General features: G+C 47.0%; 51 protein-coding genes (1 of these 51 running past the window's edge). 20 read left to right on the top strand and 31 right to left on the bottom strand.

Features of this window, described 5'->3' with window-relative positions; all coding sequences use genetic code 11:
- The 4 genes in view from BUB86_RS04415 to BUB86_RS04400 are tightly spaced (at most 52 nt apart) and all read right to left on the bottom strand, a layout consistent with a single transcriptional unit that may run on beyond the window.
- Positions 1–1,278, bottom strand: partial view of a leucine-rich repeat protein gene (locus BUB86_RS04415; RefSeq protein WP_081373094.1) — the 5' portion only. Its footprint begins 234 nt before the window's first position; the window shows 1,278 of its 1,512 coding nt (coding positions 1–1,278); the start codon lies at positions 1,276–1,278; the stop codon falls past the left edge of the window.
- Between the two features lie 52 nt (positions 1,279–1,330).
- Entirely contained in the window at positions 1,331–2,236 is a 906-nt protein-coding gene (locus tag BUB86_RS04410) for a hypothetical protein (protein WP_073206100.1), read from the bottom strand.
- A gap of 38 nt (positions 2,237–2,274) precedes the next feature.
- The gene (locus BUB86_RS04405) at positions 2,275–3,144 is read right to left on the bottom strand and encodes a DUF4384 domain-containing protein (RefSeq protein ID WP_081373093.1); all 870 of its coding nucleotides are present in this window, start codon (positions 3,142–3,144) and stop codon (positions 2,275–2,277) included.
- Positions 3,145–3,151: 7 nt separating this feature from the next.
- The gene (locus tag BUB86_RS04400; RefSeq protein WP_139261409.1) at positions 3,152–3,547 is read right to left on the bottom strand and encodes a hypothetical protein; all 396 of its coding nucleotides are present in this window, start codon (positions 3,545–3,547) and stop codon (positions 3,152–3,154) included.
- 374 nt (positions 3,548–3,921) lie between these two features.
- On the opposite strand from BUB86_RS04400, the gene BUB86_RS04395 reads away from it, so the two are divergent.
- On the top strand, positions 3,922–6,321 hold the full coding sequence (locus BUB86_RS04395; RefSeq protein WP_254795095.1) for a DUF3943 domain-containing protein: 2,400 nt from the start codon (positions 3,922–3,924) through the stop codon (positions 6,319–6,321).
- A 56-nt stretch (positions 6,322–6,377) separates the two neighbouring features.
- On the opposite strand, the gene BUB86_RS04390 is transcribed toward BUB86_RS04395, so the two are convergent.
- The gene (locus BUB86_RS04390) at positions 6,378–7,364 is read right to left on the bottom strand and encodes an ROK family protein (RefSeq protein WP_073206091.1); all 987 of its coding nucleotides are present in this window, start codon (positions 7,362–7,364) and stop codon (positions 6,378–6,380) included.
- A gap of 167 nt (positions 7,365–7,531) precedes the next feature.
- Here BUB86_RS04390 and BUB86_RS04385 point away from each other — a divergent pair, with 167 nt between their 5' ends.
- The 9 genes from BUB86_RS04385 to rpe are packed head-to-tail and all read left to right on the top strand — an operon-like array spanning position 7,532 to position 15,452.
- Positions 7,532–8,197, top strand: a complete 666-nt coding sequence (locus tag BUB86_RS04385) for a LysE family translocator (RefSeq protein ID WP_073206088.1) — start codon at positions 7,532–7,534, stop codon at positions 8,195–8,197.
- An 18-nt stretch (positions 8,198–8,215) separates the two neighbouring features.
- Positions 8,216–8,761, top strand: a complete 546-nt coding sequence (locus BUB86_RS04380) for a DUF4924 family protein (protein WP_073206085.1) — start codon at positions 8,216–8,218, stop codon at positions 8,759–8,761.
- Positions 8,762–8,766: 5 nt separating this feature from the next.
- Positions 8,767–9,615: a dTDP-4-dehydrorhamnose reductase gene (rfbD, locus tag BUB86_RS04375; RefSeq protein WP_073206082.1), complete on the top strand. Its 849-nt coding sequence runs from the start codon at positions 8,767–8,769 to the stop codon at positions 9,613–9,615.
- Positions 9,612–11,201 (top strand): peptide chain release factor 3, encoded by a 1,590-nt coding sequence (locus BUB86_RS04370; protein ID WP_073206079.1) that lies wholly within the window; start codon positions 9,612–9,614, stop codon positions 11,199–11,201. The genes rfbD and BUB86_RS04370 overlap by 4 nt, the downstream gene beginning before the upstream one ends.
- A gap of 2 nt (positions 11,202–11,203) precedes the next feature.
- Positions 11,204–11,788: an L-threonylcarbamoyladenylate synthase gene (locus BUB86_RS04365; protein ID WP_073206076.1), complete on the top strand. Its 585-nt coding sequence runs from the start codon at positions 11,204–11,206 to the stop codon at positions 11,786–11,788.
- A complete protein-coding gene (locus BUB86_RS04360; RefSeq protein WP_073206073.1) occupies positions 11,788–13,593 on the top strand; it encodes a chloride channel protein in 1,806 nt (601 codons plus the stop codon). Before BUB86_RS04365 ends, BUB86_RS04360 begins: the two co-directional genes overlap by 1 nt.
- 39 nt (positions 13,594–13,632) lie before the next feature.
- The gene (gene fmt, locus BUB86_RS04355; protein WP_073206070.1) at positions 13,633–14,607 is read left to right on the top strand and encodes a methionyl-tRNA formyltransferase; all 975 of its coding nucleotides are present in this window, start codon (positions 13,633–13,635) and stop codon (positions 14,605–14,607) included.
- 49 nt (positions 14,608–14,656) lie between these two features.
- Positions 14,657–14,794: a hypothetical protein gene (locus tag BUB86_RS17535; RefSeq protein ID WP_175549409.1), complete on the top strand. Its 138-nt coding sequence runs from the start codon at positions 14,657–14,659 to the stop codon at positions 14,792–14,794.
- 7 nt (positions 14,795–14,801) lie between these two features.
- Positions 14,802–15,452, top strand: a complete 651-nt coding sequence (gene rpe, locus BUB86_RS04350; protein ID WP_139261407.1) for a ribulose-phosphate 3-epimerase — start codon at positions 14,802–14,804, stop codon at positions 15,450–15,452.
- Between the two features lie 2 nt (positions 15,453–15,454).
- Here the strand turns inward: rpe and BUB86_RS04345 are convergent, their stop codons facing one another.
- A complete protein-coding gene (locus tag BUB86_RS04345) occupies positions 15,455–16,051 on the bottom strand; it encodes an RNA polymerase sigma factor (RefSeq protein WP_073206064.1) in 597 nt (198 codons plus the stop codon).
- Between the two features lie 182 nt (positions 16,052–16,233).
- Here BUB86_RS04345 and BUB86_RS04340 point away from each other — a divergent pair, with 182 nt between their 5' ends.
- A complete protein-coding gene (locus tag BUB86_RS04340; RefSeq protein WP_073206061.1) occupies positions 16,234–18,168 on the top strand; it encodes a sugar phosphate nucleotidyltransferase in 1,935 nt (644 codons plus the stop codon).
- Positions 18,169–18,207: 39 nt separating this feature from the next.
- Here BUB86_RS04340 and rfbA read toward each other — a convergent pair whose 3' ends face one another.
- Complete coding sequence (gene rfbA / locus BUB86_RS04335; protein WP_073206058.1) at positions 18,208–19,080, bottom strand: glucose-1-phosphate thymidylyltransferase RfbA; 873 nt, start codon at positions 19,078–19,080, stop codon at positions 18,208–18,210.
- A 111-nt stretch (positions 19,081–19,191) separates the two neighbouring features.
- Between rfbA and BUB86_RS04330 the strand changes: the two genes are divergently transcribed.
- From BUB86_RS04330 to rny, 4 genes are all read left to right on the top strand, one after another.
- Positions 19,192–19,812 (top strand): hypothetical protein, encoded by a 621-nt coding sequence (locus tag BUB86_RS04330; RefSeq protein WP_073206053.1) that lies wholly within the window; start codon positions 19,192–19,194, stop codon positions 19,810–19,812.
- 83 nt (positions 19,813–19,895) lie between these two features.
- Entirely contained in the window at positions 19,896–20,192 is a 297-nt protein-coding gene (locus tag BUB86_RS04325; RefSeq protein ID WP_073206050.1) for a hypothetical protein, read from the top strand.
- Between the two features lie 15 nt (positions 20,193–20,207).
- On the top strand, positions 20,208–20,507 hold the full coding sequence (locus BUB86_RS04320) for a cell division protein ZapA (protein WP_073206047.1): 300 nt from the start codon (positions 20,208–20,210) through the stop codon (positions 20,505–20,507).
- Between the two features lie 27 nt (positions 20,508–20,534).
- Positions 20,535–22,076: a ribonuclease Y gene (gene rny / locus BUB86_RS04315; protein WP_073206044.1), complete on the top strand. Its 1,542-nt coding sequence runs from the start codon at positions 20,535–20,537 to the stop codon at positions 22,074–22,076.
- 5 nt (positions 22,077–22,081) lie between these two features.
- On the opposite strand, the gene BUB86_RS04310 is transcribed toward rny, so the two are convergent.
- Positions 22,082–22,795, bottom strand: a complete 714-nt coding sequence (locus BUB86_RS04310) for a YjjG family noncanonical pyrimidine nucleotidase (protein ID WP_073206041.1) — start codon at positions 22,793–22,795, stop codon at positions 22,082–22,084.
- Positions 22,796–22,859: 64 nt separating this feature from the next.
- On the opposite strand from BUB86_RS04310, the gene BUB86_RS04305 reads away from it, so the two are divergent.
- The gene (locus BUB86_RS04305; protein ID WP_073206038.1) at positions 22,860–25,049 is read left to right on the top strand and encodes a hypothetical protein; all 2,190 of its coding nucleotides are present in this window, start codon (positions 22,860–22,862) and stop codon (positions 25,047–25,049) included.
- Positions 25,050–25,134: 85 nt separating this feature from the next.
- Here the strand turns inward: BUB86_RS04305 and BUB86_RS04300 are convergent, their stop codons facing one another.
- The 15 genes from BUB86_RS04300 to BUB86_RS04240 all read right to left on the bottom strand — a co-directional run bounded on the left by BUB86_RS04300 (position 25,135) and on the right by BUB86_RS04240 (position 45,733).
- A complete protein-coding gene (locus tag BUB86_RS04300) occupies positions 25,135–26,460 on the bottom strand; it encodes a hypothetical protein (RefSeq protein ID WP_139261405.1) in 1,326 nt (441 codons plus the stop codon).
- Positions 26,461–27,415: 955 nt separating this feature from the next.
- Complete coding sequence (gene aldA, locus BUB86_RS04295) at positions 27,416–28,858, bottom strand: aldehyde dehydrogenase (RefSeq protein ID WP_073206032.1); 1,443 nt, start codon at positions 28,856–28,858, stop codon at positions 27,416–27,418.
- Between the two features lie 55 nt (positions 28,859–28,913).
- Positions 28,914–31,820 carry a DUF4450 domain-containing protein gene (locus BUB86_RS04290; RefSeq protein ID WP_073206029.1) on the bottom strand — a complete coding sequence of 969 codons (2,907 nt, stop codon included), beginning with the start codon at positions 31,818–31,820 and terminating at the stop codon, positions 28,914–28,916.
- Positions 31,820–32,641, bottom strand: a complete 822-nt coding sequence (gene rhaD, locus BUB86_RS04285; protein WP_073206026.1) for a rhamnulose-1-phosphate aldolase — start codon at positions 32,639–32,641, stop codon at positions 31,820–31,822. Before rhaD ends, BUB86_RS04290 begins: the two co-directional genes overlap by 1 nt.
- A gap of 30 nt (positions 32,642–32,671) precedes the next feature.
- Complete coding sequence (locus BUB86_RS04280) at positions 32,672–34,003, bottom strand: MFS transporter (protein ID WP_073206023.1); 1,332 nt, start codon at positions 34,001–34,003, stop codon at positions 32,672–32,674.
- Between the two features lie 29 nt (positions 34,004–34,032).
- Entirely contained in the window at positions 34,033–35,463 is a 1,431-nt protein-coding gene (locus tag BUB86_RS04275; RefSeq protein WP_073206020.1) for an arabinose isomerase, read from the bottom strand.
- 15 nt (positions 35,464–35,478) lie between these two features.
- A complete protein-coding gene (locus tag BUB86_RS04270; RefSeq protein ID WP_073206017.1) occupies positions 35,479–36,996 on the bottom strand; it encodes a rhamnulokinase in 1,518 nt (505 codons plus the stop codon).
- Positions 36,989–38,308: a glycoside hydrolase family 28 protein gene (locus tag BUB86_RS04265; RefSeq protein ID WP_081373092.1), complete on the bottom strand. Its 1,320-nt coding sequence runs from the start codon at positions 38,306–38,308 to the stop codon at positions 36,989–36,991. Before BUB86_RS04265 ends, BUB86_RS04270 begins: the two co-directional genes overlap by 8 nt.
- A gap of 137 nt (positions 38,309–38,445) precedes the next feature.
- Positions 38,446–41,139, bottom strand: coding sequence for a sugar-binding domain-containing protein (locus tag BUB86_RS04260; RefSeq protein ID WP_073206014.1), 2,694 nt, complete (start codon positions 41,137–41,139; stop codon positions 38,446–38,448).
- 1 nt (position 41,140) lies between these two features.
- A complete protein-coding gene (gene rhaM / locus BUB86_RS04255; protein ID WP_073206012.1) occupies positions 41,141–41,458 on the bottom strand; it encodes an L-rhamnose mutarotase in 318 nt (105 codons plus the stop codon).
- Positions 41,459–41,471: 13 nt separating this feature from the next.
- On the bottom strand, positions 41,472–43,085 hold the full coding sequence (locus BUB86_RS04250; RefSeq protein WP_073206009.1) for a rhamnogalacturonan acetylesterase: 1,614 nt from the start codon (positions 43,083–43,085) through the stop codon (positions 41,472–41,474).
- Between the two features lie 9 nt (positions 43,086–43,094).
- On the bottom strand, positions 43,095–44,072 hold the full coding sequence (locus BUB86_RS04245) for an aldo/keto reductase (RefSeq protein ID WP_073206005.1): 978 nt from the start codon (positions 44,070–44,072) through the stop codon (positions 43,095–43,097).
- 173 nt (positions 44,073–44,245) lie between these two features.
- Positions 44,246–44,404: a hypothetical protein gene (locus BUB86_RS17530; protein ID WP_175549408.1), complete on the bottom strand. Its 159-nt coding sequence runs from the start codon at positions 44,402–44,404 to the stop codon at positions 44,246–44,248.
- A gap of 148 nt (positions 44,405–44,552) precedes the next feature.
- Entirely contained in the window at positions 44,553–44,687 is a 135-nt protein-coding gene (locus tag BUB86_RS18110; RefSeq protein ID WP_262503376.1) for a hypothetical protein, read from the bottom strand.
- A gap of 359 nt (positions 44,688–45,046) precedes the next feature.
- Positions 45,047–45,733 (bottom strand): DUF554 domain-containing protein, encoded by a 687-nt coding sequence (locus tag BUB86_RS04240; protein ID WP_073206002.1) that lies wholly within the window; start codon positions 45,731–45,733, stop codon positions 45,047–45,049.
- 106 nt (positions 45,734–45,839) lie between these two features.
- On the opposite strand from BUB86_RS04240, the gene BUB86_RS04235 reads away from it, so the two are divergent.
- The 4 genes from BUB86_RS04235 to BUB86_RS04225 all read left to right on the top strand — a co-directional run bounded on the left by BUB86_RS04235 (position 45,840) and on the right by BUB86_RS04225 (position 51,462).
- A complete protein-coding gene (locus tag BUB86_RS04235) occupies positions 45,840–46,667 on the top strand; it encodes an SGNH/GDSL hydrolase family protein (protein ID WP_254795093.1) in 828 nt (275 codons plus the stop codon).
- A 223-nt stretch (positions 46,668–46,890) separates the two neighbouring features.
- Complete coding sequence (locus tag BUB86_RS04230; protein ID WP_073205999.1) at positions 46,891–49,164, top strand: glycosyl hydrolase 115 family protein; 2,274 nt, start codon at positions 46,891–46,893, stop codon at positions 49,162–49,164.
- A 109-nt stretch (positions 49,165–49,273) separates the two neighbouring features.
- Positions 49,274–49,435: a hypothetical protein gene (locus tag BUB86_RS17525; RefSeq protein ID WP_175549407.1), complete on the top strand. Its 162-nt coding sequence runs from the start codon at positions 49,274–49,276 to the stop codon at positions 49,433–49,435.
- A gap of 8 nt (positions 49,436–49,443) precedes the next feature.
- Positions 49,444–51,462: a beta-galactosidase gene (locus BUB86_RS04225; protein WP_073205995.1), complete on the top strand. Its 2,019-nt coding sequence runs from the start codon at positions 49,444–49,446 to the stop codon at positions 51,460–51,462.
- A 5-nt stretch (positions 51,463–51,467) separates the two neighbouring features.
- Here BUB86_RS04225 and BUB86_RS04220 read toward each other — a convergent pair whose 3' ends face one another.
- The 8 genes from BUB86_RS04220 to BUB86_RS04185 form a co-directional block, all read right to left on the bottom strand.
- Positions 51,468–51,923, bottom strand: coding sequence for a D-Ala-D-Ala carboxypeptidase family metallohydrolase (locus BUB86_RS04220; RefSeq protein ID WP_073205992.1), 456 nt, complete (start codon positions 51,921–51,923; stop codon positions 51,468–51,470).
- Positions 51,924–51,969: 46 nt separating this feature from the next.
- On the bottom strand, positions 51,970–54,375 hold the full coding sequence (locus BUB86_RS04215; RefSeq protein ID WP_175549406.1) for a hypothetical protein: 2,406 nt from the start codon (positions 54,373–54,375) through the stop codon (positions 51,970–51,972).
- Complete coding sequence (locus BUB86_RS04210) at positions 54,375–54,701, bottom strand: hypothetical protein (RefSeq protein ID WP_073205989.1); 327 nt, start codon at positions 54,699–54,701, stop codon at positions 54,375–54,377. The genes BUB86_RS04215 and BUB86_RS04210 overlap by 1 nt, the downstream gene beginning before the upstream one ends.
- A gap of 66 nt (positions 54,702–54,767) precedes the next feature.
- Entirely contained in the window at positions 54,768–55,064 is a 297-nt protein-coding gene (locus tag BUB86_RS04205) for a hypothetical protein (RefSeq protein WP_073205985.1), read from the bottom strand.
- A gap of 12 nt (positions 55,065–55,076) precedes the next feature.
- On the bottom strand, positions 55,077–55,439 hold the full coding sequence (locus BUB86_RS04200; protein ID WP_081373091.1) for a phage antirepressor KilAC domain-containing protein: 363 nt from the start codon (positions 55,437–55,439) through the stop codon (positions 55,077–55,079).
- Between the two features lie 271 nt (positions 55,440–55,710).
- A complete protein-coding gene (locus tag BUB86_RS04195; protein ID WP_073205978.1) occupies positions 55,711–56,190 on the bottom strand; it encodes a hypothetical protein in 480 nt (159 codons plus the stop codon).
- A gap of 151 nt (positions 56,191–56,341) precedes the next feature.
- Complete coding sequence (locus BUB86_RS04190) at positions 56,342–57,256, bottom strand: hypothetical protein (protein ID WP_073205975.1); 915 nt, start codon at positions 57,254–57,256, stop codon at positions 56,342–56,344.
- A gap of 153 nt (positions 57,257–57,409) precedes the next feature.
- Complete coding sequence (locus tag BUB86_RS04185; protein ID WP_073206356.1) at positions 57,410–57,667, bottom strand: helix-turn-helix domain-containing protein; 258 nt, start codon at positions 57,665–57,667, stop codon at positions 57,410–57,412.
- Positions 57,668–57,671 lie beyond the last annotated feature (4 nt).

Below are 57,671 nucleotides of genomic sequence, written 5' to 3'. Positions count from 1 at the left end.
AGCTGCTGAGAACACCACCATAGAGTTGTTAGCAATTTCACCTTCCTCAGCTTCGATTTCAACTGCACGTAATCCCTCTGTAACGCCCTCGTTACTACGGTTTACACCACTAAAGCACGCATCGAGGAATACCGAGGTCTGCTTAAATCCAAATTCGCCAAGTTTTCCATAGAAATCATCAAGCGCGATACCTCTCTTTGGGTTGGTTCCTCTTACATCAGTTGGAAGGATATAGGCCTTGTTCTTATTTTTAACATCGGGCACACCGTGACCAGCATAGTAAACTATCAGATGCTTATTATCGCGATCGCTGATACCATTAATCCAGTCTTCCATTTCTTCCTCCATAATCATCTGCTTTGTGGCATCCTCAGCTATATGAATGTTTCCAGCAGGAATACCAAGCACCTTCTTGCAATAATCACCGAATACGCGGGCATCGTGAATAGCATAAGGAACATCTGAAGCAAAACGGTAGTTCTGGTTTCCAATGATAAGTGCATAGAGATCGTTGCGAGTCATGGTACTTGTAACGGTTAACGAGTCGACCGTTGATGTTTTATAATCGTAATTGATATCAACATGTCCCTTCGAGAATTTCTCGACAGATGACTTTGAAAGACCATACTCATGGCTGTTGTCAGCATTAATGTATGGAGGAATACGAATGATTTCGCCACTATACAGGGCGTGTCTAACCTTATTATTTAAAGTAATCTCACGGGCAAAAGCATGATGACCAATGATAGCTGTTGGGCTCATCTCGATAGACTTAAGATTGTCGCAAGACACAAAAGCCTGATCGCCTACGCGACACTGATCAGGAATGGTTACAGATACCAAAGAATTACAGTTAGCAAATGCAATCGTTTCGATAATTCGCAACTGCACCGGCATCGAGATATTGCGAAGACGCGAACAATTCAAGAAAGCTCCCCATCCGATTTCTTTCAGGTCGGTACCAGAGAATACTACTTCCTGAAGATTCTGACAGTTAGCAAAAGCGCAAGATCCGATTCTGGTAATACCAGTACCTATTTCAACTTTTCTAATATCAAGTTTTGACTTGATCCAAGGGGCTATTGACTTCTCAACGTTGTAGTTGTCAATAACAACCGTCTGTCCTTTATCGTTAACGTTTGATATTGCGAGTGTGTAACCATCGAAAGACCATTTGGTATCATCTCCACAATATCCTTCTGTCTTATAAAATGACTGTGCTGTCATCGACGAAGCACACAGGAAGGTCAATAAGACCGATACTATATATTTTTTCATAATTATTGCTATTAAATTGTTATTGAATGATTAAACGAAATAATGAAACAGTTTACATTCTGATCTGCAGATAGACTCTATTTGTTGCAGACTTGAATTCGTATTCGTCCTTGCCGAAATCGCCAGTATTTGCTGCTTTGTATTTAATATTGCCGTTACGCATTTCATAACCTATACCAATAGCCTTCCAGGAGACATTAAACCCAAAACTTGTTATCAAGCCATGTCCCCAATCGAGTTTCAAGTTACTCTCCATGTTCTTGAAATCTTCGCTGGTTGTATCAGTGTTTGCATCTGCATCTTTATTATTCTTCATGTATAATACTGATACGTGATAACCAACATGGAAGAATACGTTGAACTTCAGATAATGAAGCGCCTTGCTGTTAGTAAGATTGAATGGAGCCAAAGTCAACGAGGGGCCGAGCGACATACCGTAGTTAGCCTCGTACTTCTCCATGTTCCATGGGGTGTAATAGTAAGTATCTTTATCTTTTGTAAACTTTTTGCTACTATCGTAGAGTTTTCCGTCTCCTTCTGCTTTAAAGTGGTTTACATTAAAGTCTATTCCGGTGTAATCAATGTTGAACAATGCTACGTTGGCAATAGGCTTTTTGTGTAAACGATAGCTTTTACCATATTGGATAGATACGCCCCAATCAGACTTAAAATCCGGAACATTTGTTCCAAATTCTGTTAGGATAGAACTCTTGGGCGAGAGCTTGGTGTTGTTGTAAGAGAAGTTGAAATACCCTCTTCTGCCCCATACAGAAGAGAAATGCTTCTCTGTATCACTTCTACTGGTTAGTTGTTGCTGTACCATGATAATGTCGTTAATCGTGGTAATCTCAGTAGAATCTTCTTTCCAGTCGATGCTAACAGTTTTGTCTTCTTCTACCTGTGCAAAGGCTACAAAAGAAAAGAAACATGATAAGAATAAAACAAATTTCCTTTTCATAATACTGTTTTTTTGTTAATTAATAATATTTATTTTAGCTATTGTCTGATTTTCACCCATCGTTTATTTACTATCATATCGCTATCAGCCCTCTGACATCTCAACAGCCATTTCTGGAAATCGTGAGTGTTCAAAGAGTTTGGATGTTTAGCATCACCAGTTACATCGTTACACTTTGTAAACGGATTAGGAGAGTAAATAACCACAAGCTGATTATCCTCCATCGCATACTTTGTACTCAGCTTATACTGATATGCCGAGGGGTCCACCTCGCGGTCAAAGAACATGTATTCCTTACCCCGCTTAATCTGAAAGCGCCCCGAAGGCTCGTTCTTGTATGGCAGAAGACATGCTGTGTCGTCGTCGCCCATAATCAGGTAGACTGCAAGATATCCATCGGCAGGAGAACGGAAACTGAGATATACTTTTTCGCCGTTTCTGAATCTGTTTGTCTCCTCTTTTTCGCCATCTGTATCCTTCAGGATTTTCCATTTCAACTCGGCTTTAGATTGAACAATCTCTCGAGCCTTACCCCATACCTCGACTTTAAATATCAGCTTATTATCTATATATTGAACATCGAATTGTGGTGGCTGAGTGTCACCAAGCCAGTCGCCCTTAGCCATAGCTACTGTATTCTCCCAGAAGAACGAACTGGTAGCCTCTCCATTTGTCTCAACATTAGTATCGATAACATCCGATGTAATCAGCTCGCCGAATTCAGCCTTGATTGCTTCGGCCTTTGCCAATTCCAGACATTTACGTCTGGCTTCTCTTAACGTGATGTTATCATTTTCGCCCACCTCGTAACTGTATTCGGCATGTACATCCACTGTTTTCTGAGCAGAAACACTCATTGGCAGGTTTGCACATAGAAGCAGTAATAGATTAATTGTTTTGCGACTCATATTATACTTATTGTTTTACTATTAAATACACTTGTATCTCGGTTTTACCATCGCCTTTTTTCCGGGAAAGAATCATATCTGGTTTAAAAGTTCCGATTTTCTGATTGACATTTTGTTCGAAAGTTGAATCAAATTCCACATTGCTCTTTGCACCTGAATTTGACACATCGTTAGTCATTTTCACATTAACTTCACTCGACACGTTGGATTTTTGCATCGATGCATATTGCACTTTCAGATGATGCATCGCTTTTGTCATGGCCTGATTTGAGCTATTAGCCTCGCCTTTACCAATAATTGTTTCTACCTCTCCGTTGCCATCAGCCACCATCTGGTAATAATTCACGAGGGCATCTTCGAGTGAAACTTTTTGTCCATAGACCTCCCATCCTTCGGCTTTCATCTGTTTGCAGACTTTTTTGCATTCTTTCATGATATCTTTGTTCTTGGAGCCTGCCTGACATACAGAAGTAAACCCTGATGGCAACAGAACCAAAAACAGAAATAGCAACGCCATATAGAATCGTTTAAAAAACATTGTGCATTAAATTATTGTTAGTAAGACATATTTATAATTTCTTTAGTATCACCTCATCAGGTGACGATGCAAAGTTAACAATTATTTTAGATTATCAAGAATTTTAGGACACAAAAATTCGAGAATTAACCATTTTTTGTATTTATAGCTTTATTTGAGTTAAAAAACCCGCATTATAATGATTACTATTGATTATTTTTTATACTTTTGCAAAATAGAACAAATATCATATAAAGACAATGAAGAAATCAAATCTTAGATTCATCTCGCTTACAGCTATACTGTTAGCAGCAACAGCAGTTTCCGCCCAACACAGACATGGACTAGCTATTGACTTCGGAAAGACTAACAAGGCCGATTCAACTCGCATTACCAGTCTAAGCTTTGGAGTTTCCAGCCATACCGACACACTGAAAGGCCTCCAGTTTAATGTTTTGTCGAACTATGCATGGAATGTTAAGGGATTGCAACTGTCAGGTTTCTCAAACATATCATCTACACCGCTACGAGGCATGCAGCTAAGCGGTATTACTAACATAACGATGGGCGTTGAGAAAGGTTTGCAGCTAGCAGGATTATTAAATGTATCTGCAGGCACCATGAGCGGCATGCAGTTGGGTGCCTACAACTACACCAACGAACTGAATGGATTGCAGCTGGGTGCCATCAATGTGGCTACATCGCACCCCAAGGGCTGGCAGGTGGGTATCATTAACTACACCAAGGATACCTCGGGTCGCAAGATAGGATTGGTAAACGTAAACCCCAGTACAACTGTTGACTTTATGGTTTATGGCGGCACAAGCACAAAACTGAACGCTGCCGTACGATTCCGCAATCACAGTACCTATAGTATAATAGGTATAGGAACTCACTTTATGGGATTTGACGACCACTTCTCGGGCGGTATCTTCTATCGACTGGGTCAGTACTCTCAGATAACCCCGAAACTATCGCTCAGCGGCGACATCGGATATTATCACATTGAAACATTCAAGAAACAGAGCGACGAGGGGCCCTCACAGCTATTCTCGCTCCAAGCTCGCATCAATGCCGACTATCAGCTGAACCGCAATGTTGGGCTGTTCGCATCGCTAGGTTATGGCGATACCCACTACTATTATCATCAGGAAAAGTATCGCAGCCGCTTTCTGGCTGAGGCAGGCTTGACGTTCCGCTATCCGCACAACGCTAACCGACAGACAGCAGTGGTACGACGCAGCGAGGCTAAAACGCCAGCCGACTCGCTCATGGCACCCGGTCTTGGGAAGAAACACCCATGGTGGGCACTGGGACAGGTTACGGGTGTGAATGCATTTGTGCACTTCTTCGACCGCATCATCACCAATCAGGACTTTGCGCAAACCACGCTGCATACTTGGGGCGAGAACTTTAAAAACGGATTTGTTTGGGATAATGATGTCTTTTCAACCAACTTGTTTATGCACCCCTATCACGGTAACCTATACTTCAATTCGGCCCGCGCGCAAGGTCTGTCGTTCTGGGAATCAGCACCATACGCTATGATTGGTTCTCTGGAGTGGGAGTTCCTTGGCGAGATAGAGCCACCAGCAATTAACGACCTGATAGCCACCACCTTTGGCGGTATCTGCATCGGTGAGATAACCAATCGCGTGAGCCGCATATTCCTCGACGACTCAAAAAGCGGTTGGCCACGCTTCTGGCGAGAGTTTGGAGCTACCATATTTAACCCCATGGGTACATTGAAACGACTGGCCACAGGCGATGCATGGACCGTACGCAGCAATCACTATCGTTATCACGACTATAATCGCAACCCAGTAGAGATTACCATTACAGCCGGCGACCGATATCTGGCCGACAACGGCGAGCTGTTTAAGGGCGAGCATAATCCTTACATTGACTTCTTTATGCAATACGGCGACCCAATTAACGAGAACGAGCACAATGCGCCGTACGACTTCTTTGAGACCGAGCTTGTAGTTGGCCTCTCGACTAACCAGCCAATACTGAACCAAGTACACCTGATGGGCCGTCTGTGGAGCACGCCAATGATTGAGCGCAAGAACATCCGCGCTGAATTCGGACTGTATCAGCACTTCGATTATTTCGATTCGAAACCTGTCAAAAACGGTTCCGACCTCACACCATACCGCATCAGTGAAGCTGCTGCATTTGGTCCGGGAGCTATCATACAGATGCCCGAGGTTGGCATGCTGTCTCATCTGGAGCAGCGCATATTCTTGAACGGCATCCTGCTGGGCGGCACCAAGAGCGACTACTATAACGTGATTGACCGCGACTACAACATGGGTAGCGGCTTTAGCATTAAGACCAAAACTCACATGGAGATGCGCCACTTTGGCCGCTTTATTCTTAATGCCCACTATTATCGCATCTACACATGGAAGGGTTATGATCCAGACACTGACTTTTCGAAGTTTACCGAGCACGACATGTTGCACCTGAACTCGCAGGGTGACAAAGGAAATGCTGCCCTGCTGGTTATCAATCCTATCACTCAGTTCGACATCACAAAGAATTGGAGCATAGAGTTGTCTGGATCATACTACGCCCGCCGCACCCATTATAAATACTACGACGATGTTAAAGCCAACACCTTCGAAGTTCGGTTAGGCATCAACGTACATCTATAACCAACAAAAATAGGATACCGATTGGCATCCTATTTTTGTTATCATTTATAATATCATTAAACTTCCCATCCGATAGCAGAAGCACCAAGTACTGCTGCGCTGGCACCATCGAGACCGCTAACGAGGAATTTAGCCTTATTCTTGAAAATCTTCAAGACATGAGCCTCATAAGCCTCGCGGATTGGCTTCATAATCAACTCGCCAGCCTTAACCATACCACCGAAGAAGATAAATGCCTCAGGTGAAGAGAAGGCTGCAAAGTCAGCACAAGCCTCACCAAGCATCTTACCTGTGAAATCATAAATTTCCTTAGCCAGCTCATCACCCTTACCAGCAGCGATAGAAACATCGAGCGATGTGATTTCCTCAGGATTCATCTCGCGGAGCAATGAAGGGCGATCGGTCTTAGCCAGAAGCTCACGAGCTGTACGTGCCACGCCAGTAGCTGAGCAGTATGCCTCAAGACAGCCTGTGCGACCACATCCACAAGGACGACCTTCCTCGCCACGAACCATTGTTACGTGTCCCAGCTCGCCAGCAAATCCGTCATGTCCATACAGAAGCTGACCATTAACTACGATACCCGAGCCCACACCTGTACCAAGGGTGATAACGATAAAGTTCTTCATGCCTCGAGCCACGCCATATACCATTTCGCCTATAGCGGCAGCATTGGCATCATTGGTAAGAGCAACAGGGATATCATTCAAACGCTCGCTGAAAAGCTTAGCCAAAGGAACAATACCATCGTGAGCCCAAGGCAGATTAGGAGCAAACTCAATAGTGCCGTTATAATAGTTGCCATTAGGAGCACCAATACCCATAGCCTTAATTTTCTCAATACCACCAACCTGGTCGATGATAACCTTGAGCACCTCGACACAAGCGTCGACGTAAGCCTCAGCTGTACTATAGTTACCAGTCTTAATGGCTGTTGTTGCCTTGATTTCACCACGGGCATCAACAATGCCGAAAACAGAGTTTGTGCCTCCTAAATCTAAGCCAATAACGTATGGCTTGAGAGCTGCATTTTGTTCGTTCATAATTATAATAAGTTTATTAGTCGTTTAAGAATCTTTTAATTTCAAGGCACAAAATTAGTAAAAAAGCAGCAGAACAATTGACTTTTTACGGAAATTAACCATTATTTTATAAAAGAATGACTAAAATCAAACGAAAGAGGAATTTTTTTCGTAACTTTGCACCCGTTATGCCAATTCATATACCAATAAATATATTAGACTTCATCTTCAAAGGGATGTTGATCGGTGTGATTGCCAGCGCCCCCATGGGGCCCGTTGGCATACTCTGCGTGCAGCGCACACTGAATAAAGGCCGATGGTTTGGATTTGCCACAGGTCTGGGTGCTGCCGTTAGCGACATCATATATGCTGCGTTTGCCGGTTTCGGCATGTCGTTCGTTATGGATTTTATCACCAACGACCAGAACCGTTTCTATCTGCAGATGGCGGGTAGTATCATGCTGCTGTGTTTTGGATGGTACACTTATCATACCGACCCTACACGCAAGATGCACCAAAGTGGAAAACAACAGGGCACATTGTGGTACAACACATGGACAGCTTTTCTGGTAACATTCTCGAATCCACTCATCATCTTCCTGTTTCTGGCCATGTATGCCCAGTTTGCATTCGTGCTGCCCAATCATCCGTTCGAGATGATAGTTGGATTCCTGAGCATTGTGGGAGGAGCTCTGCTTTGGTGGTGGGGACTCACATGGCTGGTAGACCAAATACGCACAAAATTCGACACTTACGGCATTAAGTTGATTAACAAAATAATAGGTGTGGCAGTAATCATAGGCAGTATCGTGATGCTGCTTGGACTGACAACTAATCTCGTCCGTCTGTTTTAGCCACTTACACATATAATAATGTATATAGCAAACGAGTTAAGAAAGAAAAACATTGCCGAGTATCTGCTGTATATGTGGCAGATGGAGGACACGGTGCGAGCATTCGACTGCTCGCTACAGCGCATTAAGCGCGAGTATATCGAGAGATTCGACTATACTGACGAACAGAAAGAAGAGGAGACTGATTGGTTTGGCAACCTCATCCGCATGATGAATCAAGAGGGTTGCCGCGAACAGGGACATCTGCAAATAAACAAAGTAACTATGCAGATGCTAATTGAATTGCATAGCCAGTTGTTGCAGTCAAGCAAATTCCCCTTCTACAATACTGCTTACTACAAGGTTCTACCGTTTATCGTAGAGCTACGAAATCGCGGTGCAAACAAGGAGGAAAACGAGATTGAGACTTGTTTCAACTCACTCTACGGCGTAATGTTACTGCGCCTGCAGAAGAAACCTATCTCGCCTGATACTGCTCATGCCGTCAAGGAAATAACGACCTTTATCGGCATGCTCTCAGATTATTACAAAAAGGATAAAGAAGAAGGATTGAAGTTTGAGTAAGCGATATGAAGATATTGATTACGGGCTGTAACGGCCAACTTGGAAATGAGATGCAGTTGCTGGAGAAAGCGAATCCCCAGCACACATATTATAATACAGATGTGGCAGAATTGGACATAACAAACGAAGAAGCCATTAACCGTTTTGTTGAGGATAACGAGATAGATGGCATCGTTAACTGCGCCGCCTACACCGCCGTAGACAAGGCCGAGGAGAACCAGGAACTGTGCATGAAGCTAAACGCAACAGCCCCCGAACATCTGGCAAAGGCCATCGAGAAGCGTGGCGGATGGATGATACAGATATCAACCGACTACGTGTTCGACGGAACCAACCATCGTCCATACGTAGAAAGTGATGCGGTTTGTCCTAACAGCACATATGGTCGTACTAAGCTTGCTGGCGAGGAAGCTGTTATGAACAACTGCAAACAGAGCATGATTATCCGCACAGCATGGCTGTACTCTACTTTTGGCAATAACTTTGTAAAGACAATGATCCGTCTGGGTAAAGAGAAGCCTGAACTGGGTGTGATATTCGACCAGATTGGCACACCAACGTATGCTCGCGACTTGGCGGTGGCCATCTTTGCAGCAATCAACGAGGGTATTGTGTCAGGCATTTATCACTTCAGTAACGAGGGTGTCATATCGTGGTACGACTTCACCAAGGCTATCCACCGTATAGCAGGCATCAAGGATTGTCGTGTGCGTCCGCTTCACACCTCAGAGTATCCTACTCCCGCAGCACGCCCACACTACAGCGTGCTCGACAAGACAAAGATTAAGCAGACTTATGGCATTGAAATCCCCTATTGGGAAGAATCACTAAAAGATTGTATTGAGAAATTATGAATCAGGAGATAGAAAGAAGAAGAACATTTGCGATTATTTCGCACCCGGATGCGGGTAAGACTACGCTGACAGAGAAATTTCTGCTCTTCGGCGGACAGATACAGGTGGCAGGAGCCGTTAAAAGCAACAAGATTAAGAAGACTGCTACCAGCGACTGGATGGACATTGAGAAACAACGTGGTATCTCAGTGTCTACATCGGTGATGGAGTTTGATTATACTCCCGAAGGCTCTGACATAGAATATAAGGTAAACATTCTGGACACACCAGGTCACCAAGACTTTGCTGAAGACACCTTCCGCACACTGACTGCCGTCGACTCAGCTATCATCGTGGTTGACGGAGCAAAGGGTGTAGAGACCCAGACACGAAAGCTGATGACCGTTTGCCGCATGCGCAAAACACCAGTTATCATCTTTATCAATAAGATGGACCGCGAAGGCCGCGATCCCTTCGATTTGTTAGACGAGTTGGAACAGGAACTGGAAATTAAAGTTCGCCCATTGAGTTGGCCTATCAATCAGGGCGCTAAGTTCAAGGGTGTGTACAACATCTACGAGCAGAAGCTCGACCTGTTTACCCCCGACAAGCAGCGTGTGACCGATAAGGTAGAAGTAGATATTGACAGCAAAGAGCTTGATAAGCGCGTTGGCGAAGAGAACGCCGCCAAACTGCGTGAGGATCTAGAGCTAGTAGACGGTGTATACCCGGAGTTTGATGTCGAGACCTATCGCGAAGCCGAGGTTGCGCCCGTATTCTTTGGTTCAGCATTGAACAATTTTGGTGTACAGGAGCTGCTTAACTGTTTCGTAGAGATAGCACCAAGTCCACGCCCCACCAAGGCCGAGGAGCGCGATGTACAGCCAGAAGAGCCAAAGTTCACAGGATTTATCTTTAAGATTACCGCCAATATCGACCCTAACCACCGCTCATGTATTGCTTTCTGTAAGGTATGCAGCGGTAAGTTCGTACGTAATCAGCCTTATCTGCACGTACGTCAGGGAAAAACGTTGCGTTTTTCAAGTCCCACACAGTTCATGGCTCAGCGTAAGAGCACTATCGACGAGGCTTGGCCAGGCGATATCGTAGGTCTGCCAGATACAGGTGGTATGTTTAAGATTGGCGACACGCTGACCGAAGGTGAGAAACTGCACTTCCGCGGCCTGCCTTCATTCTCGCCAGAGCTGTTCAAATACATCGAGAACGACGATCCCATGAAGGCTAAACAGCTGCAGAAGGGTATCGACCAGCTGATGGACGAAGGTGTGGCTCAGTTGTTTGTTAATCAGTTCAACAATCGAAAGATTATCGGAACCGTAGGTCAGCTGCAGTTCGAGGTGATTCAGTATCGCTTGGAGAACGAGTATAACGCCAAGTGCCGTTGGGAGCCCGTACATCTGTACAAGGCTTGCTGGATTGAGAGCGACGATCCTCAGGAGTTGGAGAACTTTAAGAAGCGCAAGTATCAGTATATGGCCAAGGACAAGGAAGGTCGCGATGTATTCCTGGCCGACTCGGGCTACGTGCTGAGTATGGCGCAGCAGGATTTCGAGAAGATTAAGTTCCACTTCACAAGCGAGTTCTAATAATGACAAGAGAAGAAGATATAAAAAGAGCCGTTGAAACGATGCGAAAAGGCGGAGTCATACTCTACCCCACCGACACCGTATGGGGCATTGGTTGCGATGCGACAAATGCCGAAGCCGTAAAACGCGTATATGAGATCAAGCAGCGCGAAGATTCTAAGGCGCTTATCTGCTTGGTTGACTCGGATGCTCGCATGCAACGCTACTTCCGCAATGTGCCCGACGTAGCTTGGCAGCTCATTGATAGTCTGAAAGAAGCTGAAGATGCCAAGCCAACCACACTGATTCTGGATGGTGCCATTAATCTGGCATCCAACCTGATAGCCGAAGACGGCAGTCTGGGCATCCGCATCACCAACGAGCCATTCTCGAAGGAGTTATGTTTCCGTTTCCAGAAGGCCATCGTATCAACATCGGCCAATATAAGTGGAGAGCCTGCCGCACAGAACTACTGCGACATAGACCCACGCATCCTGGAGGCTGTAGACTACGTGTGCTGGAGTCGCCGACAGGAACATAAGCCCCACACGCCATCAAGTATCATCAAACTTAAAGAAAACGGCGAAGTAACAGTTATTAGGAAATAATGGATGCAGCTATTGTAGATAGAAGACCGGAGTGGCTGAAGCGCTTACACGATTGGCGTGTAGAACACATCAGCGAGAGGATGTTTATGATTATCCTCGCTCTGCTTGTGGGTTTCTTTGCCGCTGTGGCTGCCTTTGTGTTGCACTCTATTATCAACCAGATAGTTCAACTGCTTACAAGTAGCTTCGAGCAGTCGCACGCCAACTGGCTATATCTGGTTTATCCTGTAGTAGGTATCTATCTTACATCGCTGTTTGTACGTTACATCGTAAAAGACAACATCTCGCACGGAATAACACGTATACTTTACGCCATATCATCAAACCGCTCACGACTGAAATCTCACAACTGCTGGTCCAGTGTTATAGCATCAGCCATCACCATCGGCTTTGGTGGATCAGTAGGAGCCGAGGCACCTATCGTGCTTACAGGTTCGGCCATCGGATCTAATCTTGGCCAGTTGTTCCACCTCGACCGAAAGATGCTGATGACACTTGTTGGCTGCGGTGCTGCAGGAGCCATAGCAGGTATCTTCAAGGCGCCAATAGCCGGACTGGTGTTTACGCTTGAGGTGCTGATGATTGATATGACCATGTCGTCATTGTTACCTATATTGGTATCGTGCGTAACAGCTACAGTATTTACCTACATCTTCCGTGGCGATGCAAACCTGTTTACATTCCACCTCGATAGCGAATGGTCGGTTCAGCGCATACCTGCCTGCATCTGTCTTGGAATTGCATGCGGACTTGTATCACTCTACTTTATTCGCATGATGGGTTTCTGCGAAGACATCTTTGCAAAATTCAAAGATAAGCCATACATAAAACTGGCCATCGGCGGAACGATGCTTAGCCTGCTTATCTTTCTGTTTCCATCGCTCTATGGCGAGGGTTACAGCAGCATTAACCTCTTGCTTAACGGCCAGACAAATGCCGATTGGGACAGAATTCTCAACAACTCACTGTTCTCAGGTCAGGGGTCACTATTGCTACCTTACATCGCTATGGTTCTGCTTACCAAGGTGGTAGCCACATCGGCCACCAACGGCGGTGGTGGTTGCGGTGGAACATTCGCACCATCGCTATTCATAGGTTGTTTTACAGGATTCCTATTCTCGCGTCTGTGGAATATAAATGAGATAGGTGTGTTTGTACCCGAGAAAAACTTTGCGCTACTGGGTATGGCTGGCGTGATGTCGGGCGTGATGCATGCACCACTAACCGGAATATTCCTGATAGCAGAGCTTACAGGCGGCTACTCGATGTTTATGCCGCTGATGATTGTGAGTGTGTGTGCTTATATGACCATCAGCATTTTCGAGCCTCACAGCATATACGGATCGCGACTTGCCAAGCAAGGTAAACTGCTTACACACCACACCGACCACGCCGTGCTGACACTGATGAACCTCGACTCAGTAATAGAGCGCGACTATCTGAATGTAGACCCTGATATGGAACTCTATCAGATTGTACAGAAAATCAGCCGTAGCCACTCTACTGTGCTGCCAGTACTGGATGCCGGTGGAAAGCTACTTGGCGAAATTGACATTATGAAGATAAGAAACGTAGTATTCAGAATTGAACTATATCACCACTTCAAGGCATCGCAGCTGATGACAGATCCTAAGGCGATACTGAACGACGGTATGCCCATGCGCCAAGTGATGCGAACATTCGACAGAACAGGTGCGAACTGGCTTCCAGTGCTCGACACGGAGAACAGACTGAAGGGATATATCTCACGCCAACGCATCTATACGATGTATCGCAAGATGGTGGCTGATATGAGCGAAGACTAAGAAAATTGAACATTGAACATTGAAGATTGAACATTAAGAATGGAAAAGAAAGACTTACGCATAGTATTTATGGGAACTCCAGAGTTTGCGGTGCCTACACTGCAGGCTTTGGTAGAGAACGATTATCATGTAGTGGCTGTGGTAACCCAGCCCGACAAACCCGTAGGCCGACATCAGACAGAGATGCAGCCATCTGAGGTCAAGAAGTATGCCCTTGAGCACAACCTGCCCGTGCTGCAGCCCGTCAAGATGAAAGACCCTGAGTTTGTAGAGCAGCTGCGCAGCTACAATGCCAATCTGCAAGTAGTAGTAGCTTTCCGTATGCTCCCTGAGGTGGTATGGGATATGCCAGAGTATGGCACCTTTAATGTTCATGCTGCTCTGCTACCTCAGTATCGCGGTGCCGCTCCCATCAATTGGGCAGTGATACATGGCGAGACTCAGACAGGTGTAACAACATTCTTCTTAGACCACGACATCGATACTGGTCGTATCATCATGCAGAAGCCTTTCGACATACCTGAAGAGGCCGATGTAGAATACGTCTACGACGGATTGATGCATCTAGGTTCCGAAATCTGTTTGGAAACACTCGATCGCATCATCGCTGCCGATGGAAAGCCCGAGAGTATACCGCAGGAAGAGATGATTGCCGTGGGAAGCGAACTACACGCAGCTCCAAAGATTTTCAAGGAGACATGCGAGATCAACTGGAACCAGTCCGCCAAGAAGGTCTACGACTTTATCCGCGGTCTTTCACCCTATCCTGGCGCATGGACCACTCTGGTATCGCCCGATGGCAAAGAGACCGTTTTGAAGATATTCAAGACCAAGCGTACGTCACAGAAAGCAGGTGCGTTAGGTTCTACGGCTATCGTAGAGCGCAAGCCTTGCATCAGTACTGCCGACAAGCTACTGATGATTGAAGAACTGCAACTGGCTGGTAAGAAACGCATGAACGGACGTGACTTCCTGAATGGCATTAAAAATTTTGAGAACTATAAAATAAAATAAGGTATTACCGCGTTACTATTATAGGATAAACAAAATAAACAGATTGCCTATGAAGCTTTTTACTCAAGAAGAAGACATCATGTTAAGCGAGAAGACATTCAAGCCACGTAAGCAAACGCTTGATATCATCCGACTCGTAGCTTATACCTATCGTAGTAATATTAGCGAAAAGTCAAACCTGAACTAACAAAAGGATTATGGCATTAGTATCACCATCATTGCTCGCCGCCGACTTCTTGCATCTCGATCGCGACATCAACATGATCAATCACAGTGAGGCCGACTGGCTTCACCTCGATGTAATGGACGGTTCGTTCGTCCCCAACATTTCATTCGGGTTCCCAGTACTCGAGGCAGTGGCTAAAGCTTGCACAAAGCCATTGGATGTTCACTATATGATTGAGCACCCCGAACGTTATATAGCCCAAACAGCTAAACTTGGCGCTATGATGATGAATGTACACTACGAAGCTTGTGTACACTTGCATCGCACCATTCAGGAGATTCATCAAGCAGGTATGAAAGCTGGCGTAACCCTTAACCCATCAACACCAGTTTGCGTACTTGAGGACATCATTGGCGATGTAGATATGGTACTGCTGATGAGCGTAAACCCAGGCTTTGGCGGGCAGAAATTCATTGAGAACACCATCGACAAAGTGAAACGCCTTTGTCAGATGATAGACGAAAAAGGCTGCAAAGCACTGATTGAAGTAGATGGCGGAGTACAGGGTGAGACTGCACCACGACTAGTAGAAGCCGGAGTCGACGTACTGGTTAGCGGTAGCTACGTGTTCGGAGCCAATGACCCCGAAGGAGTGATACGTTCGCTCAGAGCACTATAAGTTTACTCCAATCCAAGATTAATATCGTATTCACGCGATAGTTTTCGCATATTTATTAGGGCGTAGCGCATACGTCCTAATGATGTATTGATGCTTACCTGAGTCTCCTCGGCAATCTCCTTGAACGACAGATTCTGGAAATATCGCATATAAACCACAGTTCGCTGTTGCTCTGGAAGCATGTTCATCAGAGCTACCAGATCTTTCATGGTTTGATTATTCAACAACTCTGTTTCGCGGTTATCACCAAGAACAGCAGCCGATCTGATGTTGCTGAGATCGTTCTCCTTTGGACCATCTACCACCTTATCGTTCTTCTGATGACGATAATAGTCGATAATCACGTTATGGGCTATTCGGGTAATCCAACAGTATAGCTTACCTGTGTCAGAATACTGACGGTTCTGTAGTTTGGTAATCACCTTCAGAAATGTCTCCTGAAAAAGGTCGTTAGCCAAATCCTCATTCTTCACTATACACATAATGTAAGTGAAAACTCTGTCTTGATTACGCGAAAGTAACTCGTCGAATGCTCTGTTATTGCCCTCAATGTAAGAAAGTGCCAACTGTTCGTCGGACATACTTTTAATTGTACTCATGTTCTCAAAATTTAAAATTGAGTAGAGTTTGTTTCGATAGGCAATAATTTTTTTAATTGTTAATAATCTTTGGCAAAAATAGATAATTTTATCCAAATCACCAAAAAAAATTGCCAAAAACTTACCATTCTGCCGTTTTTTTGTTACTTTTGCACAAAAATATAACCTAAAAAGGAAAAAACATGAAACTATTCGTACCAGGCCGCCTTTGTCTTTTTGGTGAACATACCGACTGGGCAGGCCACTATCGAACAATGAACGCCGACATCAAACCTGGAGCAGCTATCGTAACTGGTATTGAACAGGGAATCTATGCCGAAGTAGAAAAATCCAGCATCTTTGAGCTCTACAGCAGTGCCGATGAGATCAAAGACATTTGGCAAGACTTCAGTTGCCGAATGGATGAAATAGAGCTGAAGCGAATTGCTAAAAGCGGTTCGTTCTTCTGCTATTGTGCAGGTGTAGCATCTTATATGCTCGAGTGGTATAAAGTTGGCGGTGTTCGTATCCGTATCACCGACATGACCCTGCCCATGAAGAGCGGTCTGTCATCCTCAGCCGCCATCTGTGTACTTGTGGCTCGCGCTTTCAACCAGTTGTATAATCTCAACCTCAACACGCTTGGCGAGATGAACATCGCCTATCTGGGCGAGCTTCGAACCAGTAGCCGTTGCGGACGTCTTGACCAGGCCTGTGCATTCGGCGTAAAGCCTAACCTGATGACGTTTGATGGTGATGAGATTGAGGTACGTTCGCTGAACGTTAAGAAACCACTACACTGGGTGTTTGCCGACCTCTGTGCCGAAAAAGATACCATCAAGATTCTGTCAGACCTCAACAAGGCCTACCCATTCCCCAATACCGATGCTGAAAAAGCAGAGCACGAGGCACTGGGAGAGCAGAACCTCGAGATAGTCGACCGCGCCATTAAATACATGGCAACAGGAGATGCTGAGAGTCTGGGAAAACTGATGACCGAAGCCGAAGCGCTATTCGATGAGAAAGTGGCCCCGATGTCAACAGCCCTATGGTCGCCCAAACTGCATGCTATATTAAAGGATCCCAATATCCAGCCACTAGTATGGGGCGGAAAAGGTGTAGGCTCACATGGCGACGGTTCAGTACAGTTCCTGGCTCGCGATGAGGAGTCGCAACAGAAGGTGACCGACTACCTGAACGAGAATGGAATGAAGGCGTATACACTCACGTTAAAGCCTGTACACACCGTTCGTCGCGCCATCGTGCCCGTGGCTGGTTTCGGCACACGATTGTATCCCGCCACACGTGTCATTAAGAAAGATTTCTTCCCTGTTCCATGTGCCGACGGTATGGTGCGCCCCGTTATTCTGATTCTGCTCGAAGAGCTTATTAATAGCGGTATAGAGGAAATCTGCGTGATACTCGGATCAGAAGAAGAGCGACAGCAATATGCCGACTTCTTTGAACGTCCGCTCCCTGACGACCACCTCAAGAAACTTAATCCCGAAGCTCAGGAATACGAGAACCATATTCTGGATATCGGCAAGCGCCTGCATTATGTTTATCAGCGTGAGAAACGCGGATTTGGTCATGCCGTTTATCAGGCAGCCCAGTTTGCAGGAAACGAGCCCGTATTGCTGCTCCTAGGCGACACACTCTATCGCAGCGACAGCAACAAACCTTGTGCCCTGCAGATGATTGAGGATTATGAGCACTATAACCGCCTGATGGTAAGTATCCACCCGATTCCTCTGGCCGATGTAAGTCGATATGGCATTCTGCATGGTGTATGGGAGGATAAAGAAAACACGGTTCTTAACGTAACATCAATGGTTGAGAAGCCTAAGGCAAGTTATGCCGAAGAGTATCTGGCCGTACGAAACAAGAAGGGCGAGAAGGAGTACTACAGCGTATTCGGACAGTATATACTCACACCCGAAGTCTTCGCACAGCTTCACGAAGATATCATGCAGAAGGAGATCGACGGCGATCATGTAACCGAGATTGAACTTACCTCTGCACTCGAGGCCGTACGTAAACGTAGCGGTATGGTTGGTGTACGCCTACGTGGACGAATGTTCGACATGGGCAATCCTAACGCACTCTCAAATACGATTCAAACATTTACTGAACCATAATAACAATAAGAATCCCGCTTTTATCGAGCGGGATTCTTATTATTTAATCAGACTCAGCAGATATTTTCCATATTCGTTCTTCGCCATTGGCTTGGCCACTTCCTCAAGTTTCTCCTTACTGATCCATCCGCGCTTGAAAGCGATCTCTTCAAGACAAGCCACCTTCAGGCCCTGACGTTTCTCAATCACCTCGATAAATGTCGAAGCCTCTGAGAGCGAATCATGCGTACCTGTATCAAGCCACGCGAAACCACGCTGTAGTGTCTGCACCTTCAATTTCTTCTGTGCCAGATACTCCTGGTTAACGGTTGTGATTTCAAGCTCACCACGGGCCGAAGGCTTAATATGCTTAGCGATGTCGACCACGCTGTTTGGATAGAAATACAATCCTACTACAGCATAATTCGACTTGGGATTAGCTGGTTTTTCTTCGATGCTGAGGCAATTACCGTCTGCATCAAACTCAGCCACACCATAACGCTCTGGATCGTTTACATAATAACCGAATACAGTAGCCAGTCCATGCTTTTCGGCATTTTCCACACTTTCCTTCAGCAGCCCGGTAAAACCTGAACCATAGAAGATGTTATCGCCAAGAACCAAGCAAGCACAATCATCACCAATAAACTTCTCACCAATGATAAAAGCCTGTGCCAATCCATCAGGCGAGGGCTGTTCGGCATATTCAAAGCGCACACCCAGATCAGAACCGTCACCTAGCAATCTTTTAAATCCAGGCAGGTCGTGTGGTGTTGAAATAATGAGAATCTCGCGTATACCGGCCAGCATCAATGCTGATACTGGATAATAAATCATTGGTTTATCGAAAATAGGAATCAACTGCTTACTGATTCCCTTTGTGATGGGGTAAAGACGTGTACCCGAACCACCAGCTAAAACTATTCCTTTCATAAATATTATTTTTAATTTGGTGCAAAGATAAGAAAAAAGCAACATAGTTAGCCGTTTTTACAAAAAAAGTTGTACCTTTGCAAGCGATTTATAAACAATTAATAAGGAATTATGGGATTTTGGAATAAATTATTTGGAAATAAAGATGAACAGAAAGTTGGAGGAATGGAGGATTTCATGACTCTCATCCGCGTATACTTTCAGGCGGCTATGGCTGCCGACCTGGGTATCACCAACCTTGCTGCCCTACCCGACCTGCGTGTATTCAAAACCACACTGAAGGTTGCCACCGTTAACAATAAGCTTGGTGTGGGCGAACGTAGCCGTTGCAAAAACATGTTAAAGAGCATGTACGGCATGAACGACGAGTTCTTCAAGGAGATTGATGGTAGCCTACGCAAACGCTGCAAGAAGGTTCAGGATGCCCAGACATACCTGCTGCAGTTCCAGGGCTTTACTCAGGAGATTATGATGCTTACAGGCAACCTGATGAAGTTCAAGCTCCGTCTGCCAGGTTTCATGAAGAAGGCCATCTACACAATGACCGAGAAAACCGTGAACGACATCTTTAATAAAAACGACTTTACTGATACAGCCGTTCTTAAAAGCGTGGTAGCTGTACGCGAGTATAACCGCCGTCTTGGTTTCTCTCAGAAGTGGATTACCGACTTTGTCTTTAAGGTAGTGATGCTTGCCAAGAAGGAACCCAAGCCCGCCCAAGACGAGAAGTAAAGTTTAAAATATCTTAAATTATAGTCGTAAGCCTATTCTTTAATAGATAATTTGTATAACTTTGTACACCAAATAGTTACATCATGAGTTCAAACCAAGAGACGATATTGGCATTCGAAACGCGTGTACGACAGATGATTCTCCATTTCAAGCAGTTGAAAAAGGAGAATTCAGAACTGCGCGCGCAGATCGAGCAGGAGAAGTCGGAAATTGCCGACTTACAAGCCAAATTGACTCAGGCGAACAATGATTACAATTCACTGAAGATGGCAAAAATGATGCAAATCACCGACGGCGATCTTGAAAGCGCAAAAGCCAGCGTACAAAAGATGATACGTAATGTGAACAAGTGCATTGCCATTCTGAGCGACGAACAATAAACGAAGGTGCCCACAATGACAGAAGTGAATAACGAGAAACTACATATCAGGTTGCACGTTTACGATGAGGAAATCGAAGTAACCATCAAGCGTTCCGACGAGGAATTCTATCGTAAAGCGGCCAAACTCATCACCGACCGTTATAATGCCTATTCTCAGGCTTATAAAGGTAAGAAGGGTGAGCATACGATAGCGCTGATGACGCTTATCGACATTGCCCTTATGTACGAGCGTGAGCGTGGCAACAACGACACTGATCCCTATAATAGTATTCTCACTAAGCTTACTTCTGAAATCGAGGAAGCCCTCAAGTGAGAATATTTTCATTAACATAGATTTTATATGGAACTAATTTTTGTACTACTGATCGCCGCAGGCGCCCTCGCACTTGGAGGAGTCTGTGGATATCTTGTATTCCGCTACGTACTGAAGGGGAAATACAATGAAATGATCGACACCGCCACCAAGCAGGCCGATGTCATCAAGGAGAAGAAACTGCTCGAGGTGAAGGAGAAGTTCATCAACAAGAAGAGTGAGTTGGAGAAGGAGGTGCAGCAGCGCAACCAGCACATCCAGCAGAGTGAGAACAAGCTGAAGCAGCGCGAGATTTCGCTCAACCAGCGCCAGGAGGAACTGGGCCGCCGCAAGAATGAGCTCGACAACATGCAGCAGCGTGTTGACAACGAGAAAAAGTTGCTGAGCGTAAAGGCTGAGGAGTTGGAGAAGATGCAGCTGAAGGAGCGCGAGAAGCTGGAAGAAGTTTCTGGTCTCAGCGCCGAGGAAGCCAAGAACCGCCTGATTGAGTCGATGAAGGACGAGGCCAAGACCGCTGCAGCAAGCTATATCAACGAGATTATGGACGAAGCCAAGCTCAACGCTAATGCCCAGGCCAAGAAAATCGTTATCCAGACCATCCAGCGTGTGGCTACCGAGACTGCTATCGAGAACTCTGTCAGCGTATTCCATATTGAGAACGACGAGGTTAAGGGTCGCATCATTGGTCGTGAGGGCCGTAACATCCGTGCGCTCGAGGCCGCAGCTGGTGTTGAAATCGTAGTCGACGATACCCCTGAGGCAATCGTTATCTCTGGTTTCGATCCTGTTCGCCGTGAGGTTTGTCGTCTGGCTCTTCATCAGCTTGTTAGCGACGGCCGTATCCACCCTGCACGCATCGAGGAGGTGGTTGCTAAGGTCAAGAAGCAGCTTGATAACGAGATCATCGAGACAGGTAAGCGTACAGCTATCGACCTTGGTGTTCATGGTCTGCACCCAGAGCTTATCCGCATCATCGGTAAGATGAAGTATCGTTCATCATACGGACAGAATCTGCTTCAGCACGCTCGCGAAACCGCAAACCTCTGTGCCGTTATGGCTTCAGAGCTTGGTTTGAATCCTAAGAAGGCCAAGCGTGCAGGATTGTTGCACGATATTGGTAAGGTGCCCGATGAGGAGAGCGAATTGCCACACGCAATATATGGCGCTAAGATAGCCGAAAAGTTCAAGGAGAAGCCCGATATCTGCAATGCCATCGGTGCTCACCACGACGAGATGGAGATGCAGACTCTTCTGGCTCCTATCGTTCAGGTGTGCGATGCCATCTCAGGTGCCCGTCCAGGTGCTCGTCGCGAGATTGTAGAAGCCTACATCAAGCGTCTTAACGACCTTGAGGCTATTGCCATGAGCTATCCTGGTGTTACCAAGACCTACGCTATCCAGGCTGGTCGTGAGCTCCGCGTCATCGTAGGTGCCGATAAGATGAACGATGCCGAGAGCGAAGCCCTCAGCACCGATATTGCAACTAAGATCCAGAACGAGATGACCTATCCTGGTCAGGTTAAGATTACAGTCATCCGCGAGACTCGTTCGGTTGCTTATGCTAAATAACAAGTCTATATAATCTGCTTGATATCAAGCAGTTTAGATACAATGTAAGTGGGGGCCTCAGGGTCTCCACTTTTTATTTCATAATCCCAACGGTTAAACAACAAAGCATCCATACCAGCATCCATTGCACCTTTTATATCAGTCTGCATATTATCACCTATCATCAGTGTCGATTCGGGATTTGCCCCCGTCTGCTTGAATGCATAATCAAAGAAAGCCGACGATGGCTTGTTGGCTCCAGCATCCTCACTCAGAACAATCGTATTAAAATAATCAAGCAATCCACACGCTGCCAATTTCTTATACTGCACCTCATGGAACCCGTTGCTTGTCATGTGCATTTTGTAACCTTTCTGATGCAGATAATCCATTAACTCATGTGCCCCTTCCACCACACCTGGCTTATTACTACAAAAATCCAAAAACCTATCGCTCATTTCCAGACATAGTTGCTCAGTCACCTCCATCTTTTCACTCACACTCAGCGGTCGGCGAAAACGTTCTACAATCAGGTAATCACGCGTTATCTCGCCTTTAGAATAACGCCCCCATAAGTCGATATTCGCCTCCCAATAAGCATCATAAAACACCTGTGGATTGTCGAAAAAACGCTCCAGATGATAAACCTCGAACGTTTCTTTCAGAGCTATCACCGAGTTACCATGCGTATCGTAGAGTGTATCGTCAAAGTCTACAAATAAATCATTATAATTCTTCATTATTTTGCTTTTTGCTTGCAAAAATACAAAAAAATAATCGTATCTTTGCACATAAAAAAGGAAAATGAAGAAGTTTGCAAATATCATCATATTATTTTCGCTGGTGTCTTTACATACATCAGCTGTCATTAACCGACGTTCTGTTGTTAATCGCAACAATCCTGTAATCACCGAGCACAGCGCCCTAACCTCTCTATCGGTTGGCAATGGACATTTGGTAACAACGGTAGATGTTACAGGACTGCAATCATACCCACAAGATTACAAGACGGGCATTCCTCTCAACACGATGAGTGATTGGGGATGGCATAGCTTTAATAATACCAAGCAGCTGCTGCCGTCAGAAAGCGAGAAAGCGTTTGATTATGGTCATGGTCATCAGGAGATTTATGCCGTTGAATACAAAAAGCCCGAAGACGGCCGCCATAAAGATGCAACAGAATACTTTAGAGTTAATCCCCATCGTTTGAATCTTGGCACAATCGGTTTGAGGCTCTTAGACAGCAAGGGGCAGAAAATCAAAATAGATCAGCTATCCGACATACATCAAGAACTAAAATTACTTGATGGAGAAATAGAATCATCATTCAAAGCCGGCGGTGAGGCCGTTAAGGTAACAACAGGTATTCACCCAGATAAGGATGCGCTCTATGCCCGCATAAGCAGTCACCTTTTGAAGGAACAACGTGCTTCGGTTAACATTTGTTTCTCCTATCCTACAGGAAAACATGCTGACGATGCCAATGATTGGAGCCAACCCGAAAAGCACCAATCCAGAATCATTGCACAGACAGGAAACTCAGCACTCATTGAGCGCACACTCGATGCCACGACCTACTATGTGCTACTGCAATGGGAAGGCAAGGCCAACATCGCTCAGTCAGACCGTCACTATTTTGTTCTTTCTACTACCAGTAATACGCTATCCTTCTCGGCTACATATTCAGAGCAGAAACCCGAAATTGCCAGCTACAAATATGAGCAATATCACAAGCAGACTTTACGCCATTGGAACAGATGGTGGAACGAAGGGGCTATCGTAGATTTCTCGGCTTGTACCGACTCTCGTGCCAAGGAACTTGAACGTCGTGTTGTGCTGTCGCAATATCTCACACAAATCAATTGTGCCAACAATATGCCGCCACAGGAGAGCGGACTTACCTATAACACATGGTTTGGCCGACCGCACCTCGAGATGACCTGGTGGCATGCAGTTGACTTTGCCCTTTGGAATCGCCCAGAGGTCATCGCCCAGATGCTGAAATGGTACAACCAAACAGCCTACCCCATAGCCAGGGAGATAGCTGAGCGACAGGGTTTCAAGGGAATACGCTGGATGAAGATGACCGACCCATGGGGAGGCGAAGCACCATCGAACACAGGCTCGTTCCTCATCTGGCAACAGCCGCACTATATCTACCTGGCCGAAGAAATGTATCGTGCTCATCCTACCAATGAGACGCTTAACGAATATGGCGAGCAAGTAGAAGCAACAGCTGAGTTCATGGCCGACTTTGTCACCTACGATGCAAAGAATGATCGGTATATCCTGAAAAGTGCCACAGCCATGCAGGAATCCATCACTAAAGACCTTGCTTACAACCAACCTTTCGAGCTGGCTTATTGGCGCTATGGGCTGACTGTAGCACAAAAGTGGCGTGAACGACAAGGGAAAGCACGGAACGAAACATGGGATGACATCATACAAAAGCTTTCTACGCTACCAGAGGTTAATGACATCTATACCGCAGGCATACCTGTAGGCGAAGATAAGCCACTCGAAGCATTCGACCCCTTTGATGCAACCAGCGGAAGCGTCCAGACATTTGCCGATAAGTGCCGCAACGACCACCCTGCCGTTTTAGGTGCATGCGGTCTTCTTCCATATACCTCTTTATATAATAAGGAGAAGATGAAGAACACCCTTGATTGGGTGATGCAAAATTGGAACTGGGCTACTACATGGGGCTGGGATTATGGGATGATAGCCATGACAGCAGCCCGCCTTGGAGATACAGAAACCGCATTAAAAGCCCTATTGATAGACACCCAGAAGAATACCTATCTGCCCAATGGACATAACTTCCAGACTGCCGACAGATTGCGTATCTATCTCCCAGGCAACGGTGCTTTACTTACCGCCGTTGCCATGATGTGTGCAGGCTGGGATGGCTGCACAGACGCTATCAACCCGGGATTCCCTAAAGACGGCAAATGGAACGTTCGATGGGAAGGACTCAAAATGATGCAGTAAAAACTCGAATCCGTAGATACAAAAAAATATCGCCACAACACGTATCTTGCAACGATATTTAAGTGATTTTTAGAATTATGTCTCCTCAATCAGCTTGCAGCTGTTGTAATGCTTCCCGATAGTTTGCTATTGGGGCCACCGTCAACGGGTGGCGGTTAGCAATGCAATAAGCCAGGCCTATCTGGCGGAATTCGTCAAGGAAGGCATCAAGATATGTATCATCTGCAAACCGCTGCATAAAACTAATACAGAACGTGCCGCCCACTGCACTCATCTCGATGGTGAGTGCATACGGCGTAAAGGCCTCTGTGTACATCTCGCTAACGTATTGTTCGGCAGCACCCATTTTAGCTTTGCCAACATAGCTGACACAGGTTGTGGTTGATGATGTTACTACACTGTAGGCTTGGGCCATTGCCTGATGGCGAGCCTCAATGGTAGGAATATTCTCGAACATGTCTTGTACATTCTGAGTTTTCCAGAAACCCTCAATAACGTTGTCATCGTTCGACTGTAGAGCCACCATACCTCGGAATATGGTCTGCTGCTTTTCAAGATCCATCCCCCGCATCTCATCGTAAAGGGTCAGGTGCAGCGCTGATGCAAGGGTTTGGCCGGCCTGCAGACAACCCAGGGCAGGACGCTGGTTGATAGCCAATACCACCATCGGCACTCCTTCCTTTAAGTCAGGATGCAGACGGGCAATGGCACGGGTAAGTAGCAGCGACACAAGCGTAGCAGGCGACGTATCACTTGAGGATACATACTTCATCATCTCTTGTTCTTCAACAAGGATGTTGACGGTTTCTGCCGTCTCTACTACCCTCGTCTTGGCCTGAGTGGTAAGGTCGATGCAGGACAGGCGTTCTGGAACGGGCAGCGGGGCTAAGTGCTCGGGCTTAGCCTGTGCTGCAGGGTCTTCCCATTCCTCAGGGTTGATCGTGTCGCCAGCCACACGAATGTTCGCCATCCTCATGCCGTCAGGTGTAAAGCGACGACAAGCATATTCATAAAGCAGGGTGCGTAGAATGTTGTAGGCTCCTGTGCCGTCGGTCAGACAGTGGAAGAAATCTATTGCGATGCAGTTGTCCCAATAGCAGAATGCCAACAGATGATTGTTCGACTCTGCGCCAATCAGTCTCACGGGTCTCTCTCCCTCACTGACCACCCAGGGCTCGCTGTTGTCTTCATACACGAAATATTCCTTGCCTTCAGCATCCTTCCTGATACCGAGCTTCACTTGATAGTATGGATATCTCTGGCGCGTTGACTCTACGGCCTGACGCAACAAATCACCATCAACGATGTTTCCCATTTTCAAGGTCATTCGTACTGTCCAACTCATCTGTTCGCCTGCCCATGTCAGGTAGAATCTTTCTGAAATCAGTTTCTTTTCTTTATTATAGTTCATCATCATAGTAAGATTACATCAGCACCAAAATATGCTTGACTCGCTTGCAAAGATAAGCAGAATATCTGATAACTCCAAATCTTAACAGGTAAAAAGTTAGAGCGATTGTTTAATGACACTGAAACTTTATTAGTTATTTCTCCAACTCCCAGCTATGTACACAAAAAGTACACAAAAAGAACCGTCCCTTCTGTGTATGGGACGGATGCCCTGCCACCACCACCCCCGGTTTCCCCCACGACGGTACCTGGAACGTACGATGGGAAGGCCTCAGAAGGATGCAATAATAACCACTGTATATGATTTCGTTAATTCGATTGCAAAGGTAATCATTTTTTATCAAATTACAAAATTACATCTCAGAATATTTATAAAAAAATGCACCAACTATTCATAATACACGTAAATAGCTTATTATCAATTGTTTAGTATATGAATAGTGCCTCATTCTCAGCATATAACTATTCATAAACGGCCGTTCAGACGTCATCTTGCACCTGTTCAATAGTCATTATCGCATTGAAGATGAGTCAGTTACGTAGTAGTAACTTTCGGAGTGACACTCTGTAACCGTGGGTGTGACATAGTGTCACTGCCGATGTGACGGTATGTAACCCATTTCTATCACTGTTGGAAACAGTCTTTTTGCTGCCATTTATTCACATCTGCTATGTCAAATAATATACATATTGTATCATCACTATGAATAGTGTATGAATAGTTGGCACCAACTATTCATAGTGTTAAAATGCTGATACTCAGCAATATAGAACGTTTTTATGAATAGTTGGCCGTTTTTTAATGGTTCTGCAATCATTTTATTGATTAAGGCGTGGCAAAGATATGCATTATTCTTGTTATCACCAAGAAAAAATTTTTTTGTGAGGTATAAGGTTGGTTGTGGTAAAAAAAAATCTCCAGCCGAATTCCCGACTGGAGACAATTGAATTTAGGTTTACATATCGTCGTAGGTATCGAGATAGGTAACATGGGTTACAAGGTATTCATCAACACCGTGCTTACCATCGGCACCACCAATACCTGATTTCTTAACACCTGCATGGAAGCCTTGGATGGCCTCGAAGTGCTCGCGGTTGACATAGGTCTCGCCAAACTCGAGCTCGCGACATGCCTTAACGGCAATATTCAAATCCTTGGTGAAGATAGACGAAGCCAAGCCATATTCACAGTCGTTGGCATACTTGATAGCCTCATCGATATCCGAGAACTCTACCAACGGAATAACAGGTCCGAAGGTCTCCTCATGGATGATATCCATATCCTGTGTGCAACCATCGAGTACGGTAGCAGCATAGAAGAAGCCCTTATCGCCCACACGATGACCACCACAAAGCAATTTAGCTCCCTGCTTAATGGCGCGTTCCACCTTCTCGGTTACACTCTCAAGGGCACGCTGCTCTACCAATGGACCCATATCTACACTCTCATCAGCACAAACATCGCCCACCTTTACCTTCGACATCTTATCTACAAGAATCTTGGTGAAAGCCTCTTTCACTTCCTTCTGAACATATACACGTTCGGCATTGTTACATATCTGACCGTTGTTACCAATACGGCTGTCAACAATCCACTGGGCAGCACGCTCCAAGTCGGCATCCTTCATCACGATAGCAGGAGCCTTACCTCCCAACTCAAGACTTACCTTGGTAATGTTCTTAGAGGCTGCAGCCATGATGCTCTCGCCTGCACCAACCGAACCTGTAACGCTGACGATATCAATCTTTGGCGAGCCAGCCATCTCGTTGCCGATTACACTACCCTTACCTGTTACGATGTTGATAACACCTGCAGGCAGACCAATCTCGTCTACAATCTTACCAAACTCAGTACAGTTCTCAGGAGTAAGCTGCGATGGCTTGATAACGATGGTACAACCAGCTATCAGAGCAGCACCTGCCTTACGGGCAATCAGGAAGAACGGGAAGTTCCAAGGCAGAATACCTGCTACAACGCCGATAGGTTTCTTGGTTAGTAGAATAGTCTCATTTGGACGATCGGAAGGAATTATCTCGCCTTCGATATGGCGGGCAAAGGTTGCCATATACTCGAAATAAGAGATAGTAGCGCCTACCTCGATAGAGGCCCATGTACGGGTTTTACCCTGCTCGCGCATGATAATCTCAGTAAACTCCTTCTCGCGTTTCTTGATACCCTCAGCCATCTTCAACAGATACTGGGCACGCTCGATAGCGGGTGTCTTAGCCCAAGCCTTCTGAGCTGCACGAGCTGCATCGAGAGCACGGTTCACATCCTCGATAGTACCTTCGGGCTGACGAGAGATGACTTCCTCGGTTGAGGGGTTCAACACGTTAATCCACTGACCGTTCGAACTCTCGCAGAACTGGCCGTTGATGTACATTTTTAAGTCTTTCATAAGCGTTTGTTTTTTAATTAAAAAAAAAGTTATTGGAATAAATCACATTATAGTCTTATTGCAAAGTTATGGACATCAGTCCTATCACCACATCATTCGAAAGCGTTCGCAATGTGAGTTGCTTTAATCGCTTGTCTGGATTGAGCGGCATCTCAAGCATCTGCCCAGCTCCACCTGGAATCTCGCGACCGTAATCACCATGCAGTTCTACCACGCTGCCCAAGTCGCGACTCACATCGCCTGTACTGAAACATACGCGATACGGTCGAGGTTCAGGTGCGCAGAAAGCTTTTCCATCTATATAGTAATCTTGCTCTATCGGGCACCAGTTATCAGGATTACGCAAGGCCAATGTATCAGTTGAGCCATCAGCATAGGTAACAACGATCAAGCCATTGTCTATCCTACTCTGCATGTGGTTAGTAGAGCCAGCCATCAACAGATAAGCTCGCGATGCCTTACCCTTCAATGGTATCACTACTGAATCGGGATAATTATCCCAAAGACTGGTATAGATGATATTGCGCCCCTTTGACGGGGTACGGAATGGGATACCTGCCATCTGGAAGATGCCTTTCGAAATCTTTGTACGGAAGACAGAGTCATTAATGTTGGCAGTCTTCTTAGGGTGGCACCATTCGCCAATGCCCTGAACAGGTATTTGAAGGGTTGTGGTTTGCGGGCGCGGACTCAGATATTTGTTCTTGAAAATATCGCTGACATTGCCGTTGAAAAACTTTTCAAGTTTTTGAGGATTATAAATCCCCTTATTATGCTTTGTTGTGGATTGCAAATCCGCAACAACAGATGCCTGTTGTCGGGAATTTGTAATTTCCGACGATTGATACGCGGATTTGTACTCCGCAATAACATCGTACTCAATCATTTGATGCTGTTCTGTGGAACCCTGTATATCACGCCAAGAGCCATTACCTGTGTTCTGGCGGAGGATAATCTGAAGCGGGCGCTTGAAGTTCTGGGTTATCTCCAAGCGGACTTTGTTACCCTCGCGCGTGTACCTATATTCTATATAAGGTGTCTTAATGCTGGCATTTTTCCAACCAGAAGGGAATCCCGGCCGAATGACACATGTGCCATATAAAGCCTGTGGAATAATACCAAAGAGACCTTGGATAAGCGTACGACTACTGATGCCGATGCAGTCGCCAAAGTCACGATAGCACTCACCTCGCGCAGCATCGTAATGACTGATCTGTCCAAAGTTAGCCGGACTCTGCCCATAGTACATCTGGTCTAGAATATTCGCTTTCATCAATCTATAGCCTTCATCATGTCGCCCTGCCTCAAAATAGGCCAGAGCGGTATGCATTACCTCAGCAGCAGCCACGTTATTAATACTCCACGAGTAAGGCATCCAGTTGCTGGTGGAGATAGTTTGATAACCCGACTTCTCCACATCGATATGAGGAATCATTCTATCAATATACTGTGTAGCCTGGTATGCTTGTTCAGGGGTACATGCTCCACAATCAATGGGGGTATAGATACTCCACACAGCCGGATGGTCGTGCGTACGTTTCAATCCCATTGCATCCTGATATTCAGCCCAAACGCTTTTATCAGTAAGCCATAGGCGTTGATTCATCGCCTGCTGAATAGCCTCAGCCTCATCGCGATAGGGTTTGGGATCTTCGCCTATGATTTCTGCGATTCTTGCAGCCAAGCGGTTGCCACGATAATTATAGGCAGAACTATGTGTAACAGCACCCCCGCTATAGTAAAGGGCATCGCTGGCCCATATACAGCAATAGGCATCGTACAGATGATCGCCATCAGAATCAAAATTACGCTTCTCCCATGCCAGATGGCGCGTCATCACAGGCCACATTTTGCGCATATATGCCGTATCAGCATCATACTGGAAATGCCACAACAACTCGTCGATATAGTTCAGGTTCATGTCGTAGTGGTGCATCTGGTCGTTACGCTCAGGATTTCTGCAGATGTAGCCATCGGAGTACATCTGAGTGCCCCATTTCTTCTCGGCACGTGCCATATTCAGGGCAGAATCCTGCGAAGGATGAGGAATCGTTGCAGGCACATCAGTTACCTGACTTTTAGCATAGGCATCAAAATGACTCGTAGCCCTATCGGTCCATCCCAGCACATCACCCAGATAACCAGCACGCCAACCTGCTAACGGCATACGCCAACCAATGCAGCCATGCAACCAAGTCTGTCCGTCCCAGTCGCCATCAGCCGCCAGCACGAGTGCACTTCCTAAGGTATTGATGAAAGGATCGGGCGTGTCGAATTGTATACGATTGGATAGATTCAGATAATAACTTTCTGCCTCGGCAAACTGCTTATGGCCTTCAGCATCTGGCATCGGAGATACCACATTTACATCGACTTTCATATAAGCCGACGCATCATCAAGCCTCACCTCAGCTGTCTGCAACACTTCGCCTTTGGGTTCCAATACCCCTGGTTTATCGGCACCAATGTCGCCATTACGATTCAACTTAGGTTGTGCTATCTCCGATACCAAGGCTTTCATCTTGGCACGTCCTTTCAGTTCGAACGAAGTGAACTCCCAAATGGCCGATTCACCATCGGGTAAGGCTATCACCCTGATATCCAACTGCGCCCCACCCCAGCCGTTTAACTGGTAGGTACGCATGCCCTGAAAGTATCGGGCAATGCAAGGTCTTATTTCTTCAAGCGGATAATCACGTCCATCAACTTCGATAACAAATCGAATATTTCTGTGATACCCTTTCTTTACAACGGCAAAGATTGGTCTGTCGGATGTTTCCAATCGCCAGTCGGTATGACTACCATATAGGGCACGCGTATAACGGTTGTTACCATTCACGCAAAAGAAATCTCCCCCCGCACCCGGCTCATATTGCAAGGTGCGAGGGGATATATTCCTGTTAGTCTGAGCTCCTGCGCCGATGGCGCAAAAGCAAACTAACAACATTAGCATTCTTCTCATTAGCAAGGACGCTTCTTAGGCAGATTAAATACATCCTGCACTTCCTTCATCTGCTCCTCAGTCATGCCATCGGGTTCTGAACCCATAGCTTTGGCACACATATAGATGTTGGCAGCCTTGCAGAGCACATCAGTCTGATCGAAGGCATCCATGATATCGGTACCAACAGCTACTGTACCATGCTTCTCCCACAGCACCACATCGTGGGTCTTAATCTGCTCGAGTGTAGCCTCGGCCAGACTAACCGACGAAGGCATAGCGTAAGGTACGATGCCAATGCCAAGTGGTGCAAAGGCCAATGTCTCAGGTATCATCGACCACAGCACGCGCGTCATCTCATCGCCTTTCAGGAAGCGCTGGATATGACTCATAGCCACCAACTCGATGGGATGAGTATGCAGAGTAGCCTTATAGCATGAGCCCGTCTCCAACAGATAGTTCTGCAATGCCAAGTGTGTAGGCAACTCTGATGTTGGCACTACATTCTCGTCAGCAATCACCTCGTAGCTGGCACAATCATCGCAGATACGGATAATCGAACCATTCTGCATGGGTTCTTTAGCCAGATCGCGCATACGCTTGCCAGTACCCTTGCAATAGAAATAGGTACCCTTAAGTTGTGGCAGAACCATACCTATCTGCTTAACTTCCGAGATAGCCTTCATAGCCTTGCACTCATCGTCCATAAACTCAGTCACGTTTACGGTAATGTTTCCACCGTTACGTTCTGCCCAACCTTTCTGCCACAGGTAACCTGTTACCTCAGCAATCTGATATACAACCGCCTTCAATCCCTCGCGGCCTTCCAATATACTTTTCATAATTATCAATTGTCAATTATCAATTATCAATTAAATAGTGTCTCCATAGCGCTCTTTTGTAATCTGATCGAGCGACTTTCCCCGGGTATTCGGCATACCTATCAAGCCAATTATCAGCGATGCTAACAGCAGTGCTATCATGCAATAAGCTGCCAGAGTGAATCCTTCGCCATTGTCGCCATAGATAAAGGTGAACACCAATCCCCAAACTGCCGACAGGCCACGAACGATAAAGAACATCAGTCCCTGGGCGCCAGCACGGAACTTAGCAGGGAACAATTCAGAACCCCACAAGGCGTAGAACACCTGTACCGAACTACCGTTGTTTACACCCCAAAGGATGGTAAACAGCCAGATGCCAGCAATGGTAGACACACCGCCGCCAACAATCAGGATCCAGGCAGTTAAAGCTGCTGCAAGTCCGAAAACATAGAAGAAGCGATGAGCCACCTTGTCAACATAGAACGAGATGATGAAAGTGGTTACTACAACAAACACCCAGCTCACACAACTCAGCATGTTTGCCATCTCGTTGCTCAGTCCGCCTGCCGTCTCGTAAACGTGTGGCATAAAGAATCCCATCACACTTGCCACCAAATTCCAGGTAAGGTAGATAGCAGCAAGGAAAGCAACTGTCTTAACAGCAATCTTGTTGGTGAACAACAGCTTGATATTATCTACAATGCCGTTATTATCCTTGGCTTTATTGGCAGTATATTCAGCACTCTCTTCCAACTGGCGCTGCAGGTTCCAAGCAATGAAAGCCACGATAAACAGGGTTGCAAAAACAACGCGCGAGCTAAACACCTCTACAGCTGTCTGAGCAGCATCAGCACCTACAATAGCATGAGCCAACACCTCTACAGGACCATAAAGATAACCGCCAGGAGCAAACAACATACCAAAAAGCAGAATGACCATAGGACCGATACCCCACGACATCTGCGAGATACAGATGTTTCGTCCGCGATTGTTAACCTCGGAACTCTCAGAGATATAAGTCCACGATGCAGGCACACCGATACCTACCGAGATACCTGTAACCAGAAATCCTGCCAGCAACATAGGGAAATTCATGCTCAACATAATAATGAGCACACCTGTCATATAAACCAACAGATTGTAAGTAAAGATAAACTTACGTCCGAATTTATCTGCCAGGAATCCACCAATGATAGCACCGATGGCAGCACCCAGGGCATTGGCACTCAGGGCGTTAAGCCAACCCAGATGCATCTCAGACAGTCCCAGGTAGTTCTGCCACAGGGTTACACCACTGGCACCAGCCACAATGGCACCGGCATCAAGATAATTATTCAGAGACACCGCCAGTGTACTCTTTAAAGAACCAGAATTAGCCATTTTCTTAATTCTTAACTCCTAATTCTTAATTAACGACAAACGACGTCACACTCGATGTTGAATATCTTAGCCACCTTCAGGATGGTATCGATATGATGACCTACTGCAGCAGCCATGTGGTGTGTAGGACCTGCCTCGCTCCACTTGTTTACAAACTCACGACAGCTCAGAGAGAACTTAGTACGCATGTTGGTATCACCGAAGGTAAAGATAGGACCATCCTCGTTCACACCCTCAGCTACCACAAACTTAAACACGCCGTTCTTATCCTGAGTAATTGCCAAATAGGTAACAGGACCCGTTGGAGGATAGAACTGGGTGAGATAACCACCACCAGCCTTTCCATGGAACACGGGCACAATCTTCATAGTTGGCTTCTTGGCCTGAGAGATGTCAAAGTCGCCAGAACCAGAGTGACCGATGATGCAGATATCCTTAGGGAAGTCGATGCTGTACATCTCAGCCAGTGTACCTGTACCACTGATAGTCTTCAGTATTGACATGGCCATAGCCACCTTCATATCGCCCTCAACGGCACAAGCGGTATGCTGCTTAATCAGCATGGAGAAAGCAGGAATCAACATAGAGTCCAGCTTACCAGCCACACCCTGAGCAAAGCCGTCGTAGTGCGATGCAATCATACCCAGTTTCTCGTCCTTAACCCACTGTTCGAAGGCTACAACATACTTAGCCATATCCCAGACCTTCTCTACAGTACCGCCACCCTCAATATCGAAGGTTGCAAGAATATCCTCAGCCTTAGCACGGATAGCTGCCTCATCAGTAATATCATCAGCGATGGCCCACATCTTTTCCCAATCGAACTGCTTGGTATATACGAACATACGGTGATAAAGGTTGGTCTCATCGATATAGAGATCCATCATACCAGGATAAGGACGTCCAATCTGTGCGATGTTGGTATCACGGAAACGGCGACGCACCTGGGCGGCACGACACCAGTCTTCTATCTCTGCCTGAACACCAGGATCGCCACCCTCGACAACACCTGTAATCACAGCCGAACGCTTGCCGGCACGATTCAGGTCGGCTACCATCTCGCCGATGGCACCGCAGGCATAGAGTTCACCAAGCCATGTTGGGATATCGGTCTTGGCATAATCAGGAGCCAGTTTTTTCTGCAGGTTCACGATCACAACAGGTACATCGAGATCGCGGACGGCAGGCAACATATTATAAGATGTGCAATAAGTCAGCATCTGCAGAATCACGAGGTCTACATCTGCGGCACGGAACTTATCGCCTGCAGCCATCGATTGCTCTTTGCTGGTTACCATACCGCCATCGATGATATCGATGGTGTCGGGCAGTGTCTTCTTAAATGCTTCATACTGTGCCTCAAACTCAGGAACAAGCTGAGGGAACTGTGGCAGATATGCCTGTAGGGCAATACTGAATACGCCTACTTTTGCTTTAGTTTCAACTAATGGTTTTGCCATAATTTTGTTTATTTCTTATTTATTATCAGTTATTCTCAAATATTTCTCATAAGCCTCATCCCATATAGCCTTATCGGTAGGCTCATATTTCACCAGATCAAGACTATTGGCAATGATGCGGCGCATCTCCCATATATCTTTAACCATACCGGCAGCCTTGGCTTGCAGCATGATGTTGCCGATGGCGGTACCTTCCTGCGGACCAGCTAATACGGTAGCACCAGTGGCATTGGCAGTAAACTGGTTCAGATATTTATTCAGGCTACCACCGCCAATTACGTGCAGCACATCCAGATTAAATGATGAGCGTTCAGCTCCGCTACTTGGCTTGTCCAAGAACTCCTGTAGCCATCCGAACACCTGACGATAGCGCAGAGCTAACGAGTCAAAGATACAACGGCAGATTTCGGCGGGTGTCTCAGGCACGGGCTGATTGGTTTCACGACAATACTGTTGGATGGCACCAATCATTGATGTTGGCGATGCAAACACTTGGTCGTCGGGATTGATAATAGAGCGAAATGCCTCTACCTGCATGGCCGAACCTTGCAGCTCGGGGTGCGACAACTTTCGAACCTCCTCGGGCCACTCTAATCGGCAACGCTCGTAGAGCCACATGCCACAGATATTCTTCAGGAATCGCGTTGTCCCCTCTACACCACCCTCGTTGGTAAAGTTGCGCTCATAGCTCAGGTCGTTAATGATGGCATCCTTGGTCTCGATACCCATCAGGCTCCATGTACCACTCGACAGATAAGCAAAATGCTCGTTCTTAGCAGGCACGGCAGCCACTGCCGAACCTGTATCGTGACCTGCCACAGCAATAACAGGCACAGCTCCAAGTCCGGTAAGTTCCTGCACTTCCTTAGTCAGCACACCTATCTGTGTTCCAGGCATCACCATACGTCCGAACTTGGAGCGGTCGAGCCCTAACGATGCCAGCAACTGTTCATCAAGTTGCTTGGTACGTGGGTCGAGCAGCTGCGATGTCGATGCGATGGTATATTCACACACCTCCTCGCCAGTAAGCATCCAACTCAGTGCATCGGGTACAAACAGTATTTTCTTGGCGTGGTTAAACGCGCTGTTATCCTCCTTCCTCATGGCGTAGAGCTGGAACAAGGAGTTGAAGAACATAAACTGTATACCTGTCACGTTATATACGTCTTTCTTCGAAAAGACATTCTTCAGATAATCATCCATGGCCTCAAAGGTGACGGGGTCACGGTATGCACGGGGGTTGCGGAGAATGGCATTATCATCACCGATGAACACGAAATCCACGCCCCAGGTGTCGATACCAATCGAGGTTATCTTCAACCCTCGACGGGCCACCTCTTTCAGACCTTTGATGATTTCAAAGTAAAGTGCAAAGATATCCCAGTAGTAGTGACCGCCCTGCACAATCAGATTATTGGGGAAACGTGTTATCTCCTCCAGCTCAAATTTATTGTCGGCAATCCTGCCTATAATGGTTCTTCCGCTTGTAGCTCCTAAATCTACTGCAAAATAATATTCTCCGTTATTATTCATAAACTATATGTTGTAATTGTTCGTTTGATATGGGGTTCTTGCCAAATGTTAATGGTTTTCCGTCGATAATGAAGTCTGTCAGCTCATACTTATCCGATGTCTTCACGTCGTACTGTGTCTCGGCATCTACCTGAATGTTACGCATCATGATGTTGTTACATCTGGAAACAGGCATATCTTCTCGCTGTTCAGGTTTAAAGAACTGCGTCCATGGATGGATAAAGAGGAAACGCTTACAGTGGCCCGTTATGTTCTCTACCAACACATATTCGTAATGCTGAGGTGTATCTGGTCTCATCTTCAGCCACAACACGCGGTCGGCACGTTCCGAATAACAGTTACGCAGAATGATATTCCTATCGTGCAGCGATTCCGAGCCTAAGGTCAGACAGCCATGCACCTTACCGTATCGGCAGTTCTGGATCAATATGCGCTCACAATTACCATTCGTCTCGTCTTTGTCGGCCCAAGTGCCCTTACCACCTTTCAGCACCACCGCATCATCGTTCACATGCATAAAACAGCCGTTGATGAGCACATCGCTACAAGCGTCGATGTCGATGGCATCCGACGAGGGGGCGCCACGCTTGGGGTCGGGAGCCCAGATTTTCTCGGTTGGAGCAAAGATATAGCAATCCAGATAGCGCACATGATTGCTCTTATAGACATGATTGGTCCAAAATGGCGAATTGACGAGATGCACATCCTGAATGGTAACGTTCTTTGAATTCGAGATATACGTCAGTCGTGGGCGCTGCGCATCCTTATTGGTGCACTGCGGGTTCCACTTACGGCGAATCCAGAACTCCTGCCAGAAGTTCAGTCCGTTACCATCGATAGTGCCTTTACCGCTGATACTGAATCCATCCACCCCATCGGCATTCACCAAAGCGGGGAAATAGTTACAGGTTTCACCCTCAATACGTGTCAGCATGATGGGGAAATCGGCTATACGGTCTGAACCTTTCAGACGGCCGATGACATGCAGATGTGTACCCTGCTTAAAGAAGATGGCACCCGTCATGTAGGTCCCTTCTGGAATCACCACCACACCACCGCCATCCTGAGCAGCACGGTCTATCACACGCTGGATAGCTGCCGTCTGCACGATGGTCGAATCGTTCTTCACGCCGTAATCGGTTATCACATACTGCTTACCCAACTTGGCCACATCCACCTTCGTTGTATCCTTGAACCAGGCATCCATTACCGAATTGTCTGGCCATACATCTACTACAGCTTTCTTTTTCGGTCTGGCAACTCCTGACATAGCCATTGCCACCGATAAAAACAGCACAAAAAATCTTCTCATGACTCGTTTATATTCTTTATATCAGTAATTTGTTTTAACTGCGCACAAAATTACTATTATTTTCTATATATAACGATAAAAATTGTCCGAAAAGGTAAGAAATCGTACGATATTTACGATTTCTCACCTATTTTTTATCACATCACTTTCGGTTTCAGCTCGTCAGGGCTCTCTTTAGTAAACATATCCACACGTGGTGCATCCTGCTCAAACAGATGTCTGATCACATCAGCTTCAAGGCTGATGGCAGGCTTGAAGTCGGCCGATGCCATGTACTTCATGATGCTGTATCGCAGTTGGCGAGCCACTGGGCGATGTTCCAGACTACTGCTGATGTCCATCGTCGTCATCAGCAATCGCCCATTCAGCACACGGGCTTCAATCAGCATTCCCAGTTTACGCGAAACGTGCCATGTATCTATAGGCTGAACGATGGGCTGATAGTCGTGGGGGAATTCAGCCAGATTCATCACCTGGGCTCTATTCGTCAGCTCCCACCAATTCAGGTTCTGCCAATCGTCGGTTGGAAAATCGCGGAACACAGGATGGGTGTTCTGGATATAAGCACCCGTTGTATGCGGCGGGCGCATCTTGAACCACGAGGTATTCCAGAATACGGGCAGAAAGGTATGCTTCACGTCGTTTCCATAACGAATCTTTCCTGCGGCCGTCAACAGCACGTCGCCACCATCTTCCAGCACCTTCAGCGCCTTGGCATCCAACGTATCTGTTTCATACACTTTTGCTGCAACTGCAGGCTGCTGGGGATACACCCAGAAATCCCAATGGTTGAAGGCCTTACCGCCAATAGCCACTTCCAGTGTCAGCTTCGTGGGTTTTTCATATTGGGCCAGCGAAAGGCTTACTGTTCCTAATTCGGTATTCTTACCCAGCTGAATGGAACTTACAGGAAAGGTTCCTGTGTGCTCAGCTATCCTCCATGTCACCCGTGCATCGTCCAGTTCGCTTTCCGAAGCATTATAAACCTCTACCGGCACCTGCAACGTCTCATGGTTTGTATACACAAACTTGGGGAACTTGGCCAGAGGCACTACTGGGGCACAGAACTGCTTCCACTCATCGCTGGTGCAGTAGCCCTTTTCATTCCAATGCACATTCAGCACACCTACTAAGGCCGTACCCTGCCCCGAATAATCGTTAAGGCCCAACAGCTGGAAACCGGCATAATCCTTAGTACGCAGGTTGCGCTCTATCTCATATTTATAGGCCAAAACCTGCAGATGTCCACTGGCCATTAGAAACTTCTCTGCCTGTGATGCCATTCCGTTATCACGGAGCAAGTCGCTGAATATCTCAAAATTGCCCGGCTTATAGGCACCTGTATATTGTGATATCTCTTTAAAATCAGGAAATGCACACCATTGTCCCTGTTCGTGGGCGATGATGGGGGCGTGATTAGGCTCGCTACCCTTATAGTTACGCGGATAGAGCAACTGCTGATAGTAGTCGTCATCACTATGGGGGGCATGCTTATCCCAATCCAAGCCGCGGGCGCCAGCTTTCACATGATATTCCGAGCCATCGTCCCAAGCCCAACCGCCACCTACCGATGCGCCGCAATAAATACGCGTAGGGTCGTAGGCTTTCATCTGCTTCACCCAGTCGTTGCAATATGCCACCCAGTTGCCGGCTGGCTCATTGCCCGCAGCCATCATGCAGAACGATGGATGATGACCGTAGGTGTCTATCATACGGCGACCTTCGTCCAGCAGATATTGGTCGATAGCCATACCGCTACGTAGCTTCACCCCATGATTAGGCCACGACGGGCCCTCTATCTGGAAATAGATGCCCAAGCGGTCGGCCACATTAAAGGCTGCTTCAGGCGGACAATAAGAGTGGAAGCGGATGTGATTGATACCGTATTCCTTACACTTGACCAACACACGCTCCCACGAAGCCTCATCGGTAGGGGGATAGCCCGTCTCGGGGAAACAGCAGTTGCCCACCGTACCTCGCATCCATACCTGATGGTTATTAACGAGAATCTTGCTACCCTCTACACCAATGGTTCGCAAACCAAAGGTCACACATACAGGCATACCCTTATATTTAACGGTACGCGTGTAAAGCTGCGGGTGGAACTCATCCCACAGCAGCGTATCGGCTCCTAATGGCAAATGGTATGTAGCCTCGTTGATGATGATGTCAACGGTATGGTTGTCCAAATGAGGCACCACACGTTTGCGCCAGATGACCGGCCCTTGTTGCAACTCTATGCGCCCTACGATACCGTTCCAGTTACCTTGTGTCTGGTCGGTCACGCTATGCGAATCCTGTCCCACGCACACGTTTTCGATACCGTTATACACCTGTATGCGTATCTGGTTTTCCTTTCCATATATTATATAAGGTGTAATATCGTAAGCATGCGGCACCGAGAGCGACATCTGGTGCCCCACCTCATGGTTGTTCACATAAACCGTAGTTTCAATATGCGGGCGCTCCAGATACAGCGTTACCTGCTTTTTCTTCCATGCCTTGGGCACCATCACCGTGCGCTCATACCAAGCATTGCCCACATAATGGCGATGGGGCGTCAAGAAGAAGGGGAACTTCATCTCGCCGGCCTTGCGATACTTAGCCATATAGGGGTTGAAATAGAAGCTGGAGTCGTAGAGAGAACCCGTCCACTTGGTGTCCACCGTCACTTGGTCGCCCTTGCCGTTAGTCAGCATCGAGCCGGGCAGTTTCACCACCCCACTCTCGCGCTCGCTACGGAACTGCCACTCGCCACTCAGGTCAATATGCTGTTGTGCCAACACCGATAGTGCCGACATCAGCCAACAGCTTAACAACAATCGTCTCATATCAATCAAGATGGAACACCTCCTGAAGCGGTATGGTTACAGGCGAGTTATCAGGGTTCACATCCATGATGTCGGCCATCATGTCCCACCATTTCTGGGTGATCGGATCTACGTTCTCGGTATCCTGCGAATTTCCTTCGCCCTCACACTCCTGATAACCAAACAGAATATTGGTTTCCTTGTCCCAGTAGATGCTGTAGTTGCTCACGCCCCCATCCTTAATCATCTTAACCAGCTCTGGCCAGATGGCTGCATGACGCTTCTCGTATTCTTTCTCGCAACCGGGTTTCAGTTGCATCTTAAATGCAAATCTCTTCATCGTTTTTAAGTTATTATTTCTTCAAATAGTTTGCTAATGCACTCTTATTGGCTCTCAGCCCTTGGGCCACACACTTGGCGTTGGTCTTGGCTCCAAGCAGCGATGTATGGGTATGGTCGCGCTTATAATACTTCTCTGCCTTGGCCTTGCTGCCGCACTTCTTGTCCAGATAGTCGGCTGCCAGGTTATGCAGATCCACAAACTCCACACCCGTTTTCTTCACCACTTGGCGATACCACTTGCCATACGAATCGTTGCGGCGCTCAATCTTGCCGTTTTCCCACTCGTTTCTTGGGGTTAGCGAAACCAGAACAGGTGTTGCCCCCTTCTCGCGAACGTCCTGAATAAACTTCTTCAAATACCAACCAAACGAGTATACCACCTCGTAGCCGCCCTTATCCAACTGATACACATGACAAGTATCATCGGCTGTGGCAATAGCACCGCGATATTTGGGCTTTTCAATCGGACTTATGTCATTATGTCCGAACTGTATCAGCACAAAGTCACCCGGCTGCAACGAGTTGTAAACCTTCTCCCAACGGCCCTCGTTCAGATAGCTTCGGCAGCTGCGACCAGCCATGGCTGCATTCACAATGCTTATCTTGCTCTCGTCGAATACGGTGTTAGCCACAGCTCCCCAGCCCCACATACCGTCTTTGTCTTTATCCTCGTTCTTAACGGTACTGTCGCCGGTAAAAAACACCACAGGCTTGCCCCCGGTACGGTCGGCCTGCCACGTAGATGGCTCCACATTCCGCATCATGGCTTTCAGCGGATTCAGCGCGGGGTTATGACTCGCCATCAGCCCCTCGGCTGCCGAACGGGCATTCATCATAGCGCCGAAACGGCTGGTGTGAATCTTATCAAGGAAAAAGTGGTAATCCGTCTTCCATGCACCATAGCTATCCAGTTTCTGTCCTGATATCTCATTCAGATCGATAAACGGCACACCCTCCTCAGCAGCTACCTTCATCAGCCACAGAGTATGTGGCTTGCGTATTATCTTGCCATTCTCATCGTAGGCATTACGCGGTGTGAGCGACATCAGTATCGGGTTACCGCCCTGCTCCCTCACATCGTTGATATACTTGCGCATATAACCGCCATAGGTATAAACGGTCTCTTGCTCACCGGTCTCTTTGATGGTTACGTTGAGTGTCTCATCACCTACACCAGGAATACTGGCTCTGGCTCGCCCCTCGTCGTAGGGGCCGTTGTCGTTATGACCTATAGAAATAATCACCCAGTCGCCTGGACGGATGGCCTGTTTGACAGGCTGCCACAGCTTATTATAAAAGGTACGACTGCTCATACCTCCAAGCGCCTGATTCTCAACCGTTATCTTTGCAGGGTCAAAATACTCATGGGCGTAATATCCCCAGCCCCACTGACCGTTATTTCCATTTCCCATGGTACCGGTACGCATAGTTGAATTTCCTATCAAGAACAACACAGGGTTGTGACCCACTCTGCTCGATCCCGGAACAGGTCGTGCCGTCATTGCTTTGGCTATACTGTCGGGGGTATTATCTATAACACCGTTCACGTCTTTTGGCGCTTCGGCCACCTGAGCCTGTGCAGTCAGTACCGAGGCTGCCAATAATAAAAATATCAGTCTTTTCATTTCTACCTATTATATTTGCCCCTCAAATGGAGCCGCATTTACACAACGAAGATTCTTCTCCAACTGGGCCGTCGAGCTGGCACCTACCAGTACAGATGTCACGCCCTTTTGGTGTAGAATCCACGCCAGTGCCATCTCAGCAAGGGTTTCTCTGCGACTCTCTGCCACCTGATTATACGCCTGCAACTTGGCCAGCAGCTCGGGTGTCAGCATCTCCTCACGCAGGAATTTGCCCTTCGACATACGCGAGTCAGCCGGTATACCATGCAGATAGCGGTCGGTCAACAATCCCTGTGCCAATGGCGAGAAAGCGATAAAGCCCACACCCTTTTCGGCGCAGAAATCCAGGATTCCCGTCTCCTGCGGTTTGCGATCCAGCATATTCAGTCGTCCCTGATAAATCAGCAGGGGCACATCGTGGGCCTTCAGATACTCATAACCGAACTTCAGCGGATCCAGCGGCCAATTCGAGATACCTACATAGAGTGCCTTACCCTGACGTACGATATCTACCAACGCCTGAAGAGTTTCCTCCAATGGTGTCTCAGGGTCGTAACGATGACTGTAGAACAGGTCAACATAGTCTATCTTCATGCGCTTCAAGCTCTGGTCCAAGCTAGCCATCAGGTATTTTCTCGATCCCCAGTTGCCGTAAGGTCCAGGCCACATATCGTATCCGGCCTTGCTCGATATAAACAATTCGTCGCGATATGGACGGAAGTCCTCGTCCATCAGTCGCCCCATGGTCTCTTCGGCCGACCCGTAAACGGGTCCGTAATTATTTGCCAGGTCGAAGTGGGTGATACCATGGTCGAATGCATAATGTGTTATCTCTCTGCTGCGCTCGTATGGATCCACACTACCAAAATTATGCCAGAATCCCAGGCTCACCTTTGGCAGCAACACACCCGAACGTCCGCAACGTTCAAATTCCATCCCATTGTCATAGCGGTTTTTGTCCGCAAAATAGTTTTCCTTCATAGACATTATCTGTTTTAGTAATTTTTGTTGCAAAGATACAAATTATCTTCTTCTCTAGCTTAAGTTTTTATACAAAAAATCATAATATTGTTCAAAAAGCAGCTATAAAAAGAGAAAATAGAACTCCCCTCCTCATGCGAGAAGGGGAGTAAATCGGGAATAAGAAGCCAAACACCTTATTATTCAGAGGAACCGGTAAAGACTCTGAAGAGATCTTCCAAGAAGCCTCCACCATTCACCTTACTCAGCTGCTCATCATGAAGCTGCTCGTTCTGGGGCTGCTCTACATTGGGCTGCTCTACATTGGGCTGCTCTGGATTGATTTTGTCTTCTGCCATAAGTAAATAGTTTTATCGAGGTTTAAAATTATGCGTCACGACGTAACCAACCAGGACCAGTAAGCCTATCACCACCATTCACTTCACTGAGTTGCGCATCGTTGAGTTGCTCAGAGTTCTTTTTGTTCTTGTCTTCTGCCATAATCATTTATTTTGTAAATCCACCAGCAGGTAACTCACCTTTTCCTCTCTGGGCAGATGGATCATTCGCACCACCGCTCACTTCGTCGAGCTGCTCCTCATTGAGCTCGGCTTCCTTTATTTTGTTCTTGTCTTCTGCCATCATTGTAATATTTAAATAGGTATTGTTATTTTCTACTTAAAGAAGTACACAAAAGGAACCGTCCCTTTTGTGTACTTGCTGTGACGAATAGAGGGTTATTAAGCCAGGGGACATTTTTGTTCTTCAGTCTGCTCAAGCTTCTTACCACCTGCTACTTCGTCGAGCTGCTCCTCATTGAGCTCAGCTTCCTTCAATTTGTTCTTGTCTTCTGCCATAGTTGTAATATTTAAAATGTTAAACTAAAAAAAAATAAATTATTTGTTTCTGCTGCAAAGATAGCAATTTTTTCCTGATTGACAATGAAAAAACAGCAGTTTTGTTAAATTGGCACAACATTTCTGTAAGAATGGCACACTTTTTTAAATATTTAGCGCGATATACCACACAACGGGCACCAAAAGTGAGGGCAGCAGGTTCAGCGTTTTGCAATCTTTCAGGTTCAATAATCCCAATCCGCTACCCGTAATCATCAGTCCTCCTATTATCAGCAGCTCCGACATCAAACCATCGCTGATAGCCGTACTGCTTATCTGGGCCACCACATAGAACATGCCCTGCCACAGAAACAGTACCGGAGCTGCCAGTACCATCCCAATGCCGTAGGTCGAGGCAAAAATGGTGCTGCTTACAAAGTCGAGCGTGGCATTGGTAAATAGAAATGTGTGGTCGCCCTTCAGAGCCGAGATCACAGGACCCAGCATCGAGAGCGGCCCGATGCAGTACAGCAGGATGGCCGTACTCAGCCCGTCGCCCAGCTTGTTGGCATTGCCCGCCTTTGAGCGTTTGTTTACTAGCCGCTTGAATCGTCCGTCTATATCAAGCTTGGTACCACATACGCCACCTATTGCCAGCGACACGATAAAGAGCACCGGATATTCGCTCTTGGGCAGATTGCTGATGGTGGCATTCAGTCCGATGGCCAGCGACGCAAGTCCCAGCCCCGTATACAACACCTCTTTATATTTATCTTTAATGCCCCTATTCAGCAGCGCCCCCAGCAACGAGCCCGCTATAATGGTACAGGTATTAACTATAGTTCCTATCATTTGTTATTCACATTTTTCAAATTTCGCCTGCAAAGATAACAATTTTATTCAATATTAGTTTGTTTCTAACCAATATTTTGTACCTTTGCATCAAACTTAAAAAACGATGAAGCAGATAATGAAGAAAATCTATTTCGCAGCCCTTTGCTTGCTGATGATGGCGAGCAGCATGAAGGCTCAGCCCGCAATGAGCGATACGCATCCTTGGCGCGGCGCCCGAGTGGCCTACTTCGGCGATTCAGTAACCGATCCGCGCAACAGCGGTTCCAAAGTTAAGTACTGGCACCTGTTGCAGCAGTGGCTAGGCATTGAACCTTATGTTTATGCCATCAGCGGTCGCCAATGGAACGATATCCCCAATCAGACCGATAAGTGCCTTCAGCAGCATGGCGACTCGATTGACGCCATCCTGATATTTATCGGCACCAACGATTACAACCACCACGTGCCCATTGGCCGATGGTTCGACGAGGTAGAGACCACGGTCGACTTTGCCGAGGGCCAGCCCCGCGCCACTTATGAGCGCCGCATGCGCAAGCCCGTGATGGACTCCAACACCTATCGCGGCCGCATCAACATCGCACTGAGCAAGCTGAAAGAGGTGTATCCCACCAAGCAGATTGTGCTGCTCACCCCCATCCATCGTGCCTACTTCTACTCGAGCGAGAAGAACATACAGCCTAACGAGGCCTACCAGAACGGCTGCGGCGAGTATATCGATGCCTATGTGGAGGCGGTCAAAGAGGCGGGCAACCTCTGGGCCGTTCCCGTCATCGACCTCAACGCCCTTTCAGGCCTCTACCCTCTGGCCGCCGCCCATGCACAGTACTTTAAGAGCGCCCAGACCGACCTGCTGCACCCCAACGATGCCGGTCACCGCCGTATAGCCCTCACCCTGCTATACCAACTACAGTCACTACCTTGCCGGTTCTGAGTTCGTAAACGCAACAAATTATATCAGATAACAAGGGGGATAAACCTAAATTAGAGATAATTTGAAATCTAGTTGGTTTTCAAACAGATGGTTTCTTAAGACAATTAATCCACGCACAGCCTCCGATATGCACACAGATAATTTGAAGGGAAATACTAATTTACGGACATTATTTATAGGATATATGAAAGAAAAATACTAACTTTGCACCAAACTTAAAACAATGAAAAGAATAGCATTATTATTGTCTGTATTCTTCGTTGCTATCAGTATCAACGCCGAAGTGGTCTGGTTCGACGGAAAGAGCCCTATTACCTATAGCACGCCAAAGAAGGTAGAGCCTGTGGTGAAGATAGCCCTCGACATGTGGAAGAGCGACATGATGCAGGTGACTGGCATGGAGCCTGTGGCCTCTGCCAAGTCTACGATAAAAATCACACAGGGCAAAGGAGCTGCTGATGGGTTCCACATCTACGTGAAAGATGGACAGATCATCGTAGAAGGCAACAACGGACGAGGCATGGCCTACGGTCTGTTGGAACTCTCACGTCTGGCAGGCGTATCGCCCTGGATATGGTGGGGCGACGTGAAGCCCGAGAAGAAAAGCTGCCTCGCGCTACCAGCCGACTTCAAGACCGCTCAACAACCCAGCGTGGCATATCGCGGTATATTTCTAAACGACGAAGATTGGTCGTTACGTCCTTGGAGCAGCAATACTTTCGAGCCCAATAACAAAGGGACAATAGGTATACAGACATACAAGAAGATATTCCAACTGCTATTACGCCTCAGAGCTAACGCCATCTGGCCTGCCATGCATTCGGGCACCACAGCATTTTTCAAGATACCAGGAGCCAAGGCTATGGCCGACTCATGCGGTATTGTGATAGGCACATCGCACTGCGAGCCACTGTTGAGGAATAACGTGGACGAATGGAATGTAAAACAGCGCGGTGCCTTTAACTACCGCACCAATCGCGAGGCCGTGCAGAAGTACTGGATAGAAAGACTACAGGAAGTAAAACACTCCAAAGACAACATGTTTACCATCGGCATGCGCGGTATTCACGACAGCTCGATGGAGGGCTATCAAACAGAGCAGGAAAAGCTCGAGGCTCTCCAACAAGTCATTGACGACCAGCAGGAGTTGCTGCGAAAGTATATCGGTAACCCGCAGAAACTGATGCAGGTGTTTGTTCCCTATAAAGAGGTGCTGCAGCTGTACGAAAAAGGTCTCAAAGTTCCTGACTATGTCACACTGATGTGGTGCGATGACAACTACGGCTATATGACGCGCCTCTCCGATGCCCAAGAACAACAGCGAGGGGGCGGAAGCGGTGTTTATTATCACCTGAGTTACTGGGGCCGTCCGCACGACTATCTTTGGTTGACTACTACCCAGCCAGGACTGATTTACAACGAGATGCGCCAGGCTTACGATTACAACGTGCGCCGCCTTTGGATTGCAAATGTCCACGACCCCAAAGTGGCTGGTTATCAGTTGGAGTTATTCCTTGATATGGCATGGAACATCAACTGCGTAAACGGAGACACGCTGAATCACCACTATCGTTCATGGCTCTGTCGTGAGTTTGGTACAGAGGCTGGACAGCAGATCTTCCCTATCATGCACGAATTCTATCATCTCTGCGGTCAGCGCCGTCCTGAATTCATGGGTTATACGCAGGTAGAGCTCGACAAGAAGAAATATCCTCGCGGTCTGTCTCCTGTTTCCGAGGTGCCCCTGACAGCCATCGAGGCAGCGCGCCGCGTGTCAGCATTTGAACATCTCAAGGCCGACATCATCGCCGTGCGCCCTCTTATTCGCCAGTCATTGAGAGATGCCTTCTTCGCAATCATAGAGTATCCCGTTTTCGCTACAGCCGCCATGAACCGCAAGATTCTTTCCGATTCAGTGCAGAGCCAGCGTGCCTACAACGAGATTCAGCAGTTAACCCAACATTATAATGAAATGAATCATGGCAAGTGGCATCATCTGATGGATGCAGCCCCACGGCGCCTGCCCGTATTCGACAATGTTTGTGCCCAATTAACGGGTAAGCCAGTGGACTACGTTTGTAAAATGAATGCCTGTGATTATACAGAAGCATCAACCAGCGTTAAGACCATCCAGATGTTAGGCCATTCTATGAATGCCGTAGCCCTGCCAAAGGATGGCACACTAACATATCGTTTCACAACCGAGAAGAAAGGTGAATACCTATTACAGCTGGCTTTGATACCAACCCAGCCCAACGATCATGGCGATCTGCGTTTCAGCGTTGCCATCGACGGAGGCGCGCCAACCGTCTTCAACCTAAAAGAGCCCTTCCGCTCAGAACAGTGGAAACAGAATGTGCTACGCGGCCAGGCCTTACGCAAACTTAAGACCCAATTAAGCTCCGGCTCGCACACGCTCACCATTCAGGCCCTTGATCACCATTTCGTATTAGATCAAATAATGATAGTATGTAATGGTTGTCCGAGGCATATGTAACCACCGACAACGGAACACTTACTGCATGCATCAACATTTCTCTATTTTGTTTTTTAGTTTGCAAAAAAAAACGTACCTTTGCATCGAATTTTTAATTGCGATAACAACAATGAGTATCTTAAACAAAGGATTTTTATTATTCTATCAGGGCATGGCCCTGGGCTACTATGGCATGGGCGATAAAGAGAAGGCCAAGCGCTACCTGGAAGAGGTCGAGCATCTGGATGTAAACCATCTTGGCATCCTGCAGTTCAGTCAATTCATAAAATAACAACCCATATGATCAAGAAGTTCTCTCTCCTATCCCTCTGCCTGCTGATGATGGCCGGCGGGTTGAAAGCCGGAAATGCCTCCGTAAGTTGGGATCGCCATAGTCTCATCATCGACGGCCGTCGTGTGTGCCCCGTCATGGGCGAGGTTCACTACTCGCGCATCCCAGCCGGCGAGTGGGCCTCCGAGGTAAAGAAGATGAAGGAGGGCGGTGTCACCATCATCGCCACCTACGTATTCTGGAACCACGTCGAAGAGCAGGAGGGCATCTTCCGCTGGGACGGTCAGCGCAATCTGCGCCATTTTCTCGAGGTGTGCCAGCAGCAACGCATGCCCGTGGTGCTGCGCCTTGGTCCGTTCTGTCACGGCGAGGTGCGCAATGGCGGCATCCCCGACTGGGTGTTCACCAAAGGTTGCAAAACGCGCCAGGAGAATCCCGTGTTCCTAGGCATGGTAGAGCAGCTTTATCGACAGATTTTCACCCAGGTTCAAGGGCTGCAGTGGAAGGATGGCGGCCCCGTGATAGGCGCCCAGTTCGACAATGAGTATCGCGGCCGGGGCGAATACCTCATGGCGCTCAAGCGTATCGCCCTGCAGATAGGCTTCAACCTGCCTTTCTACACCCGCACAGGCTGGCCCGAGTTGGCCACGCCCGTGCCCTTTGGCGAGATGCTGCCCCTGTATGGCGACTATGCCGACGGCTTCTGGGATCGCAGCATCGAGGAGACGGCCGGCAACTACTACAAGGCGTTCAACTTCACCGCCTCTCAAGTCTCGGGCGCCATCGGCTCCGAACAGCTCGACTACTCCACCACTCATCACCCATCAGCCGGCACCTATCCTTATTTCACCTGCGAGCTAGGTGGCGGCATGATGCCCGCCTACCATCGCCGCCCCTACCTCTACCCTGAAGATGCCTACTCGATGGCCATCGTCAAGCTGGGCAGCGGTTCTAACCTGCTGGGCTATTACATGTATCACGGCGGCACCAACCCCGATGGGCTCACCTATCTCAACGAGACACAGCGCACCGTTGCCACCAACTACAACGATATGCCCGTAAAAACCTACGACTTCCAGGCACCGTTGGGCGAGTTCGGTCAGCGCAATCCTCACTACTACATGCTGCGCAAGCTCCATCTGTTTATGCACGATTGGGGCGAGGTGCTGGCCCCCATGGAGGCCCGTTTTCCTTGCGCTCAGGATATCAAGAAGGGCGACGACTCACACCTGCGTTGGAGTGTACGCGAAAAGGATGGCAGCGGTTTCATCTTCGTCAACAACTACGAGCGCCTGCAGCACCTCACGGCCAAGCGCGGTGTTCAGCTCGAGGCATGCGGTGTAACTCTGCCCAAGCTCACCATTCCTGCTGGTGCCATGTGCATTTTTCCTGTTAACATCGATGGCATCAACTACGCCACCGCCCAGCTGGTAGCCAAGCGCGATGGCAAGATTTATCTTGAGCAGATCAAGGGCATCCCCACCACCCTGGCCGTTGGCCGTAAGGTGCTTCGTAACCTCAAGCCGAAAGGTGCCGATAAGCCCGTTTATCAGAACATCTACCTGCTCACTTCCGAGCAGGCCGGGCGGTTGTTCTTAGAAGAAGAGGGGCATCACGACATCGCATATCAGGCTCCCATCGTTAAAAAGGTTCGCGAGGCAGGCTCTCCCCGCCCCATTACCATCGGCGTCAACAAAGTAGCCGAGGAGCCCACCGATGCCGACTTTGAGCAAGCTGCCGTCTACACCATCACGCTCCCAGCAGACTACTCATCTCTCCGCTCTCACCTCATAACCATCAACTACCGCGGCGACGTGGCCCGTCTCTATGCCAATGGCAAGCTGATTGACGACAATTTCTACAACGGTCGCCCATTCCAGTATGCCCTATGGCGTCTGCCCGAGGGGTGCCGAGAGCTGGAGCTCCGTATCCTGCCACTGCAGAAGGATATGCCCGTCTACTTCCCCCGCGAAGCCGACACCACCCCCGGCGAGGCCGTTAATAGTATTATAATAATAAATAGGTAGTAATATCAAGCATTTATAAACAAAACTTTTCTGCGATTTCCCGAAGGCCGCACCGCAAAGTGCAGCCACATGGCGCCATGGCGATTTTTCTCGATGAGCAGTTCGTCGAAATCCTGCTGCCAGTCGCGGCTGATATCGAGCAATATCGCCGCATAGACTATCAACTGCTCCAATCCATCCACGCGGATATCCACTGCACAGCCAGTAAGATGGTTCGACGTAGCCACCCCACCTATCGCCCGATTCAACTGCAGCGATCGATAGCCAGAGTTAATTATAATCGGTTGATTATACCGCTTTCTTAACTCCTCCAACCACACGCACACCTGCTTCAGGTTAGCAATCGCCTCATGACTAGGAATGTTATAAATCTCAGGATGACTACTACTCTTCGTCAACTCCCCCAATGTAAAGTGAGGCGAAAGTTTCGCCCCACTATTTAATTGAATAATCTCTTCCATTTAATGTTTCAATTTTCTAATGTTACTGCGTTACTGCGTTACGGCGTCAAACCATAATACCAATTTTCTTATAGATTGCTTTGGTAGTACCGTTGTCCACATAATCATCAATCTTTTCAATTAAATGATCTTCAGACAATCGCTTAATCTTCATTCTTGCTGCTGATGCAGACAAAAGCGAGAAACATGCAATGACATCCTCAACCATAAACTCTTCTGGCAATCGGCTAAAGCCTTCGTAAGTTTTGTTTTTACGATGACTATTCATCGACACCTCGCGCTGCTGATCGTCGAAGTATTTCTCTGCCAACGCAAGAAAATAATGACGCTGACAAGCGTATTGGATGTTAACAATCAGTTCTGCCAACTTCCAGTCTACATCATCGGTCTCAAACTCACCGCAATAGTAGGCCCCATCTTGATGGATTTTATCCCAATGGCGCATCACGATGAACGGCGCCGAGAAGTTAATGCCGTGATAGGCGCATCGCTTCAGCAGCATCTCTTCCGCCTTAGAATTGTCCTCCTTGGCATCCTCCATGCGGCGGGCCGTCCAATCATAGAGTTCATCCACAATCTTATCCAGGCTCAATATGCCCTTCATGCGGTCTAATTTTTCTCCCCATTCCTTCAGACGTTCATCGCTTGCTGCATCATCATGGCGCTCACGACTAATCATCTCGAAATTGGTGGGTGGCAAGGGGATACATGTTAGGCGGGTAGCCAATCCCGAGCCGAAATTACGCTCGTTAATCTTTGCTTTCAAAGCCAGCGGCGTACCGGTATACACATAGTTCCAGGTCACCACAAAGTTCTCGACGATGGAGTCCATATTGCTATAAAACTGACCATCTTCCTCGTTGTGGAATGCCTTGAGCTCCAGCGATTCTTTATCCATCCACGAGCCACTTTTCTGAACACGCATCGTGTTATCCAGCTCGGTGTCAAAAGTCAGCATGTGCAGCTGTATCTTTTCGCCATCAATCTCCTCTACGCTATTCACCATATCCTGTATAAACTGGGCATTACTGGTTCTGGCGGGATGCACGCGGATGGCCACCTTAGGCTTCTTGGGTTTCTCCTTGTTGGCACCCTTGGTCTTCATCTGCTCGCGATAGGCGTTGATGGCCTCCTTGCCCACTCTATCTGCCGCAATAATCGGGGCTATCAGTTGCTTATACAGGCGAGTGGCAAAGCTCTTTCCGCTTGCAGGATCACCAATCACCTGCACCTCGCAGTTCAATCTGCGCAGTTCTTCCGGACGGTGGTAGAAGCTGTACTTGCAGCGTGTCATCAGCGTCATCATAAATCCACCCGACACAAAGAGTGCCGCTGCATATTGATTGCGTTTCAGGCCGCGACAAATGTCCTTCAGAATAGGGAAATCATCAAACAGCGCTTCTATCTGCGCTCCCCATTCCCATAGCCATTTATCCATCTGCTGTTGCTGTTCAGTCGAATTTAGAATTCGACTGAAACTAATACCGGCATTTGAAATGCCGAGTGCTGAAAGCACACTTTGCATGGCCTTCGACAAGCCCTTTGGTGTTTCCTTACAAGCCGAGTCGACTATACGCTCAACCTCCAGATCATCCAAGCCCAGACGAGGCACCACACTAAGCACCAGCTGCTTGCTATTATCGCAAATAGCCCTAAGACTAACGGCAAGTTGGTATAGCTTAACATTCCTCTCGCCCTCCTGAGGCACGCCCCCATTCTGCCGCCACCACTCTTCAATAATCTGCTCATACGGTATACCTTTAAATGATTTTATTTCCCCTCCATTGTTCATGCGCTCGTTCGGCCCCCCTTGGGTTTCCCACGGGCGATAATGCTTATTCGCCTTCTTGGCCCCCGCGGGCACATCCTCGGCGCCACTTTTCTCTCGATTCTTCAGGCGCTGATACTCCTCGGCACTCTGCTCCTCGCTCAGCAGTTCGTCGAATATCGCATCATCCAGATACAGCAGCACATCGTCGGTTGCCGGCCCGGTAAAGAGTACTCTCGCCTGGTCGTGTGCGTTGGTGTCCATTTCGGTCTGCGTGGCCATCGCCATTTTTACCTGGCACTCCAGTATGGTTTTTCCTGGTTCTCTACGACACACCGCGTGCAACCCCCATCCGCTTGAAACAGACAGTTCCAACAGCCCAATCTCTTCTTTTTTGGCGAGAATCCTCTGCGCCATTTCTTTGCATTCTTCCTCATTTCCGCAATCTATATCGTGCGCAAAGGTCGATGCCGAGTGATGACATCCGCGCAACACACCGTTTGGCAACAGGTCGTTATAATTAAACTGTTTCAGCGCCATTTTTGCTTTTTTGTCGCCAGCTCGTGCCGCAGCAAAATTCTTCACATTCGCATCTGTGTTTCTAATGGCTACATATTCCTTTCGGTTCTTAACAGGGCGGGCCTTCTTATGCCCGCTCCTGTCAGTATAAACATAGTTAATCATTATACTCTTTCAATAATTTCGTTGGTTTCTATAATATCCTTCACATCAATAGTCTCGCGGTCTATGGCCTTTATCATGCGCTTGGCCCCCATCATAATGGGCAAGTGCTGGATAATGTTCACAAACTTGCTATTACGAGTCACTCGGCCAAAGTCGGTATGCCCCAGCAGCTCTGTTCGGCTCACCTTGGTCTTAGGTGGATTGTTGGGTTTTATAACTATCATGCGTGTTTGAGGGTCGTACGAAATAACAGCCTGTAGCTTTTTTCCAGTCTTTATGATATTAATAACCTCAATAGCGTTAACAATAAATACAAATTTCTTCATCTTTTATGTGTGTGTTGTTGTGTGTGTTATTTGTAAAAGCAGGTTTAAGTTTGGGTTCTGGTAGCATCAAGCCTCTGCCAGTCGGTCAACGGTATAGGCAAAGGCGTCAAAATCTTCTTGATCATCGGCCTCACCGCATTCCAGTTGGTTCTCCCACCATTTCGTCATGTCGGCTAGATATGCATCAACATCGATGTCGAGTTTCTGCATCGCCAGCTTATAGTTGGCCAGCAACTTGCTCAACGCATAGTTCATCGATACCAGACTGCCGATGGTTGGCTCTACCGACAACATCGACTTTTTCATCTCCTGATAAATGCGATTGCCCTCGGCAATATTCCGCATCACTACATTCTTCTTCATAATATTTAATGTTTAATGTTTAATAATTTCCTTAAGAAACTCTCTCCCTTTCTCGGTCCAAACCAAGGTCATTTTAATTTTTCGCTGTCCTTGCTGGGTGTACTTCATCGAGTATCGATACGCCGTTAGTCCTTGGTTCTGGTACTGTCCGGTGGGCATATAGTTGCCGTTCACTTTTTTAATTATTCTACGGTCTTTCAGAAACGATATCAGGTCGTTGCCCTTCATTCCGTAGGTTTTTGCTATCTCAGTAGCAGTGTAGCAGAACTTGCTGTAGCTGTTCAGTTGTTTCAGCTCTTCAGCTATCATCAGGTCTGCCTCTTTAACAACATGGTTGCTAGTCAATTCCGAAATCGAAATAATCATTGTATTCATATTCTCCTTTTTTTATTTTACGTCGCCTCCTTTTAAGCGACCTTTATATTTATTATTAATAATGTATACATCCCTTTTACTTCCCTTTCACTTCCCTTTCACTTCCCTTTCATTTCTTCAGCCTTCTGAAGGATCTTTTGTATCAATAAGTCAAAGAGCACCGTCGTTTCGGATTGTTGTTTTTTCCTTTCGACGGTGCAAAATTAGAAATACTTTTTCAGTTACTAATCATCTCAAAACCACTTGGTGCAGAAGTTGTTGCAGGGTTCTTTCATTTGTTGCAAAACTTGTTGCAAAGGCCTCTTTTAGCCGCTGCATAAGCAGTCAGAAACTGCCTAACCACGTTTTTACGTCTAAGTGTTTCGGTAGCGCCATCCACATCCTTAAAGGTCCAGTCAGGATACGTATGGAATATAATCGAGTAAGCACGAGATAGCGAATAACGTGATGGCAGATTGTCTATACCTATCTCATATAGATAATCCAGAAACGCCTGTGGCGAACGGAATCCTTCGTAATCGTCAAGCACACCTTGGTTGATAGCCACCATAATCCAGGCGAAATCATAGCCATGCTTAAACACCTTATTTTCGCGAAGCGTTTCTATGGCTTGCTTCATACACTGATCACGGTTGTTCAGCACGTCGGTCACCTCGCTCTCGCCTACTATCTGTACCTGCCGGCATAATGCCAGCAAACCCATAAAAGGCTCAAAAGCCTCATCATCAAGATTCAAAACAATCTGTCTCATCATTTAAAAATTTTCAGAATTAAACTTTGAGATCAGAAAGGGCCCAATCTTCACTCCATTTCGGGCGCAAAGATATTAGGTTTTATCGACCTATGCAATAAAAAAAGCAGGTCTTAACGGGTCGAACCGATAAAACCTGCTTAGGGGGGTGTTATGTCAGTAATATTTCAAATTTTCTGTATAAATAGTCACAAACGGGGTCGTTTTCAAATGGATTGTCCAATTGGCGTATATAAGTATTAAACCTACTTGACGACACATGGTCTTCTAGTTCTGGAAACTCTCGTATCACCGCCTCGAATTTGGGGCATGAAATCACTTCGTGGTCTTTCAGAAATCTGAATATCCTCGACACACTCTTCGACACCAGTTCTTTCGTATCCTGTATCACTTTTCTAATCAGGTTTATCACCAGATTCTTGTTATTGTGAAGTATGTAATCTCTGAAGTTATTCGATTTCTTTGGTTTAGTAACCTTTTGGCGATACTCTAAGTAGTTTCTAATCAAGAAGTCAGTTTTCTCTAGTCCATATTTGGTTTCCAGCGTACGGTTCACGTTTTGCGGGTCGTGTATGTCTTTCGTCAGTTCGTGTACTTTAGCTACGTCATCATCGGTTGGTTCATATTCAGTCAGCGTCACTTGCCATCCGCTTGTCTCCATATCTCTGTTCAGCGAGTATTCAAGCACCAGTCTCACCTCTTCTGCGGCCTTTTTGCATTGCTTGCATTCCTCTATGGCCACCATGGGCTCATCGGTTGTGGCATCTACTACCATATACAGGTACGGATGGTCGGCCACGGTGGTCTTTTCAAACAGATCTACCTGATATTCTCTCACCCTACAGTTAGCCACAAGTATCACATACCTGTCATTTTGGGGCGGCAATGCATACTCATGATAAAACACCATCTGCTTAGGGGTATGGGCCAACAAGAATTTTTTCTTTTTAAGGGAATCCTCACTAAAAATCTTAGTAAAGACGCCCTTACCTTGTAATAAAGGCGCCCCTCCTTGATCCACATCGCTTGGTGCGATATGGCATTTGTAGTACTTCATAATATTCATTGTTCTATTCTGTTTTTATTTGGGTTTAGTAGTGCAAAGGTACTTATTTTCCTTGAACCAAGCAAATATTTACGCACAAAAAATCGGCCCCAAATCTCAGGACCGATCATCTCAAAAACCTCTTACTACATAGTAGTAAGGTCAAACCACGGATTATCCCACAACTAAGGAGAATCTCAAGCCAAGTGCATTAGCAATGAGCACAAATGTAGATAATTGCATATCCGTGTGACCTTGCTCCAATGCCGAGATATACTCACGTTTCTTTCCTATCAGCTCAGCCAACTCCTGCTGAGTCATCTTCTGACGCTTTCGTTCATCACGAAGCAGTTCTGCATAATACCACGCCTTAGCGCGTGCATCAAATTCTTCACGGCTCAGGGTACCCTTCACTCCATACTTCTCTGCCAAATGC

The sequence above is a fragment of the Xylanibacter ruminicola genome, assembly GCF_900142525.1.
Lineage (GTDB): Bacteria > Bacteroidota > Bacteroidia > Bacteroidales > Bacteroidaceae > Prevotella > Prevotella ruminicola_A.
The sequence above is the reverse complement of the archived record's forward strand: the minus strand, read 5'-3'. Positions and strand labels throughout refer to the sequence as shown.

Coding starts and splice junctions, on each gene's coding strand:
- BUB86_RS04410 (WP_073206100.1), bottom strand. CDS start 2,236: ATGAAAAGGAAATTTGTTTTATTCTTATCATGTTTCTTTTCTTTTGTA.
- BUB86_RS04405 (WP_081373093.1), bottom strand. CDS start 3,144: ATGAGTCGCAAAACAATTAATCTATTACTGCTTCTATGTGCAAACCTG.
- BUB86_RS04400 (WP_139261409.1), bottom strand. CDS start 3,547: ATGAAAGCCGAAGGATGGGAGGTCTATGGACAAAAAGTTTCACTCGAA.
- BUB86_RS04395 (WP_254795095.1), top strand. CDS start 3,922: ATGAAGAAATCAAATCTTAGATTCATCTCGCTTACAGCTATACTGTTA.
- BUB86_RS04390 (WP_073206091.1), bottom strand. CDS start 7,364: ATGAACGAACAAAATGCAGCTCTCAAGCCATACGTTATTGGCTTAGAT.
- BUB86_RS04385 (WP_073206088.1), top strand. CDS start 7,532: ATGCCAATTCATATACCAATAAATATATTAGACTTCATCTTCAAAGGG.
- BUB86_RS04380 (WP_073206085.1), top strand. CDS start 8,216: ATGTATATAGCAAACGAGTTAAGAAAGAAAAACATTGCCGAGTATCTG.
- rfbD (WP_073206082.1), top strand. CDS start 8,767: ATGAAGATATTGATTACGGGCTGTAACGGCCAACTTGGAAATGAGATG.
- BUB86_RS04370 (WP_073206079.1), top strand. CDS start 9,612: ATGAATCAGGAGATAGAAAGAAGAAGAACATTTGCGATTATTTCGCAC.
- BUB86_RS04365 (WP_073206076.1), top strand. CDS start 11,204: ATGACAAGAGAAGAAGATATAAAAAGAGCCGTTGAAACGATGCGAAAA.
- BUB86_RS04360 (WP_073206073.1), top strand. CDS start 11,788: ATGGATGCAGCTATTGTAGATAGAAGACCGGAGTGGCTGAAGCGCTTA.
- fmt (WP_073206070.1), top strand. CDS start 13,633: ATGGAAAAGAAAGACTTACGCATAGTATTTATGGGAACTCCAGAGTTT.
- BUB86_RS17535 (WP_175549409.1), top strand. CDS start 14,657: ATGAAGCTTTTTACTCAAGAAGAAGACATCATGTTAAGCGAGAAGACA.
- BUB86_RS04345 (WP_073206064.1), bottom strand. CDS start 16,051: ATGAGTACAATTAAAAGTATGTCCGACGAACAGTTGGCACTTTCTTAC.
- BUB86_RS04340 (WP_073206061.1), top strand. CDS start 16,234: ATGAAACTATTCGTACCAGGCCGCCTTTGTCTTTTTGGTGAACATACC.
- rfbA (WP_073206058.1), bottom strand. CDS start 19,080: ATGAAAGGAATAGTTTTAGCTGGTGGTTCGGGTACACGTCTTTACCCC.
- BUB86_RS04330 (WP_073206053.1), top strand. CDS start 19,192: ATGGGATTTTGGAATAAATTATTTGGAAATAAAGATGAACAGAAAGTT.
- BUB86_RS04325 (WP_073206050.1), top strand. CDS start 19,896: ATGAGTTCAAACCAAGAGACGATATTGGCATTCGAAACGCGTGTACGA.
- BUB86_RS04320 (WP_073206047.1), top strand. CDS start 20,208: ATGACAGAAGTGAATAACGAGAAACTACATATCAGGTTGCACGTTTAC.
- rny (WP_073206044.1), top strand. CDS start 20,535: ATGGAACTAATTTTTGTACTACTGATCGCCGCAGGCGCCCTCGCACTT.
- BUB86_RS04310 (WP_073206041.1), bottom strand. CDS start 22,795: ATGAAGAATTATAATGATTTATTTGTAGACTTTGACGATACACTCTAC.
- BUB86_RS04305 (WP_073206038.1), top strand. CDS start 22,860: ATGAAGAAGTTTGCAAATATCATCATATTATTTTCGCTGGTGTCTTTA.
- BUB86_RS04300 (WP_139261405.1), bottom strand. CDS start 26,460: ATGAACTATAATAAAGAAAAGAAACTGATTTCAGAAAGATTCTACCTG.
- aldA (WP_073206032.1), bottom strand. CDS start 28,858: ATGAAAGACTTAAAAATGTACATCAACGGCCAGTTCTGCGAGAGTTCG.
- BUB86_RS04290 (WP_073206029.1), bottom strand. CDS start 31,820: ATGAGAAGAATGCTAATGTTGTTAGTTTGCTTTTGCGCCATCGGCGCA.
- rhaD (WP_073206026.1), bottom strand. CDS start 32,641: ATGAAAAGTATATTGGAAGGCCGCGAGGGATTGAAGGCGGTTGTATAT.
- BUB86_RS04280 (WP_073206023.1), bottom strand. CDS start 34,003: ATGGCTAATTCTGGTTCTTTAAAGAGTACACTGGCGGTGTCTCTGAAT.
- BUB86_RS04275 (WP_073206020.1), bottom strand. CDS start 35,463: ATGGCAAAACCATTAGTTGAAACTAAAGCAAAAGTAGGCGTATTCAGT.
- BUB86_RS04270 (WP_073206017.1), bottom strand. CDS start 36,996: ATGAATAATAACGGAGAATATTATTTTGCAGTAGATTTAGGAGCTACA.
- BUB86_RS04265 (WP_081373092.1), bottom strand. CDS start 38,308: ATGAGAAGATTTTTTGTGCTGTTTTTATCGGTGGCAATGGCTATGTCA.
- BUB86_RS04260 (WP_073206014.1), bottom strand. CDS start 41,139: ATGAGACGATTGTTGTTAAGCTGTTGGCTGATGTCGGCACTATCGGTG.
- rhaM (WP_073206012.1), bottom strand. CDS start 41,458: ATGAAGAGATTTGCATTTAAGATGCAACTGAAACCCGGTTGCGAGAAA.
- BUB86_RS04250 (WP_073206009.1), bottom strand. CDS start 43,085: ATGAAAAGACTGATATTTTTATTATTGGCAGCCTCGGTACTGACTGCA.
- BUB86_RS04245 (WP_073206005.1), bottom strand. CDS start 44,072: ATGTCTATGAAGGAAAACTATTTTGCGGACAAAAACCGCTATGACAAT.
- BUB86_RS17530 (WP_175549408.1), bottom strand. CDS start 44,404: ATGGCAGAAGACAAAATCAATCCAGAGCAGCCCAATGTAGAGCAGCCC.
- BUB86_RS18110 (WP_262503376.1), bottom strand. CDS start 44,687: ATGGCAGAAGACAAGAACAAAATAAAGGAAGCCGAGCTCAATGAGGAG.
- BUB86_RS04240 (WP_073206002.1), bottom strand. CDS start 45,733: ATGATAGGAACTATAGTTAATACCTGTACCATTATAGCGGGCTCGTTG.
- BUB86_RS04235 (WP_254795093.1), top strand. CDS start 45,840: ATGAAGCAGATAATGAAGAAAATCTATTTCGCAGCCCTTTGCTTGCTG.
- BUB86_RS04230 (WP_073205999.1), top strand. CDS start 46,891: ATGAAAAGAATAGCATTATTATTGTCTGTATTCTTCGTTGCTATCAGT.
- BUB86_RS17525 (WP_175549407.1), top strand. CDS start 49,274: ATGAGTATCTTAAACAAAGGATTTTTATTATTCTATCAGGGCATGGCC.
- BUB86_RS04225 (WP_073205995.1), top strand. CDS start 49,444: ATGATCAAGAAGTTCTCTCTCCTATCCCTCTGCCTGCTGATGATGGCC.
- BUB86_RS04220 (WP_073205992.1), bottom strand. CDS start 51,923: ATGGAAGAGATTATTCAATTAAATAGTGGGGCGAAACTTTCGCCTCAC.
- BUB86_RS04215 (WP_175549406.1), bottom strand. CDS start 54,375: ATGATTAACTATGTTTATACTGACAGGAGCGGGCATAAGAAGGCCCGC.
- BUB86_RS04210 (WP_073205989.1), bottom strand. CDS start 54,701: ATGAAGAAATTTGTATTTATTGTTAACGCTATTGAGGTTATTAATATC.
- BUB86_RS04205 (WP_073205985.1), bottom strand. CDS start 55,064: ATGAAGAAGAATGTAGTGATGCGGAATATTGCCGAGGGCAATCGCATT.
- BUB86_RS04200 (WP_081373091.1), bottom strand. CDS start 55,439: ATGAATACAATGATTATTTCGATTTCGGAATTGACTAGCAACCATGTT.
- BUB86_RS04195 (WP_073205978.1), bottom strand. CDS start 56,190: ATGAGACAGATTGTTTTGAATCTTGATGATGAGGCTTTTGAGCCTTTT.
- BUB86_RS04190 (WP_073205975.1), bottom strand. CDS start 57,256: ATGAATATTATGAAGTACTACAAATGCCATATCGCACCAAGCGATGTG.